Below are 56,384 nucleotides of genomic sequence, written 5' to 3'. Positions count from 1 at the left end.
AGCGCATCCCCCCAGCACATCCGCCCACCACAACTCGGCTTCCATCGTCCTCAACCCCCGCGGCGCCATGTCCTCGACCGCCGTCACACGAGCCGAACGGACTAGGCGCGGGGACTCCCGACGAGAGGTGTGGCAGCGGGTCGCCACGCGGCATACCTCACGTCACGCCTCACCACGCGCCTCACCGCATGCTTCACGAGGCTGGTCCCCACCGATGCCGCCAGTGAATTTTGCCCGCTCCTGTTGCCAGCGGGCCCAAGGCTTGGTCGACTGGACCTCGTGGGTCACGCCCACCCGGGGAGTGGCCCTCGGACGGAGGTTCTCCATGAGCAGTGTGGTCGAAACGGTCCCGGACGACGCAGACGCAGACGCCGGCGACCTGGAAGCAGGCGTGCACGCGGGGGTTGTGGTCCCCGCACCCGTCGAGCAGGTCTGGCAGCACCTGATCAGTGCCGCGGGCACCGAAGCCCTCTTCGGCGAGGGCGCCCGGATCGGCAACAAGGGCGAGCCGTGGCACGCGGCCGACGGGTCGTACGGTGTGGTGCGCAGCTTCCATCCCGTCGAGCAGGTGCGGGTCACTTGGCACCCTCATGAGGACGGGCCGTTGAGCATGCTCGACGTGCAGCTGCGACCTGAGGGGGACGCGACGCGGGTCGAGGTCTTCCACGAAGGTCGCGGCATCGCCGGTGACCCCCGTGCCGACCTGCAGCACTGGGACGACGCACTCGGCCGGCTGGCTGGAGGGGTGACCAGCCAGGGCTGAGCCCTCTGGAGCCGGCGCTGCCGCGGGCTTGGCTCGCCGGATGTCCGCGCTGTGGATGGCTCTGCGCCCGTTGGCGCCTGTTTGCATAGACTCGCGTGCGATCGAGTAGCGGGGGGCTACTGAGGGGAGATCGAGCGTGAGCTCTGTGCGTCCGTATGCCGTGTGCGGCCTTGCCGCCTTGCTGGCCTTAGTGGGGTGCGCGGGTGCGGGAGACGACCCTCCGGCCAGCCGTTCGACGACGTCGAGCGTTTCGCCGACAAGCTCTCCGCCCCTGAGTCCGACAACGACGAGCAGTCCAGCCGACGGCTACCCACCAGCTGCTCGAGCGCAAACCGTCGAGGGCGGCCAAGCGTTCGTGGAGTACTACTACACGACTCTCAACAAGGTTCTCCGCGAGCCCGAGATCGGTGTACTGCCCGGTCTCGCGGTGGATTCGTGTGTCTTCTGCCAGCGAAACGAAAGGCTCGTCGAACAACTCGTGGTCGGCGTCGATCACTACGACACCGACCCAATCCACGTTGTCGACCTTGCACCCATGTCGGGGGCGCCGAAGAATCAGCAGTATTTCAGCGCGACTTCGGTCCAGACCGGGGCTTGGATCGTCGACAAGTCGGGCACGAGGTTGACGAGGGACAAGCAAGTCCGCCAGCCGATCTCCATCGCCCTTGTCTGGGGAGACGGAGTTTGGCGTTTCTTCGGGGCCGATCGCGCATGAGGCGGTGTTCCAAGGTGGCGGCGTTGGCGGGTTTCCTTCTCTGTGTCGGCGTGCCCTCTGCCAACGCCACGGACTGCCCCGCATGTGAGGGCGGCGGAATCGATGGTGGATATACCTCAGCCGGAACCTCGGTCCTTGGGTTGAACCGTTCTGAAATGGCCAAACTGCAGCAGAAGGCCGCCCGAATATCCGTGCCGGGGCTGAAGGGGCCGTTCTTCAAGTACGCGTCGACGGGGCTTTGTGGCGGCGCTCGGCCGGACAACGACACCGACAACGCCTGCGGCGCTGACGCCCGTTGCGAGGCGAACACCCCTGCCCAGGGGCAGGGACCCCCTTTGGCCGTCTGGGAAGCCCGGATCGACAAGGACGGCACGCCGGTCGACGGCCAGGACAAGCCCATCGCCGCTCCTCAATGGCAGAGACTGGGTGTGACCTGCCTGCCCGAGATGGTTCCGGGTGAGCGGCCTCGCCTCACGATGGCCCAGATCACGGCGGCGTTCCATGACACCAACTTTGCGTTGGCAACGGTCAACATCCAGCCCGAAGGCAACGTCACCCTCGTGACGCTGCCGACCTACTTCGAGCTGCGTTGGCCATCGAAGGGCTACCAGCCGGACGAGGTGGACGCCGTCGACCCGGCGCGGATGGCCGGCTTTCGAGTCGACATCCGTCCACGGTTCAAGTCGGTTCGCTACGACTACGGGGACGGTACGAGCGAGCGCACCAACTCCCTCGGCGGCCCCTACCCCGATGGCGACATCCGCCATGAGTACGCCAAGAGCGGCAATTACCGGGTGCGAGCCGACGTCACGTACGCAGGTCAGTACCGGGTCAACGGCGGTGAGTGGATCGTCATCCCCGGCGACGTGACGATCCAGGGCACCCCCGAGACCTTGACCGTGAAGACCGCCAAAGCCCGGCTCGTCACCAACTGACTCGCTCCCGACTTATTGCCAGCAGATCGTCACCGGTCCCCGAATTCAGGGGTCCGGTGACCACCAGGGCGCAACAAGTCCCGGCGCTCCCGACTGGTTGCCAGCAGATCGTCACCGACAACCGATCCCGGGGGTCCCGTGACCACCAGGACGCAACAAGTCCCGGCACTCCCGGACCTGTTGCCGGCAGACGGCAGATCGTCACCGATTCAGGTCCGTTGGGCCTCAGGCGAGGTCGTGCTCCGACGCATACACCCCTGCGGCCGTGCGCGACGTGACCCCGATCTTGGTGAAGATGTTGCTGAGGTGGCGCTGCACCGTCTTCTGGCTGAGGAACAGCGACGACGCGATCTGCGGGTTGCTCTGCCCCCGCGCGACCAGGCGCAGCACCTCCACCTCCCGAGCAGTGAGCCCATCCGGCAGGTCGCGGGCCAGCAGCCGCTCCACCTCGTGCTGGGACGGCCTGGCCCCGAGCTCGACGAACGTCCGCTGCGCCACGGTCAGCTCCGACTGTGCCGAGTCCTCGTCCCCCAGCGCGCGGTAGGCCAGACCGATCCTCACCCTGGCCCGTGCTGCCTCGAACCGACCCCCACGGTCGATCCACACCTTCCAGGCGCGGCGCAGCGGAGCCAGCGCCCCGGCGGCGTCGCCCGCATCGAGCGCGACGAGCCCCACGGCGTACGCGGCACGGGCGGAGAGGCCATCGCACGCGAAGTTGTCAGCGGTCTGCTGCAGCTCCTCGGCGGCCGCACGGGCGGCCTCCTTGTCGCCATCCGCGAGCAGCACCTCGACCGCCGACGGCAACAGCTGCGCGCGGGTGACGGGGTCGTATGCCTCGTTCAACAGGCGTCGAACCGAGGCCGCGGCTGCTGCAGTGCGACCACGGTCCAGCCACAACAGGGACAGGCCCGGTTGAGCCTCGTGCCCATGGGTGCGCGCCAGGGCGAAGGCAGCCTCGGCAGCCGCGTACTCACCTTGGACCCGCTGGATCTCTCCCTGTTCGTACAGCGCCAGCCCGGTCGCCGGCGGCGACCCGTTCGCGGCGTACCGCTCACGCGCGCGGGCCAGCTCGGTCAGCGCCAGCGGGAAGTCCCCGCTTGCCCGCAGGACCTGCGCTCGGTGCACCGCGCACTGCCCGGTGAAGGGCACCAGGTCCGGCTGCGCGTCACACCAGCGCGACAGCACCCCCGTCCACTCGGTGATCCTCCCGTAGTCGGCAACCTCCTGGCAGGCCTCGATCATCAGGCACAGGATCTCGCCGGTGAGGATCGGCGATACCTCCCCGCCGGTGAGGCCCAGCATTGCCTCGTCGAGCAGCGTCAGACCTTCGGGAACGCGTCCCGCATAGAGCAGCAACCGACCACGGCTGGCCAGGCCGAACGTCACGAGATCCGAGTCACCCCAACGCTGCCCGATCTCCAGTAGCTGGGTCGCGACCTCGAGCGCCTCGGCGAATCGACCCGCGTAGACCAGTGGAATCATGTCGTGGATGCGCAGGAAGCCCCGCTCCACGCAGTCGTCGGGCTGGTCGGCCAGCAGGCGGGCTCCCCGGGCCACCCAGCCACCGCCCACCGACGGGTTGCCGTTGGCGCTGAACACATACCCGAGCCAGTGCGCGTCGCGGGCTGCGGCCAGAGAGTCCCCTGCGTCGAGGTGCTGGTGGAACGAGCCCTCCAGGGCAGCGGTGGTGGTGTCGCGGTCACCCACCATGTAGGCGGCCACGGCCAGGAGGCCCAGGTCTGCGGGGGAGAGGTGGCTGGTGTCGAAGGCGCGCAGCCGTTCGTACGCCGTGCCCCAGGCCCGGCGCGCATAGGCCTCGCGGCCCTCGACGACACCTGTGTCGATGCCCATCGCACCCTCCTCCTCGGAGAATACGCGCGCCGTCCTGCCTGAGCCTCCGGCGCGAACGGTGCCCCAGGTCAGGAGGCCACGGACTGGCCCGCAGGGCGGGCGGGGCGTCGGTCCCGCGCGCTCACGGTGCCCGCGCGGTCGGCAATCCGGGTGGCGACGTGCTTGGCGTCCCGCCCCGCGCCGTAGATCAACATCGAGGAGGCGGCGTACTGGAACTGGAGGCCGCAGAAGTACAGCCCCGTAACCCCGTCCGGCACCCCGCGGAGCTCCCGCGGCCACCCGTCCTCGCCGAAGACCGGCAGCTCGACCCAGTCGAACGCCTGCCTGAACCCCGTGCACCACACCACGGTTCGGGCGTCGACCACGCGCCCGTCGTCGAGCAGGGGCAGGCCCTCCCTGGCGCCGACCAGCCGACCGGTCACCCAGTCCACCCCACGCCCGGCAAGGTCCCGCTGCTGGATCCGCAGGCGGGGTCCTCCGTGGCGGAAGTGCTCCTTGGCCTTGCGGCCCAACGGGTTCGACCGGGTCAGCACGTTGCGGAAGACGAAGAGCATCGTCGGGAAGACCACCTTGAACAGGGGCGAGCCGAACGGCACCGGGATCTGGCCCGTGTCCGGTCCCGCCAGCACGGTCTCGTGGGTCGCCGCCACCTCGAAGGCGATGTCGCACCCCGAGTGAGCGGCGCCGACGACCAGCACCTGACCCTCGGGGAGCTGGGACGCGCGGCGGTACTGGCTGGAGTGCAGCTGCCGGATCGACGGATCGAGCTGGTCGGCGAAGCTCGGCACGTGGGGCGTCCGCCCGAAGGTACCGGTGGCCACCACGACGTGGTCGGCGTGGATCTGCCCTCCCGCGGTCGTGACCACGTAGCCGGACGACCCGACCTGCGCGTCGCGGGAGCCGCCCGGTGGGATGGGCAGCGGAGACACCCGCTCCACGCGCGTGCCGAGCCGCACCGGCAGCCGGAAGCGCGCGGCATACGCCTCGAGGTAGTCGGCGAACTCGTCCTTGGTCGGGAAGGCCCACCGCGGCGCGGGGAAGGCCATCCCCGGGAGGCCGTCGGCCCACGCAGGGCTGAACAGCCGCAGGCTGTCCCACTGCTCGCGCCAGCCGTCACCCACCCGCGCGGACGAGTCGAGGACGACGCACGGGCGCCCCATCCGTTGGAGGTGGTGGGCGGTGGCGAGGCCGGCCTGCCCCGCCCCGATGATCACGGTCTCGATGTGTTCGGTGCGCATTGCTCGCTCCCCGGGGGTGTCACTGACGTGGTCGTCACCGACGTTCGGTAGCGCAGGCTCCAGAAGAGCATGAGGGCCGAGGTGACGATGTAGAAGGTGTGCAGCATCCAGATCGGGCCCGGCGGCAGGTGGAAGACGTACAGCGAGTAGACGAGGTTGCCGACGTTGGCCAGGACGAGGTTGCTGCGGCTGTAGGACCTGAGGTCCTTGCTGCGGGCGGCCTTCCCCAGCATGGGCAGCGCGCTGGCCGCGAAGACGACCGTGGCGATGGTGCCCGCTACCAGGGGAAGGGAGCTGTTCATGTCCTCGACGCTAGGGAGCGCGGGCCAGGTCCCTCGTCGGGCGGTACGCCCATTCACCCCACGCGGTCCCTGACCCGATTCACCCACTGACGGGTATGCCGGGTGCGCGCCACGCGGGCGCCTCACCTCAGCCGCGGGGCATCACCGAGGGTCGCACGACGCGGACGGAGAAGGCGGTGAGGCCGATCCGCAGCGACGCGGTGCGCGCCAGGTGGCGGCACACGAGGATCGTCACCACGGCCGGGACCGCACCGGAGATCAGCAGCCCGGTGCGGGGACCGAGGTGTTCGGCCAGCAACCCGACGACGGGGCCGCCGAGTGCCCCGCTGCCGATGAACACCAGCATGTAGAGGCCGACGACCCGGCCGCGCAGGTGGTCGGCGGTGGCGAGCTGGACCAGCGACTGGGCCGACGTGAGGAAGCCCAGGTTTGCAGCGCCGACGAGGACGAGCAGGAGGGTGAAGGACAGCTGGTCGGGCGCTGCCGCGGAGAGGAGCATGGCCATCGCCAGGGCCCAGGCGGCCAGCCCCACTGTCCGCAGGCGCAGCGGCTTGCTGCGCCGTGCGGTGGTGAGGGCGCCGGCCAGGGCCCCGACCGCGACGACCCCGTTGAGCAGGCCGAGACCGCTCGCGCCCGAGTGGAACTCGTCCTTGGCGAACGCGGCCAGCGTGACGGGCAGGCTGATGGTGAAGAAGCCGAACGCCCCGACCATGACGACGGGCCACAGGACCGTCGGCGTACGGAGGGCGTACTCCAGACCCTCACGGATCCCGGGGGAGGGGGCCTTGACCGGCTCTCCAGCGGGGTGGGCGAGCCCGGCACGGCTCTGGCCTGCTCCGCGCATGAGCAGGAGCGCGGTGACCGGCGCCGCGAACGTGAGGGCGTTGACCGCGAACGCAAAGCCCGCACCCACACTGCTCATCAGGAGGCCACCGATGACGGGGCCTGCCATCGCGCCGATCTGGAAGGTGCAGGACACCAGGCTGATCGCGTTGCGCAGCTGCGGCCCCTCGACGACCTCCGGCACGAAGGACTGGCGCACGGGGTTGTCGACCGCTGTGACGACTCCGAGGACGGCCGCGAGGAGGAAGACGTGCCAGACCCGGATGTGCCCGCTCAGCGTGAGCAGCGCCAGCACGGCTGCGGTCAGCGACATCGACACCTGGGTGGCCAGCAGGATGGCGCGCTTGGGGAAACGGTCCGCGAGCAGACCGCCGTGCAGGCCCAACGCCAGGGTCGGCAGGAACTGGCAGGCGGTCGTGATCCCGACTGCGGTCGGGCTGTCGGTGAGCGTCAGGACCAGCCAGTCCTGGGCGATTCGCTGGATCCACCCGCCGGTGCCGGAGATCAGCAGGCCGGACAGCAAGAGCCTGAAGTTGCGATTCGCGAGCGAGGGAAAGGTGCGTGAAACATGTTGGGGGAGTGCGGGATCGGAGAGGTGGACTGTGTTGGCAGCGGTGGAGCTCATGAGTCGTCCTGGACGGTTTCGCGTGTGGGTTGGTTGCGTTCACCTCCAGTGTGCGCGCGACGACGTTCCCCTCGCTGCATTCTGAGACAGAATGAGTAATATAAGTGTCATTGCGATTCGCAATGATCGCCACGTCTCCCGAAGGAGTGGTCGTGTACGAGCCGGAACTGCTCCGCACCTTCCTCGCCGTGACCCAGGCGCTGAGCTTCACCCGGGCCGCGGAGGCCCTCGGGATCCGTCAGCCCACTGTCAGCCAGCACGTGCGCAGGCTCGAGGAGGCGGTCGGACGCCCGCTGTTCGTCAGGGACACCCGCAGCGTCGCGCTCACCTCGGACGGCGAGGCGATGGCCGGCTTCGCCCGCGAGATCCTGGCCGCACAGGAACGAGCCGTCGGCTACTTCACCGGCTCCCACCTTGCCGGTCGGCTCCGCTTCGGGGTGACCGACGACCTCGCCCTGACACCCCTGCCGCGCATCCTGCGGGACTTTCGCCAGCTCTATCCGCGGATCGACCTCGAGCTGACCGTCCTGCAGAACGAGGGGCTGCTCAGGCGCATCGAGTCGGGTCACCTCGACGTCGCCTTCGTCAAACGCAACGCGGGCACCTCGACCCTGGCGCGCGGACAGCTCGTCCGCCGCGACCAGCTCGTGTGGGCCGGAGTCGACGGCACCCGGGTGGATCCCGACCAGCCGGTGCCGCTCGTCGTCTACCAGGCGCCCAGCCTCAGCCGGGCCATCAGCGTGCAGGCGCTCGAACGCGTCGGCCGCCGCAGCCGGATCACCTGCACGGTCCGCGGCGTCAACGGGGTGCTGGCCGCCGTCCGAGCTGGCCTGGGCATCTCCGTCATGGCGCGCACGCTCATGCCGCCTGACCTGGTCGAGCTCCCGGCCTCCAGCGGGCTGCCCAAGCTGCCGCACCTCGACCTCATGTTGCTGACCAACCGCCAGGCACCCGCCGAGGCGGCCACAGCGCTCACGTCGGCCATCCTGGCCAGTGGCGCGCCACGAGGCCCGGTCACCGGAGGCTGACCGAGCGTGAGCTCGCGCTCTACAGCGGCCGGAGCTCGCTGTCCATCGTCCCCATGAGGTGGATTGCCCGAAGCCGGCTGAGCAGCAGGTCGGCCCGCACCTCGACCCGTGCGCTGTGGTGGACCGCCGCCGCACCGGTGCACAACGGGTGGACCTCGCCAGCAGCAGCTGCCCCGCAACGGCACCACGCGGCATACGCATCGGTGGCGCTTCGACCAGAGGCAACAGGCGAGTTCTTCACGAGACCGCACGCTAGGAGCCGGCCGCCACGGCAAGTCACGCAACAAGCCCGACCCCCTCCGTTCGTCCGAGGGGAAGCTGACCGAAAGAGGCGCCACCTCCCCGACCTTCGGTACGCCACGGGCAGGCTGACGTGCGCCCTCGCCCCTTCCGCGGGTCAGTCGGCGAAACCAAGGGGCGTACTGTGAAGGGGACGATGGTGGCGTGGCCCGACCGGGTGGCGCCCAGTCCGTCCGCGACGGGGATGACCACGGTGATGATCCAGGCAGGGACGAAGACCGCTTTTCCAGTGCTCCGCGAAGGGCGGCTGTCGTCCTCCGGTCGCATGCTCCTCGCCGAGCTGCACGCGGCGATGGCCTTGGCACAGGCGGAGGTCGCGGCGCAACGACGTCCTCCGTCGGACCCCAACGTGCTCGCGATCGCGCGCGGGCGCCTCGTGACGGCGATGGCGGACTACGAGGAGGCGCTGACCTCCCTCCACCTGCCGATCCCCCCGCGGCTGCGCGACGACCTGCGGCTGCTGCGCCGAGTGGTTCGCCACTGACGCGAGCTCCATCCGCGCGTCCGCGGTCGGGGCTGGGGCTGGGGATAACTTCGGGCGGAGGTCGCGAGTTCGGGCAGCATTCGGGACATGAGCTACGAAGACCTTCCACGCGAGCTGCGCACGATTCCGTTGACTGACACCACGATCCAGGCTGACGTGGTCGACCTGATCCTGGGCATCGAGGAACGCCGAGACGGCGCCCTGGCCCTGCTGGTGTGCGACGAGGCGGACCGGGGAGTGCAGCCGGTCGTCCTGTCCGATGTGCCGCCCGAGGCGCCGACCGCCGACATGCGCAGCCTCCTCGACCTGCTGCTTCCGATGGTCGGTGAGACGGGTGGGGCGATCCTGGTCGCTCGCGGACGCCGTCGTGGCGTGACGCCGACCGACAACGACCGTGCCTGGCACCAGGAGACGATCGAGGCCTGCGCGCGCCACAAGGTCCGACTCCTGGGCTTCTACCTTGCGTCGCCGGACGGCGTCGAAGCCCTGCCACCGCCACTGAGCCAGGCGTCCTGACCTGACGCGATCAGGCGCAGCTCAGTACTGGGCGCGGGCGACCTTCTGGAGCCGGGGCCACTCGCCGTCGATGCAGAGGTCGCGTCCGATGTCGAGCATGGCCGCGCCGAACAGCGCTCCCGTGGAGATGAACGCGGGGTGCACGTGCCCGAACACCTCGAGGGTCACGGTGCCGTAGAGCCGTGACCAGGACCGCTCGAACATCCAGATCATGCCGGGGGTCGGTCCACCCAGCGGGTCGGTCACCTCGGCCGGCTTGATCTCGCTGCGCAGCACCTCGAGCAGGTCAGCGTCGAGGTCGGAGTCGGCCGGGATGGGGAAGTGGTACTTGACCCACAGCCGCCCGAAGATCTCGCTGAAGAAGGCCCCGAACATCTTCACGCCCGACTCCTCGGGCAGGCATCCGTCCAGGGAGGTGATCACCACGGGCTGAGCCGCCGCGGCCTCCTCGATCGCGGCCGAGGTCGCCGAGGCGAAGACGAGCTGGAACTCGTTGCGGTTGGTCAGCGCCCACTTCCGGAAGGCCGCGGCGGACGCGACGATCTGCGCGGCCGGGTCGTCCGGCTCCTGCTGGTCCCTCGCGGTCGTCATGGCCGCCACCACGTCCTCGAAGATCGACCGGGCGACGCGCACCATCAGCTCGGCGTGGCTGTCGACGTAGCGGTAAAGCGCCGGGGGAGTCAGCCCCATCTCCTGGGCGACGGCGCGCACCGAGACGTCCTCGCCGTCGCGGAGCAGCTGTCGCGCCACGTCGACGATCTCGTCGAACGTCGCCTGCCGCTGACGCTCTCGCCGCGTCGGAACCGCGGTCATCTCGCCCTGCTTCCTCGTCGGCGAACGGTCTGGATGCCCTGTGCCCTGGTTTGTCCTGCAGAGTTAACCATGAAGCCTTGACAACTTAGTTTACACCCATCACTGTTACTGCTGTAAACATCAGTGATGCAGGGTTGCGAGGGAGTGGTTCGGATGCACAGGTGGGGTCAGCTTGTCGCACGAAGGTCCTGGTTGGTCCTGCTCGGGGGCATGGCGGTGGTCCTGGCCGCCGCGGCATACGGGATAGGAGTGTTCGGCAACCTCTCCAACGGCGGGTTCGACGACCCCGCCACCGACTCGGCGAAGGAGCTCGTCCTCGAGCAGGCGACCTTCCCCGGCCGGGAGACCGACCTCGTGGTCGTCTACTCCAGCCCGACCCTGCGGGTGGAGGACCCGGCGTTCCAGCGCGCGGTCACCGACACCCTGACCGCACTGCCCAGGACCGATGTGGCCGGGACGGTGACCTACTACGACACCAGGTCGCCGGGACTGGTCAGCAGCGACGGACACGCCACGCGCGTCATCGTCACGCTCGCCGGCACCAGCCAGGACGCCAAGAGCGACAACTGGGACGCCGTCAAGGGTGACCTCGACGCCCCCGGGCTGAGCACGAGTGTGGGTGGCCGCTGGGCGGTCTTCGGCGACGTCAACGAGCAGGTCTCCAAGGACATCGCGCGCGCCGAGTCGATCTCGCTGCCGATCGTCTTCCTGCTCAGCCTGCTGATCTTCGGCAGCCTCGTCTCGGCCCTGATGCCCACCCTGGTCGGCGGGATCGCCGTGATGGGTGCGTTCGCGGTGGTGCGCCTCATCACGGGAGTCACCGACGTCTCGATCTTCTCGATCAACGTCATCACCCTGCTCGGCATGGGTCTGGCGATCGACTACGCACTCTTCGTCGTGAGCCGCTTCCGCGAGGAGCTGGCGCACCAACCCGACACGTCCCGCGAGAGCGTCCGCGCGGCCGTGGAACGCACGATGGCCACCGCCGGTCGCACCGTGCTGTTCTCCGGCCTCATCGTCGCCGCCTCGCTCGCGTCGCTGCTGCTCTTCCCACAGAACTTCCTGCGCTCGATGGGCTACGGCGGCATGGCCGCAGTGCTGGTCGCGATGCTGGCGGCCCTGACGGTGCTGCCCGCCCTGCTGGGAGTGCTCGGGTCCCGCATCGAGTTCGGCCGTATGCCGTGGCGCCGCGGCTCGCGCGCCCACCTCGCCGACGCGCGCACCCCGGACGAGTTGCACGGCGCGGACCACGAGGTGGTGCACGGCACCTGGGCCAGGGTCGCGCACAGCGTGATGCGTCGTCCCGTCGCCTACCTCGTGGCCATCGTCATCGGCCTGCTCGCGCTGGGCAGCCCGTTCCTGGGGGCGCAGTGGGGCAGCGTCGACGAGCGTGTCCTGCCGGTCAGCTCGCCCAGCCGCCAGGCCGCGGACCTGCAGGCGGACCTGTTCGGTGGCGAGACGTCCACCGCGTCGATCATGGTGCGCGGGGCGGATGAGGTGGCCAGGTCGGCTTACCTCACGAGCCTGAAGGCGGTTGACGGGGTCACCCAGGCGCAAGCCGTGGCGACCCGGTCCGTGGACGGCCAGCAGCTGACGCTGGTGCAGGCGACCTGGCAGGGGAACTCCCAGACCTCGAGCAGCCAGGACGTGCTCAAGGGCATCCGGGCCGTCGACCTGCCCACTGGCACCACCGCGCTGGTCGGCGGCCCGACCGCCGACGCCGTGGACCTGATCGACTCGATCGGCGACCACCTGCCGTGGATGGCGCTCATGGTGGCGGCCGTGATGCTCGTCCTGCTGTTCGTCGCCTTCGGTTCGGTCGTGCTGCCCCTCAAGGCCATCGTGATGAACGGCGTGTCCATCGTCGCGTCCTTCGGCGTGGTCACCTGGACCTTCCAGGAAGGTCACCTGTCGGGGCTGCTGGGCTTCACCTCTCCCGGCTACCTCGACGTGACCCAGCCGATCCTGATGCTCGCGATCCTGTTCGGCCTCTCGATGGACTACGAGGTGTTCCTGCTCAGCCGCGTGCGTGAGGAGTGGGACCGCACCGGGGACAACACCCGGGCGGTCGCGGCCGGCGTGCAGCGCTCCGGGCGCATCATCACCAGCGCCGCCCTGCTGCTGGCCGTCGTCATCGGTGGCTTCGCGACGAGCGGGATCGTCTTCCTCAAGATGATCGGGGTGGGCATGCTCGTGGCCGTCCTGCTCGACGCCACCGTCGTTCGGGCCCTGCTGGTGCCCGCCACGATGCGACTGCTGGGCAGGGCGAACTGGTACGCACCCGGTCCACTCGCGCGGTGGTGGGGGCGGCACGGACACCGTGAGGAGCCGGCTTCTCGCGAGTCGGTCCTGGTGCCCGCCCAAGAGCTGGCAGTCGCGCCCTGACCCGGGCGGGCGGCATACCGTGCCAGGGCTTCGGTGCTCACCGAAGCCCTGGCCACGGCACCACCGCCCCGCTGCCTGCCGGCGGCTGCCGGCGGCTGCCGGGACTGCTCTCGGGTGACTTGACCAAGTCTTGACTTTGGGGCCAAACGGATGAGGGGACGGCGCGGGCCGAACCGCGATACTGAGATCGTGCTGGGGACCGAATTCACGCGCACCCTGCGCGCTGCCCAAGCCGGCGAAGAGGATGCCTTCGCCCGGCTCTGGCGTGATGCCAACCCGGCCATGATCCGCTACCTGCGGGTCGTCGGGCACGACGATCCCTACGACGAGGCCTGCGAGGGCTGGATCACCGTCGTGCGCGGTCTGCCCGGGTTTGTCGGGGACGAGCTCGCCTGGCGCGTGTGGTTGCTCGCCTGTGCCCGCCAGCGCGCCGAGGAGAGCACGCTCCGACGGGCCTGGGGGTCGGTCACCGTGCTGCCGGGGTTCCAGGTCGAGGGCGATGGCGAGCTCGACATCGACGAGCTGATCGAGTCCGACGCAGGAGGCGACCCGGTGCACCGCGGGATCAACGACACCCTGACCGCGTTGCGCGCCCTGCCCCTCGGGCAGGGCGAAGTCGTCGTGCTGCACCTGGGGGCGGGCTTGCCGCCCAGTGCGGTGGCCGACGTCGTCGGCGTGGACCAGGCGAACATCGAACGGGCCGAGTCGCGGGCCCTGGAGCGGCTGGCCACCGATGCCGACCTGCTCGCGTGGTCGTTGGCCGCCCCTCCCACGCCGGCGGAACTGGCAGACGAACACATCGCGTTGAGTGCCTTCCGCAAGATCCCGTCCTCGGCACGCCGGTCGCCGGGGGTCAAGGTCATCGCCATCGGCCTGGGCTCCGCGGGCGCCGTGACCGCGGCGGCAGCCGGTCGGTCGCGGGCCGCGCTCCTGACCGCGACGGCCCTGTCCGTGTCGGTGATGTCGCTGGGCGGTCTCGGGGCAGCCGCCTACGTCGGGGTGCTGCCCGACCCGGTCCAGCAGGTCCTGCACGACACCGTCGGGGCACCGGCGCCCGAGGCCCCGGGCAAGGGCACGTCACCGGACCCCGGAAGCAACCCGGCGACCCCGCCGAATGCAGGCGTGGGGCCCCATGCCGCGGGCAGCCCCGCCGCAGGCCTGTGCAGGGCGTGGGCCTCGGACAAGGCCAAGGGCACCGCTCGCGACCGGTCGGTCGCCTTCCGCAACCTGACGGGCACTGCCGGTGGGGCGGACCGGGTGGAGGCGTACTGCGCAGGGGTGCTCGCGGCCAAGCCCACCAAGGGTTCGTCGGCACCGACGGCGCGCGTCATCCCCTCGGCCAAGCCCACGCACCCGTCGAAGCCGTCGACCACCAAGGCGCCGAGCACCAAGACGCCGGTTCCGCACTCGCCCGCGACGCATGCCCCCAACCTCACCCCCAACTCGACGAAGTCCGTGGCGCCGCCCGCCCAGGGCAAGTCGGCCAAGGCCGGCACCTCGGCGTCCGCCCCGAGTGACCCGGCCACGACGGGCGACAGAGAGGCGCCGAACCCGCGGTTGTCCGGCAAGGGCGTCAAGACCGGCGGCTGACGGTCCCCGACCGGCGAAGGACCACGACGGGGCGCTCGCGTAGGCTTCCCGCCGTGCTCCTCCCGCTGACCGTCGTCGTGCTCGTGGCGGCGGTGTGCCTGATGGCCGTCGCCGCCTGGTATGCCGCGCGCAGCCGCCTCGTCGACGACCGCCTCCTGCTCGTGGCCGGGGTGACCGAGCTGGGCCTCCTGGTGCAGCTGGTGGTCTGCCTCGTCCATCTCGGGCGGGTACCCGGTGGCGGCGCCGAACAGGCGACGTTCGCGGCCTATGCGATCACGCTTCCCTTCGTGCCGCCGGCGGCACTGTTCCTCGCGCTGAAGGAGAAGACCCGCTGGGCGWTGGGGGTCGTCGCCGTCGGGGCGTTCGGCGTCGCGGTCATGACCGCCCGACTCCAACAGATCTGGAACCTCCGTGGCTGAGACCCCGTCCGCCCCCTCGACCCGATCGGGACCCGGTGTGGTCCTCGTCGCGGTCTACGGCCTGCTCGCTCTCGCGGCCACCGGCCGTTCGGTGCTGCAGATCTCCGAGTACTTCTCGAGGGCGCCGCTGGCCTATGTCCTGTCGGCGCTCGCAGCGGTCATCTACGTCGTCGCGACGGTCGCGCTGGCGCGCGGCGACCTCACGTCGCGCCGCGTCGCGCTGGTGGCGATCAGCGTCGAGCTGGCAGGCGTGCTCATCGTGGGTCTGGCGTCCTACCTGGCCACGGACGCCTTCCCCGACAAGACGGTGTGGTCGCACTTCGGGTCCGGCTACGGCTTCGTGCCACTGGTGCTGCCGGTGCTCGGCCTGCTCTGGTTGCGGCGCACCCGTCCCAGCTGAGAGCTGGTCGGTGGCCTTCGTCGACCGCTAGTCCGTGGCTGTGTCCACCGGCTCGTCGACTGGCTCTTCGACTGGCTCGTCGACTGGCTCGAGGACGAACACGGGGATCAGCCGGTCGGTCTTGACCTGGTAGTCGGCGTAGGGCGGGAACGCCTCGACGCACCGCGGCCACCACTCCTCGCGCTCGGCGCCCTCGAGCTCCCGGGCCCGGACCGTCCACGTGCGGTCGTCGTCCTGGAGGTCGAGGACCGGGTTCTTGCGGATGTTGGCGTACCACTTGGGGTGCTCCGGCGCGCCACCCTTGCTCGCCACCGCGGCATACACACCGTCGTGCTCGACGCGCATCAACGGGACCTTTCGCACCTTGCCGGAGAGGCCGATCATGGTCAGCATCACGACCCGTCGACCCTGGATGGCGACCGCTCGGGTCGTCCCGGCGGCCTCGATCTGCTCGACCTGCGTTCGGACCCAGCCGGTGGGGCTGGCGACGTACTCACCAACAATGCTCATGGGTCCATCACAACACGAACCGGCACATCTCGGGTGGAGGGGTCGAGCAGGCGGGTCGGCTGGGTGGGACCTGTCGGGCGCCGACGATCCGGCGCACAGGCGGCTGTGGACAACTCCGGGAGGCGTCCCACGACCGACCTACCCTCGGACCCATGACCCGGATCGAGGTGAACTCCGACACCATCGTGGCGCTGGGCGCTTCCCTCCGGGAGGTGGCCGACGACCTCCTGTGGCAGGCGGTGCGCAGCTCGGAGCAGACCTGGTCGCTGGGCCCCGGCGACAGCGCCGGAGCCCTCGCGTCGGTGCTGGGTGACTTCGAGCACCAACGTCACGTGCTCGGCCGCGCGCTCGAGGACCTCGCGGCCGCGACGGCGCTGGCCGGGCGGCTGTACGCCGACGTCGAGAGCACGAGCGCCGCCGCCTTCGACGGTGGCCCGGGATGACGATCCTGAGGCCGCTGCCGGGTGATCCCGGCACGGTGCGCGCACTCGCCGACCGGCTGGCCGGGCAGGGCGAGCTGCTGCTGGCCCTGGCGAGCACGGTGCGAAGCCTCGGCGACCCGAGCAGGACGACCTGGGAGGGGCCGGGCGGCGCCGCCTTCGCCGCTCGGTCCCGCACCGCGGCCTCGCTCCTGGTCTCGGTGGGGCGTCGCTACGCGGTGTCGGCGGTGGCCCTGCGGCCTCTTGCCGCAGCCCTGGCGGAGGCGCAGCACGACGCCTCCTGGGCGGTGACGACGCACGCGGAGGCCTGGCAGCTCGCGGTCACCCTCGGCAACCGGCGGGTGATGGCGCAGGAGAGCGCCGACCCGACGCAGCGTGCGGTCGCCGCGGACCTGCACCGCAAGGAGCTGGAGCAGCTCGAGCTCGTCCAGGTCGCCGAACGCCGCCATGCCGCAGCCTGGCATCGGTTCGCCGAGGCGGACCGCCGGTGCGCCACGGTTCTGCACCAGCTCGTCCAGGACGGCCTCGACGACTCACGGATGTACGACTCGCTGACGGGGCTCAGTCGCGGGGCCGGCGTGCTCGGGAGCGCGGCAGGGGCCGTGGCGATGGCTCCCACGCCGCCGTCCAAGGCGCTGGGGGTCGCCGCCGGGGCGTGCGACGGACTCCAGCTGACGGCAGACGCGGTGGTCAAGGTCGGCTACGGCGACGGGGACTGGGGCCACATCGGCGTGGGCGCCGCCATGTCGGTCACCGGCGCCGCGTCCGGCGTGCTCAAGCGAGGCGCCCTGGCGACGAACCCCGCGGCCCTCGCGGGCCCGACGAGGACGGCGCGACGCTCGCTGCGCTTCGGCACGGCTCAACGGCTCCGGCTCGCGACGGCCGAGGAGCTTCGCCGCGCCGGTCGAGCCGAGTACCAGCCCGACGCCCGCACGTTCCGCGCGACCCGGTCGCCGGGCTCGCCGACCGCGACAGCGCACTGGGTGGCCGAGCAGGTCGCGGGACGTGCACGCGTCCTCGTGCGCAACAAGTGGCTCGACGACCTCGCCCTGGTGACCCGTGACCCCGCCCGGTCGCGCACGATGTTCGTGACCGGCCTCGCGGCCGAGGCGACCACGGCGGGTCTGGGGGCCGTCGGCACCGGGCGCGACCTGTACGCCCGACACGAGGGGGACCTGGCGATGCGGACCCGCGACGCCACCGATGCGCGCGGCACCACCCCCGATCCCGACCCACGTCCCGGCGCTCGCTGACCCGCCGTTCGTGCGTCCGCCATGAGAGATGGGTATGCCGCCCGCTCACCTCCCCGGCGTAGCCTCGGCCCAGGTCATGAGTGCCAGCGACAAGCCCCGGCTCGCTGGCCGGCAACCCTCCTCCGCGGTGGGGTGCCCCGGGTGAAGACCTGGCGGGCGGCGCAGTCGCCGTCCGCAAGCGCGGGAGACCCACCACGTGTCCCGCACCGTTCCGGCGGTGGCATCAGTGATCACAGGACCTCGGGAGCTCGAACCTCCCTTCACAGGCACCTCGACCACCCGCTCCGCCGGTGACGGGCCCCCGATCCGTGCCACGCGGCATCCGAGAGTGAAGGACACCGAGATGAGCTCCACCAACTGGTCGTTCGAGACCCGGCAGGTCCACGTCGGACAGGAGCCGGACGCCGCCACCGGCGCTCGCGCCCTGCCGATCTACCAGACGACGTCGTACGTCTTCAAGGACACCGAACACGCGGCAAACCTGTTTGCCCTCAAGGAGTTCGGCAACATCTACACCCGCATCATGAACCCGACCCAGGACGCTGTCGAGCAGCGAGTCGCGTCGCTCGAGGGCGGGGTCGGGGCGCTGCTGGTCGCCTCGGGCCAGGCTGCCGAGACCCTGGCCATCCTCAACATCGCGGAGGCGGGGGACCACGTCGTGGCGAGCCCGAGCCTGTACGGCGGCACCTTCAACCTGCTCAAGCACACCCTCCCCAAGTTCGGGATCGAGGTGGGCTTCGTCGAGGACCCCAACGACCTGGAGTCCTGGCGGGCCGCCGTCCGACCCAACACCAAGCTGTTCTTCGGCGAGACGATCTCCAACCCGAAGTCGGAGGTGCTCGACATCGAGGGCGTCGCGGCCGTCGCCCACGAGGCCGGAGTGCCGCTCGTCGTGGACAACACGATCGCGACGCCCTACCTCATCCGCCCACTGGAGTGGGGAGCCGACATCGTCGTGCACTCGGCCACCAAGTACCTCGGTGGTCACGGCACGTCGATCGCGGGGGTGATCGTCGACGGGGGCACGTTCGACTTCGGGGCCGACCCCGACAAGTTCCCCAACTACAACACCCCGGAGGAGAGCTACCACGGGCTGGTGTTCGCGCGGGACCTCGGCGTGGGGAGTGCCTTCGGCGCCAACCTCGCGTTCATCCTCAAGGCGCGCGTCCAGCTGCTGCGCGACCTTGGTCCCGCGATCGCACCGTTCAACGCCTTCCTCATCGCCCAGGGCATCGAGACACTGAGCCTGCGCATCGAGCGGCACCTGGAGAACACGCACAAGGTGGCGGCGTTCCTCCAGCAGCACGAGCAGGTCGAGCAGGTCGTGTGGGCCTCCCTGCCGGACCACGAGTCGTACGCGAAGGCAACGAAGTACACGCCCCGGGGTGCTGGGGCGGTGCTGGCGTTCGAGATCGTCGGCGGCGTCGAAGCGGGGCGTCGGTTCGTCGAGTCCCTCGTGCTGCACAGTCACGTCGCCAACATCGGTGACGTGCGCTCGCTCGCGATCCACCCAGCCTCCACGACCCACTCCCAGGGCCCGGACGGCGACCGTCTGAAGGCCGGGGTCACGCCCGGGCTGGTGCGCCTCGCCGTGGGCATCGAGCACATCGACGACATCCTTGCCGACCTGGAGCAGGGCTTCATCGCGGCCAAGGGCGTCTGAGGCGACTGCTGACACCTGCGTCCGACCGAACACGTCGAATGCAGGTGTCAGCAGTCGGCCGCGGGGGGATACTGGGGCATGGCTTCGCACCCGGGGCCCGTGACGCTCCACCTGCACGTCCACACGGTCCACCTTCCACACCAGGTCGCACCGCTTCTCCTCGTCGCGGTCGTGACGGTCCTTGCCGTCGTCCTCGTGCTGGTGACCGTCGCAGGTGGCGGGGCGATCCTGGCTCCCGACCAGCTGCCGAACCCGCGCAACCTGACGACACTGGTGCGCTGAGCAGACCCAGGGGTGGCTGGGGCTCACCCGTATGATTTCGCCCGTGTCCTCCGAGCAGCGGTCCCGGTCTCGGCGGCCACGTCAGGCGGGCCCACCTCGGCCCGTGCGCGTCCCGCCGCCCGTGCCGGAGCTCAAGTACCCGCCGGACCTGCCGGTCGTCACGCGCAAGGACGACATCGCCGCCGCGATCCGCGACCACCAGGTCGTCATCGTCGCGGGCGAGACGGGCTCGGGCAAGACCACCCAGCTGCCCAAGATCTGCCTCGAGGTGGGGCGCGGGCAGGCCGGACTGATCGGGCACACCCAGCCGCGACGCATCGCGGCCCGCTCGGTCGCCGAGCGGATCGCCGAGGAGCTCGAGGTGGAGCTCGGTGGCGCGATCGGCTACCAGGTGCGTTTCACCGACCAGAGCAGCGACTCCACCCTCGTCAAGGTGATGACCGACGGCATCCTCCTCAACGAGATGCAAAGAGACCGGTTGCTGCGCAAGTACGACACGATCATCATCGACGAGGCGCACGAGCGGTCGCTCAACATCGACTTCATCCTCGGCTACCTCAAGCAGCTGCTGCCGCGACGCCCTGACCTCAAGGTCATCATCACGTCGGCGACGATCGACCCCCAGCGGTTCGCGGAGCACTTCTGCTCGGCCCGTGGTGAGCCGGCGCCGATCATCGAGGTGTCCGGTCGCACCTACCCGGTGGAGGTCCGCTACCGCCCGCTCGTCGACCCTGAGCGGCCCGATGCCGAAGAGCGCGACCAGGTCACCGGCGTGTGTGAGGCCGTCGAGGAGCTGTGGACCGAGCGGGCCGCGGACGGCACCGGTCACGACATCCTCGTGTTCCTGTCCGGGGAGCGCGAGATCCGGGACACGGCGGACGCGCTGGAGAGCCTGAAGCTGCCGCAGACCGAGGTGCTCCCGCTCTACGCGCGCCTCTCCGCGGCAGAGCAGCACAAGGTCTTCGGACGAGCCGCCGGACGCCGGATCGTGTTGGCCACCAACGTCGCCGAGACCTCGCTCACTGTGCCCGGCATCCGCTACGTCGTCGATGCCGGCACCGCGCGAATCTCGCGGTACTCCCAGCGCACCAAGGTGCAGCGGCTGCCGATCGAGGGGATCTCGCAGGCGAGTGCGAACCAGCGCGCCGGCCGCTGTGGGCGCCTCGCCGACGGCATCTGCATCCGGCTGTACTCCGAGGAGGACTACGAGGCGCGACCGGAGTTCACCGAGCCCGAGATCCAGCGCACCAGCCTCGCGTCCGTCATCCTCCAGATGACCTCGCTGGGCCTCGGCGACATCGCGGCCTTCCCCTTCGTGGACGCCCCGGACGCCCGCCAGGTCGCCGACGGCATCCGACTGCTGGAGGAGCTGCAGGCCTTCGACATCGGGCAGGACGGCCCAGACGGGTATGCCGCGGCGTCGCCCTCCACGGGCCCGCCCCGGAAGGGGCGTGGCCGCGGAAGGAGGCTCACGGCATACGGGACGTCGTTGGCGCGGCTGCCCGTGGACCCGCGGCTGGGACGCATGCTGATCGAGGCGGGCGCGCTGGGCTGCACCCGCGAGGTGCTGGTCATCGTCGCCGCGCTCTCCATGCAGGACCCGCGCGAGCGACCTGCCGACAAGCAGACCCAGGCCGACCAGTCGCATGCGAGGTTCCGCGACGAGCACTCTGACTTCATGTCGTTGCTGAACCTGTGGGCCTATCTCAAGGAACAGCAGAAGGCGTTGTCGCACAGTGCTTTTCGGCGCATGTGCCGCACGGAGTACCTCCACTACCTGCGGGTGCGGGAATGGCAGGACCTGCACAGCCAGCTGCGCAAGGCGTGCCAGGACGTCGGCATCGACACGAAGGCGGCGACCGCAGCCCCGGGGGAGCCGCCCAACGCCGACCTCATCCACCAGGCGCTGCTGGCCGGACTGCTGTCCCACATCGGGCTGCGCGACGAGGCCAAGCGTGACTACCTGGGGGCTCGCGGGGCACGGTTCGGCATCTCGCCCGGCTCGACGCTCTTCCGCCGTCAGCCGACCTGGGTGATGTCGGCCGAGCTCGTCGAGACGACCCGGCTGTGGGCGCGCAGCAACGCCAGGATCGACCCGATCTGGGCCGAGCGGCTGGCCCACCACCTCGTCAAGCGCACCTACTCCGAGCCGCGTTGGTCTCGCAAGCAGGGCGCTGTGGTGGCGACCGAGAGGGTCACGCTCTACGGCGTCCCCCTCGTGGCCGCCCGCACCGTGCAGTATGCGCGGATCAACCCCGAGGAGTCGCGGGACCTGTTCATCCGGCATGCGCTGGTCGAGGGGGACTGGGACACGCACCACGCGTTCTTCACCGCGAACCAAGCTCTGCTGCAACGACTCTCCGAGCTCGAGGAACGAGCCAGGCGCCGCGACATCGTCGTCGACGAGGAGGACCTCGTGGCGTTCTACGACGCACGGGTACCCGCCGAGGTGGTCTCCCAACGCCATTTCGACCGCTGGTGGAAGGACGCCCGCCGCACGACGCCGCAGCTGCTGACCTTCACCGAAGAGCTCCTCACCCGCGAGAGCGCGGAGGGGGTGTCCGCCCTCGACTACCCGAGGACGTGGACCCAAGGGGGCATCGAGCTGCCGGTCACCTACCAGTTCGAACCGGGTGCGGCGGCGGACGGCGTGACGGTGCACATTCCTGTCCAGGTGCTCAACCAGGTGTCCGACGCGGGCTTCGACTGGCAGGTGCCCGGGCTGCGGGAGGAGCTGGCGACGGCGCTGCTGCGGTCACTGCCGAAGGCCACCCGGGTGCACTTCGTCCCGGCGCCCGACCACGCGGCTGCTGCTCTCGCGCAGGCCCAGCCCGGCGGCGACCGACGGCTGGCTGACGAGCTCGCTCGGGTGCTCCGCGCACGCACCGGGATCCAGGTGCCGCCCGAACAGTTCGCGGCAGACCGAGTCCCCGACCACCTGCGCATCACGTTCGCCGTCGAGGACGGCACTGGACGCGTGCTGGGCAGCGGCAAGGACCTGGACGCCCTCCAGGAGCAGCTGGCCGGCCAGGTGCAGCGGCGGATGTCGAGTGCGGCCGCAGCCATCGAGCGGAAAGGATTGCGGCAGTGGGACTTCGGTGACCTGCCTGCGACCTTCGAGTCGACGTCCGGTGGCCAGACCGTTCACGGCTTCCCTGCTCTGGTGGACCGCGGCGACCGCGTCGACATCGTCGTGATGCCCGGCGCGAGAGAGGCGGGCGCGGCCACTGCGCTGGGTGTCCGGCGGCTGTTGCTGCTCAACACGACGGCGCCCTGGAAGCGAGTGCTGGCCACCCTCACCAACGCGCAGAAGCTGGCTCTGGGCGACAACCCGCACGGCTCCGTGCCGGCCCTGCTCGACGACGCCCTGGCCTGCGTCGTTGACGCGATCGTCCTCGAGCGAGATGGCCACGGGGCGGGCGCCGATGGAGTCCGCGACGCCGCCACCTTCGACGCGGTGCTCGCAGCGGTCCGCACCCACATCGCGACGCGCGTCCTGACGGTGGTCGCGGAGGTGGAGCCGGTCCTCTCCGCGGCGAGGGAGGTGCGGGTGCGCCTCGACGGCCTCACCGCTCCAGCCGCGTCGGCCCTCGTCGCCGATGTCCGAGCCCAGCTCGACAGCCTCGTCTACGGCGGCTTCATCGCCGATACCGGGCTCGCGCGCCTGCCCCACCTGCGGCGCTACCTGCGGGCGATGCTGCAACGGCTGGAGAAGGCCCCGTCCTCGCCTGCCGCGCTGGCGCGCGACGCGGCCAATCAGGAGGTCGTGGACCGGGTCGAGATCGCGTATGCCGACCTGCTCGACTCCCTGCCGCCCGTCGAGCGCCGTTCGGCCCCGGTCCGGGACGTGGGGTGGATGGTCGAGGAGCTGAGGGTGAGCCTGTTCGCAAACGGGCTCGGCACGGCATACCCGGTGTCGGAGAAGCGGATCCGCGCGGCCATCGCCGCCCTGGAGTGACTCGGGCACTCCTGCTGCACAACCGACGAGGGCCCCGACCACAGGTGGTCGGGGCCCTCGTCGGCGCGATGAGCAGGTCAGGCGAGGTGCACGTTCTCGTGTCCCTCGGACGACAGCGACTCGTGCTTGACGTTCAGGAAGCCGAAGGTGATCAGCGAGCCGATGATGATCATCACGCCGGCTACCAGGTAGGCGTGGCTGGAGCCGAACGTCTGCGCCTGCAGCGCGATCTGGTGCTGTGCGGCCTGGAGCTGCTCCGGGGACAGAGCGCCAGACGCGGCCTTGGTCTGGAGCGCGGCACCGAGCTCGGCGCCCTTGTCCTTGGCGCCGTTCGCGAAGACCGTGCTGAGGGTCGCCAGGCCCAGGGCCCCACCGACCTGCTGCATGGTGTTCAGCACCGCCGAGGCGACACCGGAGTCCTCGGACGCCACGCCGGCGGTGGCCGTGAGCGTCATCGGCACGAAGGTGAGGCCCATGCCGACCGCGAGGACGGTGATCCAGGGCAGGAGGCCCGTGGCGTAGGAGCTGTCGACGTCGAGCTGGGCGAAGCCGAACATGCCCGTCGCGGCGAGCAGGGTGCCCACTCCGGCGATCCATCGGGGGTCCACGCGGGTCATCAGGGTGGAGGCGATCTGCGCCGCCACGACGATGCCGAACGAGAACGGCAGGAACGCGAAACCGGACTTCAGCGGCGAGTAGCCCAGCACCTGCTGGATGTAGAGGCCGAGGAAGTAGAACATCGCGAACATCGCGGCACCGACGATCAGCATCACGGCGAAGGACGTGCCGCGGGTGCGGTCGGCCAGGATGCGGATCGGCATGAGCGCGTGGGAGGAACGCATCTCCACGACGACGAACGCGACGAGCATCGCGACACCGGCGATGAGCGTGGTGAGGGTGGTCGCCGAGGTCCAGGAGTCGCTGGCGGCGTTGGTGAGGCCATAGACCAGGGACACGAGCCCACCGGTGCCCAGGATCGCCCCGGGGACGTCGATCCGGCCCTTGCCGGGCTCCGACTCGGAGAGGAAGCGCGGCGCCATGAAGGCCACGAGGAGGCCGATCGGCACGTTGATGAACATCGTCCAGCGCCAGTCGATCTCGGTGAGCGCGCCACCGAGGATGAGGCCCACGGCCGCACCGGCGCCGGACATCGCGGCATACACGCCCATGGCGCGGTTGCGGGCCGGCCCGGCCGGGAACGTCGTGGTGATCAGGGCGAGGGCGGTGGGGGAGGCCAGCGCGGCACCGATGCCCTGCAGCGCGCGGGCGCCGAGCAGCATGCCCTCGGTCTGGGCGAGGCCGCCGAGGAGCGAGGCCCCGGCGAAGACGAGCACACCGGTCATGAAGACCTTGCGGCGGCCGAACAGGTCACCGAGGCGCCCCCCGAGGAGCAGCAGCCCACCGAAGGCGAGCGTGTAGGCCGTGACGACCCACGAGAGGTTCTCCTGGGTGAAGCCGAGGTCGGCCATGATGTGCGGCATCGCGATGTTCACGATCGTGCCGTCGAGCACGACCATGAGCTGCGCGGCCGTGATGACGGTCAGGGCGATGCCGAGGTGCCGGCCCTTGCCGCTGGGCGCGGCGTCGGGTTCCGGAGTCGAGACGGACTCGACGACAGCAGTCGAAGACATGGATGTTCCTTGGTGTGTGGGTGGTGCGTGGCTGGTGGTGTGGTGAGGCGTGGTGGGTCAGTCGCGCTGCAACGTCGCGGCGCAGGCGGGGAGGACGACGCTGTCCACCAAGGCGATGAGGCGCTCCTGCGACGGGTGGGAGCCCGACAGCATGGCCTCGTGGATGGTGATCGCCGGCAGCAGTCGCGCCAGCAGTTCCAGATCGGCGTCCTTGCCGATCTCCCCGCGCTGCTGAGCGGCGCGGAACGTCTTGAGGGTGACCGCCATCTTGGGAGCCATCAGGCGGGTCATGATGGCGTCGCGCAGCTCGGGGTCGCGGTGCAGGGACCCGAGCAGTGCGGCGAAGACCTGCAGGGGGAGGTCCTCACCGAGGCCGCCCTTGGCACAGGCCTGGGCGATGAGGTCGCCACGCAGGGAGCCGGTGTCGGGGTAGCGGTCGGCCTCGACGCCGATCATCAGCTGGAGCGCGTCGATCACGAGGTCGACCTTCGACGGCCAGCGGCGGTAGAGCGTGGCCTTCGAGGCCTTGGCCGCACTGGCCACCGCGTCGAAGTTGAGGCGGTCGTACCCCACGTCGGCCAGGGTCACGAGCGCGGCCTCGAGGATCTCCCGTTCGCGGTCGCCCTCGACCCGGGGGCGGGAGCGCGCCTGCTCGGGCGCCTCCGCAGTTCCCCTGGTCGTGGTGGCGGTGCTGGTGGGGGTCACGGGGTTCCTCGCGTCGTGGATAGAACGAAACTGTTTCGTTTCATCAAACTCTAGGCTCGGGCGACCCATTCCATAAACTCGGCAAGTGTGACGGGCGTCACATCGAGGCGATGACGCAGCTCGCGCCGGTGGTGGAGGCGGGGCGCGGAATCCCCTGCCATGCTGGAGCGTTGGCACTGTGGACCGGGACGCCCGCCAGCATCCCGGGCGAGAACCACCATCCCCACGAGCCCAGGCGACACCTGGGACCGACCGCTGGAGTAGCCGTGTTGAACCCATCCGAGCTCTACCACTTCGAGACCGACACCGACCCGCAGGAGCTGCGTGCGTCGGTCATGGTCGTCGCGCTCGGCGGCTTCATGGACGCGGGCCACACGCAGCGGATCCTCACCGAGCACCTCCTCGGCTCCGGCGAGTCCACCGTCGTCGCGTCCTTCGACACCGACCAGATGGTCGACTACCGCAGTCGTCGGCCCGCCATGGTCTTCGACTCCAACCGCTGGATGAGCTACGACGACCCGTGCCTGGCGCTGCACCGCCTCGTCGACCGGGACGGCACGCCCTTCCTCCTGCTGACCGGACCCGAGCCGGACTTCCAGTGGGAGCGGATGACCGAGGCGGTCCGACAGCTCGTGGTGCTGCTCGGCGTCAACCTCGTCGTCAGCGCCCACGGCATCCCGATGGCGGTCCCGCACACCCGCCCCATCGGCCTCACGTCCCACGCGACCGACCCGCGGCTGATTCCCTTGCAGGACAACCCGTTCGGTCGCGTCGAGGTGCCGGCGAGCCTGTCCTCCCTGCTCGAGCTCAGGCTGGGGGAGTCGGGCCACGACGCCCTCGGGTTCGCGGTGCACGTCCCGCACTACCTCGCCCAGGCAGAGTTCGCCGACGGCGCGGTGACCGCGCTCAACGCGATCACCGCCGCGACCGGGCTCAACCTGCCCATCGACGACCTCATCGCGCAGGCCGGCCTCAACCGGGCCGAGATCGCCCGCGAGATCGAGGGGTCCGACGAGGTGTCGCAGGTGATCGCCGCCCTGGAGCGCCAGTACGACACCTTCAGCGAGGGTCGCCAGAAGCCGAGCCTGCTGGCCACGGATGTGAGCGAGCTGCCGTCAGCGGACGAGATCGGCGCCGAGTTCGAGCAGTTCCTGCGGGACGTCGCCGATGACGAGGCCTCCGGCGAGGGCAACCCGAGCTGACCGGTAGATCCGCTCAGACCCTCGCGTGCTTGGCGCGCGAGAAGCTGTAGAGCCCGAACGCCGCGAACCCGACCGCCATCACGACGAGCAGGGCAGGACCGAAGGGTTCGTCGCGCAGCGACTTGAGCGCGCCGTCGAGGCCGGTGGCCTCCTTCGCCTGCTTGTGCACGCCCGCAGCGGCGAAGAGGAACCCGACGATGACGAGGGCAACGCCCTTGGCGATGTAGCCGATCCGCCCGGCGCGCGTCGCCCACGTGCCGGGGTGGTCCTGGAGGTCCTGGAGGAACTTCTTCGTCCACCCCTTGTGGACGTGGTAGACGCCGACGGCGATGATCGCGAGCCCGATCGCGACCACGAGCGCGCGTCCACCGGGCTTGTCGAGCAGCTTGGCGGTGAAGTCCACGCTCTGGCTCCGGCTGTCGCTGGTCCTGCCGCGGGCGAACTGGAAGGCCGACCAGGCGAGAGCGAGGTAGACGACCGCCTTGCCCGCGGCCTTGGCGCGTCCACCCCACGCGTCCTTGTCGCCGCCGGGATGCCCCACGACGGCATCGGCGAGCTGCCAGACGGCCAGGCCGAGGAAGCCGACCACCCCCACCCACAGCGCCGCCTTGCCTGCCCCGTTGCCGGCGAGGGACGCGAGCGCCCCGCTCTGGTCTGCGTTCTTGCCGCCGTTGCCACCGAAGGCCACCTGGAGGGTGATCCAGCCGATCAGCAGGTGCAGCAGCCCACTCGTGGCGTAACCCACGCGTGCGGCGGCCTCGAGGGCGGGGTGGTCGGAGGCCCTGGAGGCGGCCTGCTTGACGTCCTGGTGGTCCATGGCACCACCTAACCACGCATCACCGCAGGTCAGGGAGTAAGGGCCGGTACTCCCTGGCTCAGTCCTTGGCCTCGGACCAGCGCCGGATGACCGAGGCGTCGGCGACGAACCGCACCTGCGTCGACCCCGTCCAGCGTCGGGCGCTGTCGGTCAGGGCGCGCTCGAGCCTGGCGCGGGTCTCGGCGGCGTTCTCCTCGGGGACGTGGACGAGCAGCTCGTCGTGCAGGCACAGCACGATCTGGGCGCCGAGGTCGCGTGTCGTGACCCTGACGGTGGCGGCCCAGGCCTTGAACAGCTCGGCCGCGCTGCCCTGGATCACGGCGTTGCGGGCGAACCGTCCACGCGCGGCGTCGTAGGCCGCGGTGCCCTCGGCGGGCACGTCGGCCAGGACCGCGTCGAGCCGGATCAGCCGACCACCGAAGGTGCGCAGCGGCTCGCGTCGCAACCCCGCGGCATACGCGGCATCGAGGTAGCCCATGGCGACCGGGTAGGTGCGCTCGAGGTCCTTGAGGGCCTCGCCGGCGGCGCCGCTGCGCTGGCCGTACATCGCGGCGAGCACCGCGATCTTGGCCACCGGACGCTCGACCCCGAGGGCGGCTGCCACAGGCGCGTACAGGTCGTCGGCGCGGGTCGCTGCCGCAAAGGCCTCGTCGCCGGAGACCGCGGCCAGGACGCGCGGTTCGATCTGTCCGAGGTCGGCGCGGACGAACACGTAACCGGGATGGGCGGCCACGGCTGGGCGCAGCGAGGTCGGGAGGTTGTGGAGGCCGTTCTGCGCGGTCATCCGTCCAGCGGCTCCGTCGCAGGCGGTCCACCCGCCACGGAGCCTGTCGTCCGGGCCCACGTGGGCGTCGAGCCAGGGGTAGCCGTAGGTGGTCGCGATGCGTTCGGCCTTGCGCCACGCCAGGAGGGCTCCGACGACCGCGTGGGTCTCGCGGAACGGCTCGAGGACCCACTTGCGCGTGTTGGGGACGACTACCCCGACGGAGGCGAGCAGCTCCTTGACCTGCAAGGGGTTTCGCAGATCCGTGGACTCGCGACCAGGCGTGTGCGACAGCACCTGCAGGTCGCGTTCGGCGCGGATCCGTCGCGCGTCCGCCTCGCTCTCGGGGCGGGCGCCGGCGGCCTCCGCGATCATCCTCTCGGCGGTCGCCCGGTCGACTGGCAGCCCGTCGCGGGCGAGCTCGACACACAGGAACGCTGCCGCGGACTCGGAGTGGGCGGCCGCCACCGATCGTGGGCCCACCTCCGCCAGGGCCGCCGCCTGAGCGCCTGCGCAAGCGAGGGCCGCGCGCCCCCAGGCCACCACCACGTCGTCGTCGGGCGCCCACGTGGCCGCGCCCGCGTCGGGGTCGAGGTAGCCGTCCGGCCGCACCACCGACAAGCTCGCGCCGACGTCCGTGCCCGGTGCGCGGGCCGGCGCCGACGACGAGGGTCCAGTGCTGTGGAAGTCGAAGAGGTCACCGCGCGCCGCTGCCGGCAGGCCCGCACGATCGAGTCGGTATGCCGCGGCCCAGGCCACCTGGGGCGTCGCCTCCCACCCGCCCGCGAGCAGGCGGTGGGCTTCGGCCACGTCCCAGCAGCGGTTCACCGGCACCCCGGCCGCGACGAGGGCTGAGGCATCGCCGCCGGCTGACCACCAGACCCACCGCACGTCCCCAGCCGCCTCCAGCTCGCAGGCCCGGGTGACGAGCTGGTCTGCCCGGCCCACCAGCTGGACGTGGTCACCCACGATGGCGGCGCGACCGTCCGCTGTGGCGACGAAGGCGACGTGGGCAGCAGGCATGGCGGGCACATCCTCGCACCCGGGACCGACGATCCCGTCGGTCCCGGCTGCTTCACCCGACAAAGGTCCGCTTCCCCGCGGAACGGTTCCGGGGTGAAGCCCACCTTTATCGGGTCACCCGATAAAGGTGGGGCCACGCGTGGGGGTGGGTCAGGCGTGGGTCTTGAGGGCGACCTGGCGCTTGATCCGGCTCAGCATCCCGACCATGCCCCGCAGCCGCAGCGGGGAGACCGCCTCGCCGAGGGAGAACCGGTAGGGCGCGTCCTCCGGCACCGCCAGCACCTCGGCAGCGGTCAGGCCGTCGAGCCCTTCGCTGAGGATCCCCGCGAACCCGCGCGTGGTCGGTGCCTCGGCCGGCGCCGAGAAGAACAGGTGCACCGCGCGCTCGCCGGGCTGGTCGAGCGGCTCTTCGGCGACCTCGACCGCCAGGAAGATCGGGGACTGGCACTCGTGGACCTGCTCCATCTCACCCAGCCGACCGGCATACCTCTCGGGGAGGTCGGGCAGTCCCTCACTGAACTCCAGCAGGAGTTCGAGGCGTTGCGGCGCAAGCAGCTCCGCGAAGTCGTCGGCGATCTCCTGCATCGCGGCAGGCAAGGGCGCCGGCTGGGTGGACGCTGTGCCACTCACGGCACTGGTCACTGCGACGCACCCTGTTCGACCGGCACTCGGACGGAGTTGCCCCACTCGGTCCACGAGCCGTCGTAGTTGCGGACGGCGTCGAAACCCAGCAGGTGGGTGAGGACGAACCACGTGTGCGACGACCGCTCGCCGATGCGGCAGTAGGCGATCGTGGCATCGCTGGGCGACAGTCCCTGTTCCTGGAGGTAGATCGCCTCGAGGTCCTCGCGCGACTTGAAGGTGCCGTCCTCGTTGGCCGCTCGCGCCCACGGCACCGACTTGGCGCCGGGGATGTGTCCTCCGCGCATGGCGCCCTCCTGCGGGTAGTCCGGCATGTGCAGCAGCTCGCCGCTGAACTCGCCGGGGGAGCGCACGTCGACCAGCGGCCCACCGAGGTGGGCGAGCACGTCCTCCTTGAACGCGCGGATCGGCGCGTCGTCGCGCTCCACCACTGGGTATGCCGCGTCGCCGGCGAGGCTGCCCACGGCGGGGACCTCGCGGGTCAGCTCGCGACCCTCGGCCACCCACTTGGCACGGCCGCCGTCGAGCAGCCGCACGTCCTCGTGTCCGAACAGGCTCATCACCCACAGCGCGTAGGCGGCCCACCAGTTGTTCTTGTCGCCGTAGATCACGACCGTGGTGTCCCGGCCGACACCGCGGGCCGACATGACCGCAGCGAACTGCTCGGCATCGACGTAGTCGCGCACCACCGGGTCGTTGAGGTCCTGGTGCCAGTCCAGCTTGAGCGAGCCCGGGATGTGGCCCGTGTCGTAGAGCAGCACGTCCTCGTCGGACTCCAGGACGACGATGCCGTCGGGCCCGCCGACGGCGCCGGCCTCGATCTGGTCGGCCAGCCACTGCGTGCTGACGAGCCTTTCGGGATGGGCGTACTGGGTGAAGGTGGCGGAGGGGGAGTCAGCGGTGTCGACCATGTCCCAAGGCTAATCCCGCTGGTCACGGGGCCACATGGCAGGATGGCGGCGACCGACCGAAACCAAACCCGGAGGGGTGCTGACGTGGGCTTTCTCGGAATGGGCAAGGACGAGGCGCAGGCGAAGCCGACCTCGGCGCTCGAACAGGCGAGGGCCCCCCGCGAGGACTCGGGGATGTTCTCCGGAGCCGTGACCGGCCTGATCGAGAGCCTGCTCGACGTCGGCATCGACGGCAAGGGTCCGTTCGACTCGGCGCAGAAGGTCGCCGACGTCCGGCGGGCCGAGAAGCCAGGAGCCGAGGAGGCCGTCGACGCCGTGGTCCGAGGTCACCTCAGGCTCGCGGCCGCCGGTGGTTTCGTCACCGGACTCGGTGGGTTCGTCACGCTGCCCGTGGCGCTCCCCGCCAACGTCGTCGAGTTCTACGTCGTGGCGACCCGGATGGTGGCCGCGATCGCGTCCCTGCGCGGCTACGACATCAAGCGACCCGAGATCCGGTCGGCGGTGCTGCTCACCCTCGTGGGAGCCGACGCGGACGACCTGCTCAAGAAGGCAGGTGTGGCCTCGACCGGCCGACTCGCCAACCTCGCGGCCCAGCGGCTGCCCGGGCCTGCGTTGATGGTGGTCAACAAGGCGGTCGGCTTCCGGCTGCTGTCGACCGCTGGGAAGAAGACGCTGAGCCGGTTCGGCAAGGGCGTGCCCGTCATCGGCGGTGTCGTCGGCGCGGGCCTCGACAGCTACCTGCTCAAGAAGATCGCCGACCACGCGCGTCACGAGTTCCCGCCCAGGGCCACTGGCTTCTGAGTGGCGTGCTGCGCCGGTTGGACGCAGGCTGGGGGAGCGCCGGGAATCACCGGGGCACCCAGGTCGTTTGAACCGTGTCCGGGCCATCGTGGTGCCCGGAGCCTGCGCCTTCGAACAACGGGAGTCTGACCATGGCCATGACCCGCTTCGGTGCCCTGCGCACCATCGCCACCGCAGTCCGCACCGCGACCCGTCCGGGATCGCCCGCGCTGGGTGAACGCCTGATGAGCCTGCCCCGGCTGTTCCGGGCCACCTTTCGCGGCGAGTATGCCGGGACCACCCGCGGTCGGCTCCTGATGGTTCTCGGCGCGGTGGCCTACGTCGTGTCGCCCATCGACCTGATCCCCGAGCTGGCGCTGTCCGTCTTCGGCCTCGCCGACGACGCGGTGGTGGTGTCGTGGATCGCGGCGACCGTCGTCAACGAGACCGAGTCGTTCCTGGCCTGGGAGCGCACCACGCCGGCGAGGGCGCACGAGACCGTCGAGGGCGACGTCGTCCGCTGACTCCAGCACGTCCTCATCCGCTCGGTCGGGGTGTGTCGAGGGCGTGGCGGGCCGTGAGGACGCCATTGCTGCGCCGTGGCGGCGCGGAGCAGCCCCACCCCGTCGGCGTGGGTGCGCCTGTCCACAGGGCTGGCTCCGGCCCCTGACCCGAAGGCCCCCGGGAGGCCAGCGTTGGCCCATGAGCCAGATCAGACTGCGCGGCCCGGCCGATGTCGTCGCCGTGCTGCCCTACCAGCTCGGCTACCACCCCCAGGACTCGATCGTGCTGGTCGCCCTCCACGGTCGCAGCGTCGGGTTGATCGAGCGGATCGACCTGCCACCACCCCAGGACGCGGAGCAGGTCGGCCGCGTCCTCGTGGCTCCGCTGCTGCAGGACCGGCCCGAGGCGGTCATGCTCGTCGGCTACGAGACGGCGGCGGGTTCGAGCCGGCCCGGTCTGGACGCCGTGCGTCGCCTGGCGACCGAGGCCGACCTCGAGGTCCTGGACCGACTCGTCGTCCGCGACGGGCGCTGGTTCGCCATCGACTGCGCCGACGGATGCTGTCCGGCCGAGGGCGCGCCGGTCCCGGAGGCGGCCGACACCCCCGCCGTGGCCGAGTACGTCGGGCTCGAGATCGCGCCCCTCCCGGGTAGGTCCGCGATCGCGGACCTCGTCGCCGCGGACCCAGTCCTCGCCGAGGCGGTGGCAGCAGAGCTGGGTAGCGGCTCGGAGCCCGAGTCGGGACGCCTCGATGCTGCCCGTCGGCTCGAGGCGCTGTCGCGCTGGTCGGTGGTGTGCGACGTGACCGGTGGCGCGCCCGAGGTCGCAGAGCTCGGGCCCGCCGAGGTCTGCCTGCTCGTGCGCAGCCTGGAGGACCTCGCGCTGCGCGACGGACTCGTGGCCTGGCTGTGCCCTGGTGCCCTGCCCCTGGACTCCCTGTCGCCGGACCTCGTCGACGCCTTGCGCTGCACGCTGCCGGCTCCCACCTGGCACCGCAGCCCGGGGGCAGGGCCGTCGGCCGGGGCCGGTCGCCGTCTCCTGGCGAGGTTGCAGTCCCTGGTCAGGTCGGTCCCCGACGACCACGCGGCTCCGGCGCTCACCGTGCTCGCCAACTGTGCCTGGTGGCAGGGCGACGGCGCGTTGGCCCGGACCTGCGTGGACCGGGCGCTCCGGGCGCGCCCCGACTACCGGCTGGCGCAGCTGCTCGAGCGCATGCTCGACCTCGGCGTGCGTCCCGGCAGCCACGGCGCGCAGCGCGCGGCCGAGCTGCGGTCGGGCTGACCCAAGTGCTCGCGCGCAGCTCGGCGGGGACGACGCGTCCATCGTGCGGACGCCGCGGACACGCCGACGGCCTCCTCGTATGATGGTCGCCAGGTCATGAGTCCCAGCACCAAGCCCCGGCTTGCTGGGCGGCAACCCTCCTCGCGGTGGGGTGCCCCGGGTGAAGACCCGGCCGACCCTGACCTGGGCGGCAAGCGCGAGCGCCACAGGAGCAGTTTCGATGACCACGACCTCCCCACCACGAGCGACGTCAGGTGCCTGGCGCGACGGTGACCCGGTCGGTCGACGCCAGTTCGTCGACCTCGGCGCGGTCGAGCTCGAGCGCGGTGGCGTCCTTCCCGGGGTGCGGGTGGCCTACGAGACCTGGGGTGAGCTCAGCGCCGCGGGTGACAACGCCATCCTCGTCGAGCACGCCCTCACCGGTGACAGCCATGTCGAGGGACCGACCGGTCCTGGTCATCCGACGCCGGGCTGGTGGGACGGGCTGATCGGCCCCGGTCGGCCGCTCGACACCGACCGCTACTTCGTCGTTGCCGCCAACGTCCTGGGCGGCTGCCAGGGGAGCACCGGCCCGTCCTCGCCGGCCATCGACGGTGCCCCGTGGGGGAGCCGCTTCCCCTTCGTCACCGTGCGTGACCAGGTGCAGACCGAGGCCCTGCTCGCCGACGTCCTCGGCATCGACCGCTGGCACGCCATCCTGGGTGGCTCGATGGGCGGGATGCGGGTCCTCGAGTGGGCGGTGACCCACCCCGAACGGGTCGCGACGGCCATCGTGCTGGCCAGCACGGCATACGCCACGGCGGAGCAGATCGGCTGGTGTCAGGCGCAGCTGTTGGCGATCCGCGCGGACGGCGACTTCCACGGCGGCGACTACTACGAGCGCGGCCCCGGTCCCGAGACCGGGCTCGGGATCGCGCGGCGGATCGCGCACGTCACCTATCGCAGCGAGCTCGAGCTGCACGAGCGCTTCGGTCGCGAGCCGCAGGAGGCGGAGGACCCGTTGGGCGGTCACGGCCGCTATGCCGTCGAGTCCTACCTCGACCACCACGCCGGCAAGCTGGCCGGACGATTCGATGCCAACTCCTACGTCGTCCTCACCGAGGCGATGAACTCCCACGACGTCGGACGAGGCCGTGGGGGAGTCGCCGCGGCGCTCGCCAGGATCTCCGCTCAGGTGGCGGTGGTCGCCGTCGACTCGGACCGGCTCTACCCGCCGCGGCTGTCCCGAGAGATCGCCGACGCCGTCCCGGCGGCCCAGCTGCACACCGTGCACTCCGACTACGGCCACGACGGGTTCCTCATCGAGATCGAGCAGGTCGGGCAGATCGTGGCCCGGGTTCTCGCAGGCCCTGCCTGACGGGGGGATTTCCGGTACGGTCGGGCCCAGCGGCTGCCGTCGCCTGGTGTGCCCCGGGTCCACCACCCGGTCGCACCGCTACTCGGTCAACTGAACGTAGGAGGTCCCTGTGGCCATCGTTGTGGGATATGTGCCGACGAAGGAAGGGCGGGCGGCTCTGCGCCGGGCCGCGGACGAGGCGCTGCTACGCAAGTCCAAGCTGATCGTCATCAACTCCCAGCGCGGTGGCCGAGACTTCGACAGTGAGGAGGCGAACCGTTTCGATGCCGACCTCTCCCGCATCCAGGGCGAGCTGGACGAGGAGGGGCTGGAGCACGAGGTGCGTCAGCTCGTCCGGGGCAACGAGCCGGCCGAGGACCTGATCGCAGTGGCCGAGGAGGAGCACGCGGAGTTCATCGTCATCGGCCTGCGTCGTCGCACCCCCGTCGGCAAGCTCATCCTGGGCTCGAACGCCCAGCGCATCCTGCTCGACGCGTCGTGCCCCGTCCTGGCCGTCAAGGCCGACGCCTGAGGCGACCGGTCTGCACCGGTCCGGCACGGCTCTCCATGGCTGTCCAGCGGGACATCGCGCCGTGTCGGCAGTGTGCCGATGCGTGATCTGCGGGCAACTCGTTTTACAATGTCATCAACGAGATCTCGTCAGGGTCCAGCCCAGCCGATCTCGGCAATACTTCCACTCCCGCTGTTGTTGTCACAGACATCCTCAAGCATGGCTGTGATGACGTGCGCCGTGCCGCGAGTCCGCGACGAAAGGTAGTCCGTGTCGCCTGTGTCCAAGAAGGCTGCGAGCCCCGCACCGTCTCTTCCCCCCGAGTTCTCCCACCCCGCACTGCAGAAGCTGCTCAAGCAGGGCCGCACCAACGGCTCGGTCGACAGTGGTCAGTTGCGTGATGCCCTGGAGGGGGCCGAGATCGCACCCAAGCGGATGAAGGCTGTGCTGCGTTCCCTGGACGAGCAGGGCATCCACGTGACCCTCGACTCGGCCACCGCCTCACGCGCGGTGGCTGCGACGAGCACCCGCAAGAAGACGACGACCGCGCCGGCCAAGAAGGCGGCCGCCAAGACGGCAGTCAAGACTGCCGCACCTGCCGCCAAGTCGACGGCCAAGGCTGCGTCGCCGAAGGCCGAGTCGGCGAAGGACACCCCCGTCAAGACTGCGACCGCGAAGGCTGCGACCAGCAAGACGGCGCCGGCGAAGGCGACCACGACGAAGAAGGCCGCCGCCGCAGCCGCGGGCGAGGCAGCCCCGGCCACGAAGAAGGCCGCGACCACGAAGTCGGCAGCCAAGACCGAGGCCACGGACGCTACTGCCACGGCGGCTGACGCGGCCGGCAACGGCGACGACGAGGCGGTGCCGGCAGAGCCCACCGACGTGGTCGAGTCCGAGCTCGAGGACGTCGTCGTCGAGGACGACACCGAGGACGAGAAGAAGGACGACGAGGACGAGGGTTCCGGCTTCGTCCTGCGCGATGACGACGAGGACGACGCTCCTGTCCAGCAGGTCGTCACCGCCGGTGCCACCGCCGACCCGGTCAAGGACTACCTCAAGCAGATCGGCAAGGTCGCCCTGCTCAACGCCGAGCAGGAGGTCGAGCTCGCCAAGCGCATCGAGGCCGGGCTGTTCGCCGAGGAGCGGCTCAACTCGGGCGACAAGATCGAGATGAAGCTCAAGCGTGAGCTGTGGTGGATCGCCCAGGACGGCAAGAAGGCCAAGAACCACCTGCTCGAGGCCAACCTGCGCCTCGTGGTGTCGCTCGCCAAGCGCTATACCGGTCGCGGCATGCTCTTCCTGGACCTGATCCAGGAAGGCAACCTCGGCCTGATCCGTGCGGTGGAGAAGTTCGACTACACCAAGGGCTACAAGTTCTCGACCTACGCGACGTGGTGGATCCGCCAGGCGATCACCCGCGCCATGGCTGACCAGGCCCGCACCATCCGCATCCCGGTCCACATGGTCGAGGTCATCAACAAGCTGGCCCGCGTGCAGCGCCAGATGCTCCAGGACCTCGGGCGCGAGCCCACCCCGGAGGAGCTCGCCAAGGAGCTCGACATGACCCCGGAGAAGGTCGTCGAGGTCCAGAAGTACGGTCGCGAGCCCATCTCCCTGCACACCCCCCTCGGTGAGGACGGTGACAGCGAGTTCGGTGACCTCATCGAGGACTCCGAGGCCGTCGTCCCGGCCGACGCGGTCAGCTTCACGCTGCTGCAGGAGCAGCTCCACTCGGTGCTCGACACCCTGTCCGAGCGGGAGGCCGGTGTCGTCTCGATGCGCTTCGGGCTCACCGACGGCCAGCCGAAGACGCTCGACGAGATCGGCAAGGTCTACGGCGTGACCCGTGAGCGGATCCGTCAGATCGAGTCCAAGACGATGAGCAAGCTGCGCCACCCGAGCCGGTCCCAAGTGCTGCGCGACTACCTGGACTGACGCGCGGTCCGGCGCTGGCCGGCATACCTCTCCACACGAACGCCCTCCGAGACTCGGGGGGCGTTCGTCGTTCCCGCCTGTCGTCGGGGCTTGCGCTGACGCCGCTACTCAGTGTTACTATCTACCGGTAGTCATTAACACTGAGTAGCGAAGGGAGGTTCCATGGGCAAGCAGGAGACCGAGATGCTCAAGGGGACGCTGGAGGGGATCGTCCTGGCCATCCTTCTCGCTCGGCGGGCGTACGGCTACGAGATCACCGCCTGGCTGCGCGACCAGGGCTTCTCCGACATCGCCGAGGGCACCGTCTACGCGCTGCTGGTCAGGATCGAGCAGCGCGGCCTGGTCGACGTGGAGAAGGTCCCGTCCGAGAAGGGCCCGCCGCGCAAGGTGTACTCGCTCAACGCGCAGGGGCGCGAGCACCTCGAAGAGTTCTGGAGGACCTGGAGCTTCCTCACCGAACGTCTCAACCAGCTCCGCAGTGAGAACGCCCAGAGCCCGGACGAAGGAGATAAGTAGGCATGGCAGCCAAGTGGATCGAGACCGTCACCGGCTCGTGGGAGCAGAAGAAGCAGTACCGGGCGTACAAGGCCCGCATCGACGCGTTGCCGGAACCGTACGGCGCTGCGGCCAAGGCCGTGCAGCGGTACCTCATGTACTACGGGGGCATCACGGACGGCACCATCGCCGTCACGATGCTGGGAGACCTCGCGGACCTCTGGGACCGGGCCGCTGCCGACGGAACCCCTGTGCGGGCCATCGTGGGCGAGGACCCCGTCGACTTCGCCGAGGCGTTCGCGCAGGCCTACACCGGCACCCGGTGGATCGACAAGGAGCGCGCCCGCCTCACCAAGGCGATCGACGACGCCCAGGAAGGTGACGCCAAGGGAGGTGAGGACCGATGACGACCGACGCTGCCATCCAGGTGCGGGGCCTCGAGAAGTCGTACAAGGACCTGGAGGTGCTCCGAGGTGTCGACTTCGAGGTGGAGACGGGAACCATCTTCGCCCTGCTCGGGGCGAACGGGGCGGGCAAGACCACGGTCGTGCGCATCCTCGCCACGCTGCTCAAGGCCGACGCGGGGACGGCTGTCATCGACGGCGAGGACGTGGGCACCCACCCGGCCCGGGTGCGTGAGTCCATCAGCCTGACCGGACAGTTCGCCGCCGTCGACGAGATCCTCACCGGACGGGAGAACCTCGTCCTCGTCGCACGGCTGCGGCACCTCGAGGACCCCGGCGTGGTCGCAGCCAGGCTGCTCGAACGGTTCGCACTGACCGACGCGGCGAGTCGGAGGGTGTCGACGTACTCGGGCGGCATGCGCCGCCGTCTCGACCTCGCCATGAGCCTCATCGGGAGTCCGCCGGTCGTCTTCCTGGACGAGCCGACGACCGGGCTCGACCCCCAGGCGCGCATCGAGGTCTGGCAGGCCGTCAAGGAGCTCGCCGCGCACGGCACGACGGTGCTGCTCACGACGCAGTACCTCGACGAGGCCGAACAGCTCGCCGACCGGCTCGCGATCCTCCACGAGGGCCGGATCATCGTGAACGGCACCCTCGCCGAGCTCAAGCAGCTGCTGCCGCCGGCCACGGTCGAGTACGTCGAGAAGCAACCCACCCTCGAGGACGTCTTCTTCGCCCTCGTCGGCACGAACCACTGAGGAGCACCGATGACCACGCACTTCTTCGGCGACACGACCGTCCTGCTGGGCCGGTCCCTGCGCCACATCACGCGCAGCCTGGACACGATCATCACCACCACGGTCATGCCGATCGCCTTCATGCTGCTGTTCGTCTACGTGTTCGGTGGCGCGATCGCGTCAGGGTCTGACTCGTACGTCAACTACCTGCTGCCTGGCATCCTGCTCATCACCATCGCCTCGGGGATCGCCTACACCGCGTTCCGGCTCTTCCTCGACATGTCCGGCGGCATCTTCGAACGGTTCCAGTCCATGCCGATCGCGAGGTCGTCCGTGCTGTGGGCGCACGTGCTGACCTCGCTGGTCGCCAACCTGGTCTCGGTGGTGGTGGTCGTGCTCGTCGCACTCCTGATGGGCTTCCGCTCGGGGGCGGGTGTGCTGGCGTGGCTCGGGGTCGCCGGGATCCTGGTGCTCTTCACCCTGGCGCTGACCTGGATCGCCGTCATCCCCGGCCTCTCGGCGACCTCCGCGGACGGGGCGAGTGCGTTCTCCTACCCGCTCATCTTCCTGCCGTTCATCAGCTCGGCGTTCGTGCCCACCGACACCATGCCCGGCCCCGTGCGCGCCTTCGCCGAGCACCAGCCCGTGACCTCCATCGTCAACGCCATCCGGGACCTGTTCGCCCAGCAGCAGGTGGGCACCGACCTGTGGGTCGCCCTCGCCTGGTGCGTCGCCATCCTCGTGGTCGCCTTCACGTTCGCCATGCTCACCTATCGCCGCAAGATCGCCGGGTGAGTCCTGACCTCGTCAGTCCTCTCGTTCGCCCTGGCCGGGACGCTCGCCCAGCCCAGACGTTCGCCTAGCCCCGACGTTCGGCGCGCCAGTCCTGGATGCGATCCACGGGTCGGCGTAGGAGGCGTCCTACGGCGGCACGGCGCTCGCGCCACTCGATCAGGCCGTCGGTGGGCCACCAGGCAGCGCGGAGCCGGTCCTTGCGTCTGCGCACACCGGAGACTGCCTTGACCACGGTGTGGGTGTCGGCACGGATGTCGGAGATGGTCGCCCCGGGAGGGGCGTAGCGCGAGCGTTCCACGCCGGTGACCACCCGGTTGAGTGCCTCCGTCTGCTCCCCCTCGAGGTAGGCCTCGCGCTGGTAGAAGCGACCGGCCTGACGCGGGGTGCTGCCCCGTGGAGGGATCACGCCGAGGTCGCCGATCCGTTCGATCATGGCCTGCCACTCGATCTCGACGCGGGTCGACTCGTCGGGCGCGTGCCGCAGCCGGCGGCGCAGCCGACCACGGGCGGCGAGTGGCACGGCGAGCGACCCGAGGACCCCGCCGAGCAGTCCGAGCACGATCCACAGCGCGGTGGTCCGGGTGCGCGATCCGAACCAGCCGCCGAAGTCGGAGCCGCTGCCGTTGGTGTTGGCCGGGTCCGTGGCACCCGGGTCGTTGCGGTCGCCGGGGCGGGTGGGGCTCCCCGTCGCACCACCCGTGGCGGTGTTGGTGGCGGCGTTGCCGCTGCCGGGGGTCGTGGGGGCGAGCGAGTAGGACGGGGCGACGGTGTTCTGCGTGCCCGAGGGGGTCGGTTCGAACCGAAGCCAGCCGATGCGGTCGAAGAAGAGCTCGGGCCAGGCGTGCGCGTCGGACGAGCGCACCGTGTAGGTGCCGCGGTCGGCGGTGCCCGGCAGGAACCCGATCGCCATGCGGGCCGGGATCCCGGCTTCGCGGGCCATCATGACCATGGCCGTGGCGAACTGCACGCAGTAGCCGACCTTCGACTTCAGGAAGAGGGTGATGGCATCGGGCCGCACCTCCTGGCCGGACGCGTCCTTGACCGTGGTCGGCAGCTTGAGGGAGTAGCTGAAGCCCCCGTCCGCTCGGAGGTACTTCTGGATTGCGCGCGCGGCCTCGATGCGTGAGGCGTTCTGCGGGACGATGTCGCTGACGAGCTGGCTGACGATCTCCTGCGAGGCCGGGTCGACCTGCAGGTCGTCCCGCAGGAAGCTGCCGCTGGCCCCTTGCCGGCTCTGGGCCAGCGACTCCTGCGTCGGGTTCAGTGCGAGGTAGGAGAAGCTGTAGGACCGCACGGCCCGGGTGACCGTGGCGACCGAGGTGTTGCGGTCCAGGCCCCAGGTCGCGCGGCCGAGGTCGGCGGACACCAGCGGCGTCGGCGCGGCGATCTGGGGCGCCTCGATCCGGGAGTTCTCGACGGACACGCGGTAGGTCTCCCGCGGGACCTCGGGGGCCAGGTCGGGTGGCGGATCGAGGGTGGTGCGACGGCCGTAGTCGACGTCGTCGGGGTCAGGTCGCCAGTTGTCGGCGATGTAGGTGTCGAGCACCCCGACGCGCAGCGGCGTCAGGATCGCGGCGTTGGTGGTGTAGCTCAGAACCGGTGCCTTGGACGGGCTGGTGAGGCTCTTGGTGAGGTCGAGGGTCGACTTGAGGCCGATCTGACCGTCGCTGAAACCGGTGGCCCCGCTGGACCGGCCCAGGCCGTCGATGAGGTAACGCGTCGGGAAGTGGGGGATGACCACGGGAACGACGATGGCTGCCGCCAGCCCCGCGACGGCCAGGGTCCGGCCCACCGCGGCATACCCGTAGGCGCCGTCGCGGTCGTCGGAGTTGCGCGTGCCCGTGGTGCTCATCGGCACGGTGGTGCTCCACCGTCGCAGCGAGGCGATGCCCTGGCGTCCGAGCATGAGCAGCCACAGCCCACCGGCCGCGACGAAGAACATCGGGTGCAGGGAGTCGCCCGAGTTGGAGGCGGAGATCAGGTAGGCGGTGAGCAGCGGAAGACCGGCCAGTGCGGGGGAGCGACGCATCACGGCCAGGTGGTCGACGACCATGGCCACGACGCCGATCGCGAGGCCGATGGCCAAGGTGATTCCGCGGTTGGTGGGGGCGGGTGCGGCATAGTTCTGGATCGTCTCGCGAGCATCGACGAGGAGGTTGTTGAAGGCCAGCACCATGTCAGGGGTGGGCAGCCCGTGCCAGAGGTGGCCGCGGCCGAAGACCCAGGCCGCGGCGAGGACGACCCCGGCGAGCTGGGCGGCGGCGATGGCGACCCAGGAGCTGGTGACCATCCGGAAGACGATCCCGATGACGACCACCGCGAAGCCCATGGCCAGCATCGGGCGGATCCACGTGTTGGGCGTGAACAAGGTGGTGAGCGGCCAGGCGACCACGGCGGAGGCGGCTCCGGCGATCACGGAGTCCGCAATGCGACCGCGGCTCATGCCACACCCACCCGGCTCGTCGTGCCGGACAGGACGCCCCACACGGAGGGGAGGTCGTCGCCGGCGCCCACGACAGCCACGGCCCACCCCGCGCCGCGCAGCACTGGTACACAGGTGAGCTCGTCGGCGGTCCCTGCCCGGCTGCGCCGCGTCGTGGTGAACCCGTCCGGGTCCAGCACGATGGCCAGGGCCGTACCGCCGGGCTGGCGCAGTGAGGCAACACGGCGGGCCAGCTCCTCGTCGAGGTCGGTCACCACGGCGAGGATGAGTCCGCCGGGCGCCGTCACCGGGTGGGCGGCCTGCAACACGTCGGCGAACTGGTCGTCCGACCCGGTCTCGGCCATGGCCAGCACGTCCAGGAGCGGGTCGACCTCCATCGCGGTGGCCGCTCGGCTGTCCTCGGCGGTCTCGTCGCTGATGAGGTGCACGGCATACCCCTGGTCGAGGAGGTGGGCGGCCACGGAGGCGCACGCGGTCACGGCCCACTCGAACGAGCCCGAGGTGCCCGAGCCGTGGTGGCCACGGGCGCGGGAGTCGAGCACGATCGCTGCACGCCGGCGCGCGGGGCGGTCCTCCTGACGGACCATCAGCTCGCCCGTCTTGGCCGTCGCCGGCCAGTGGATGCGGCGCAGGTCGTCGCCATCTCGGTAGGAACGGATGGAGACGTCGTCCTCGCCGTGGAGGGCGACCATGTGCGGGATCGCGCCCTCGGCGCCCACTCCGCTGCCCGGGGGCTGGCCGCCTCCGAGCGGGACGATCTTGGGCAGGACGAGGATGTCGCTGGATCCGGAGATCGCGGCAACCCTGGTGCTCAGGCCGAAGGGATCGCGCAGGCGGACGCCGAGGGGTCCGAGGCGGTGGCGGCCCCGGACGTGCGATCGCACCGAGTAGTGCACCTCCTGGCGGTCGCCACGGCGCAGCCTCGGCACGACGAACCGCGGCCGGTCACCGAGGGCGTAGTCCAGCTGCTCCTCGGCCATCAGCAGGGGACTGGCGGCGCCCCCGGCGTTCTCGATGCCGAGCGTGACCAGGGACTGCTCGTCGACCTGGATCCGACCCGGCACGGCGGTGCGCTCCAGGGCGAACCGCAGGTCGTGGCGCCGCATGAGCAGCCCACTCAGGAGGGGCAACGCCACGAGCAGCACCCCGATGCGGGTGAGGTCGGTGAAACCGAGCCCAGTTCCGCACAGCACCAACGTGACTCCCGCGGCGACGAACGCTCGCCCGCGGGTGGTGAGCAGGTCGCGAACCCGACGCACGGCGCGCCTCAGCGACCGGCAGCGGGGACGGGCACTCGGCGCATGAGGTCCTGCAACACCTCACCGGTGCTGCGCCGGGCCAGCTGCGTCTCGCCGGTGGGGATGATGCGGTGGGCGAGGACCGGGAGCACGATGGCCTGCACGTCGTCGGGCAGCACGTGGTCGCGGCCCTCCAGTGCCGCGTGGGCGCGGGCAGCGCGCAGCATGTGCAGGCTGGCCCGCGGGGAGGCGCCCAGCCGCAGCGCCGAGCTGGACCGGGTGGCCGCTGACAGGTCGACGACGTACTGCTTGATGGCGTCGCTGGTGAAGACCGAGCGGACCGCCCGGACCATGGCCGAGACGGTGGCGGCGTCGGTGACCGGGCTGAGCGTCTCCAGCGGAGACACCTGTCCGTGGCTGTCGAGCATCGCCACCTCGGCGCGCGCCGAGGGGTAGCCGAGGGAGATGCGCGCCATGAAGCGGTCACGCTGGGCCTCGGGCAGTGGATAGGTCCCCTCCATCTCGATGGGGTTCTGGGTGGCCATCACGATGAACGGCTTGGGGAGGTCGTAGGTCTGGCCGTCGACCGTGACCTGTCCCTCTTCCATCGACTCCAGCAGGGCCGACTGCGTCTTGGGCGAGGCGCGGTTGATCTCGTCGCCCACGACGACGTTCGCGAAGATCGCGCCCGGACGGAACTCGAAGTCGCGCACGTCCTGGTTGAACACACTCACGCCAGTGATGTCGCTCGGCAGCAGGTCGGGGGTGAACTGCACCCGTCGGACGGAGCAGTCGATCGACCGCGCGAGCGTCTTGGCGAGCATCGTCTTGCCGACGCCGGGGACGTCCTCGAGGAGCAGGTGTCCCTCGGCGAGCAGGACGGTGATGGCGGTGTGCACGACGTCCGGCTTGCCCTCGATCACCGTGTTGATGGCGCGGGCGAGACGTCCGGCGACCTCGGTGACCTGCCCCAGTGACGCGGGGGACCCCGCGGGGAGCGAGAGCAACGTGTCGGGCTTGGTCGTGCCCACGGGTGTTGGCCTTGCCTGGTCCTCGTGCCTGCCTTGCACCGGCTGTCCTTCCGTCGTCCCCATGGCCGCCACGTTGCGCCCCTCCGGGTGGTCGATCGATCTTCCCCCACATCGCACCACCAAAGAAGGGGGTATGCCGTCTCGTGACCTCTCGTGGCGGCTGCAGGGGGTCGTTCGGCGCCGCGCAGCCGCCGGATCGGTGTCCCCGAGCTCACGCTGCCCCGTGGTCCGGGTGGTCGGGGGTGCACGGGGGTGCCCGGGAGGGCCAATTCGCCGATGTGCTGTCAGATCCGCACCACTTTCCACCACCGACCTGACCTGCAGAAATATCGTGATTGCCTCGCAAATTGTGGGGAAAGTGAGGTAGTGGTGGCCGATCGTGGAGTAAAGTGGGGGAAACCAGAGGGCCGTGGGGTCCTCGGACGGGTCGGCAGGGGAGGTGGGCGCGATGTTTCTCGGTACGCACAGCCCCCGACTCGACGACAAGGGCCGCCTCTTCCTCCCCGCGAAGTTCCGCGAGCGGATGTCCGACGGCCTGGTGGTGACCCGGGGCCAGGAGCGGTGCCTCTACGTCTTCCCGATGGACGAGTTCCTCAAGGTCACCCAGCAGATGCAGGCCGCGCCGACCACGAGCAAGGCCGTCCGTGACTTCACCCGCGTCTTCCTGTCCGGCGCCTCGGACGAGGTGCCCGACAAGCAGGGTCGCGTCACGATCCCCGCCAACCTGCGGGCCTACGCCGGCCTGACCCGCGAGTGCACCGTCATCGGTGCGGGTTCCCGGGTCGAGGTCTGGGACACCGACAGCTGGAACACCTACCTCGAGAGCACCGAACAGGGCTTCTCCGACCAGTCCGAGGAGGTCATCCCCGGACTCCTCTGATCCCCGAGCTCGCTGACCGTCGGCCCCTGCAGCCAGGTCTCCAGCCGCTTCGCATCCCGGGACGACTTCCCCCGCCCCGGGCCGCATCCCTTGAAGCGGATGGGGACCTGACCGCAGGGCCTCCGCACCACCACAGCAACCACCACCAGCACCAGCACCAGCACCAACACCGCAGCACCCAGCACGATCCCACCGCACCACCAGCACCGTCCCGCAGGAGATGTCGATGAACGCACGAGGAATGGCCGCAGACCGGCACATTCCTGTGCTCCGCGACCGCATCGTCGAACTGCTCGCCCCGGCCCTCACGGAGCCCGGAGCGGTGTACCTCGACGGCACCCTCGGGATGGGCGGGCACGCACAGGCGATCCTCGAGCGCTGTCCGAACGCGCACGTCGTGGGCATCGACCGCGACCAGGAGGCGCTCGCGCTGGCCGCCGAACGCCTTACTCCGTATGCCGCGCAGGTCACCTTCGTCCACGCCGTCTACGACGAGGTGCCGCGGGCCCTCGCCGAGGCCGGGGTCGACCACGTGGACGCCTCCCTCTACGACCTGGGCGTCTCCTCGCTCCAGCTCGACGAGACCGACCGCGGCTTCTCCTACAGCCAGGACGCCCCGCTGGACATGCGCATGGACCAGTCCACAGGCCTGACCGCCGCCGAGGTGCTCAACACCTACGACCCGGCAGCGCTCGAGACGGTGCTGCGCGAGTTCGGTGAGGAGCGGTTCGCCCGCAAGATCGTCGGCGCCATCGTCCGCGAACGTGAGCAGGCACCGTTCACCACATCGGGTCGGCTCGTCGAGCTGCTGAAGAAGGTCGTCCCGGCGGCCTCCCAGAAGAGCGGCGGCCACCCGGGCAAGCGCACCTTCCAGGCCCTGCGCATCGAGGTCAACGCCGAGCTCTCGGTGTGGGCCGACGCCCTCCCGCGGGCGATCGACGCCCTGGCCGTCGGTGGCCGCATCGCAGTCCTGTCCTACCACTCGCTCGAGGACCGCATCACCAAGCGCGAGCTCTCGGCCGGTGCCAAGGGGAGCAGCCCCCAGGGCCTGCCGGTCGAGCTGCCCGAGCACGCGGCATACCTGCGCCTGCTCACCCGCGGCGCCGAGGAGGCCAGCCCCGCTGAGCAGGCCGCCAACCCCCGATCCGCCTCGGTGCGCCTGCGCGCCGCCGAGCGCACCCGACCCACTGTCGCCACCACGAAGGGAAACAACCGATGAGCCAGCAGACTGCGACCGCGAGGGTCGCATCTCGGGCACCCGCCAGGAGGGTCGCGCCCCCGCAGCCCCTGAGGGTGGTTCCCGCGGCCGTCGGGCACCCGGGCAACGGCTTCTTTGCCGCGCTGTGCATGACCCTGCTCTGCGCGGGGCTGTTCGGCCTGCTCATGCTCAACACCGCCATGGCCGAGGGGTCGTTCACCCTGCACAACCTCCAGTCGACCTCGGGTGAGCTCGCCGACACCCAGGACGCCCTGACGCAGGCCATCGATGCCCAGCGCAGCCCGGCCAACCTCGCAGCCCGGGCCACCCGGCTCGGCATGGTCCCGGCCGACTCTGCCGCGTTCCTCCGCCTCTCGGACGGCAAGGTCCTCGGCGTGGCGAAGCCGGCGGCGAAGGACGGCGGCTTTACCGTGGTGACAGCTCCACAGGCGCCGTCGGCGAAGTCCGGTCCGGCCAGGAGCAGCAGTCCGGCGACGACCGTCACGAAGAAGGGGGATGTGACGACGACGACCGTGGTGGTCACCAAGCCCGACGGCTCGGTCGTGACCACGGTGACCAGCGTCAACGCCAGGACCACCACCACGACGAGCACGACGAAGACCAAGGCCCCGGCGAAGAAGCCGGCCACCACGCCCACCCCCGGCCGCTGACACCACGACTCGACCAGCACCACGACTCAACCAGCACCACCAGACGACCCCAGGACAGGACGAGAGGTACCCAGTGACGCAGACCCGAGGCAGCCGCCCCGGAGCCCCGCGCCCCACTGCGTCCTCGCGTCCTCGCGGCCCCCGCACCGGCGCGCCGAACCCCAAGGCAGGTCAGCCGCGCACAGAGACCGCGCGAAGCCAGCCAGGACCTCGCAAGGCCGCCAAGCCGGCAGCGCCCGCGCGCCCCGCCAGGGCGGCGAAGCCGAGCTCTCGCCCGGCGCAGCGCCCTCCGGCACCGCCGCGCCCGCCAGCCCGTCGCCGGGTCAGCCTCGGCGCCTCCAGCCCGCGCCGGCGGATGCGCACCATGACGATCGCGGTGCTCTTCATCTTCAGCATCTTCGGCGCGCAGCTGTTGCGGTTGCAGGGTTTTGACGCCTCGGCGGTGTCCAAGAACGCGCAGTCCTCGCGCACGGCGACCATTGCGCTGCCGGCCATGCGCGGCTCGATCACGGACCGCAACGGCACGATCCTCGCCTCGAGCATCGAGCGCCGCACGGTGACCGTCGACCAGACCGCGGTGCCGCAGTACGTCAAGACGGTGGACGGCGTGCGCAGCAAGGTCGGGGTGGCCGGTGCCGCCCAGGACCTCTCGCCGCTGCTGGGCATCTCCGTCGAGACCCTGACGGGAGAGCTCACGGGCAACGCCAAGTACCGGGTGCTGCAGAAGAACGTCACCCCGCTCAACTGGCGCAAGATCTCCGAGCTGGGGATCAACGGCATCTACTCCGAGGCCACCTCCGACCGTGTCTATCCCACCGCCACGGCCGCCTCGGCCCTGGTCGGCTTCGTCCAGTCCGACGGCACGGCCGGTGCCGGCCTCGAGGTTCTCATGGACAAGACCCTCAGGGGCAAGTCGGGCAAGACCATCTTCGAGCAGTCCCAGGATGGTCGGCCGATCCCCAACGCGCGGCAGGAGACGATCAACCCCGTGCCGGGCCGAGGGGTCCAGCTCACCATCGACTCCGACCTGCAGTGGTTCGCCCAGAACGCCGTCGCCCAGAAGGTCATCGAGACCCAGGCGCTGTCGGGCACGGTCGTCGTGGAGAACGTCAAGACGGGGGAGCTGCTGGCCGTCGCGTCGTATCCGACCTTCGACCCCAACCAGCCCGGCCAGTCGAGCGAGAACTGGACCAACAAGGCGTTCAACGATGTCTACGAGCCCGGGTCCACCGGCAAGGTGATCACCGCTGCAGCCGCTCTCGAGGAGAGTGTCGTGACCCCGTCGGACGTGGTCGAGGTCCCCAACCGGATCCACCGCGCGGGCACGGAGTTCAAGGACAGCCACGACCACCCGACCGAGTACCTCACCTTCGCCGGGGTGCTCGCGCAGTCCAGCAACATCGGCACCATCCTGGCCGGCGAGAAGGTCAAGGCGCCGACGATGTACGACTACTTCAGGAAGTTCGGTCTCGGCCAGACATCGGGGATGGGCTTCCCGGGTGAGGGTCCCGGCCTGCTGACCAACGTCAAGGACTGGAGCGGGTCGCAGCGCTACACCGTGCTGTTCGGCCAGGGCCTGTCGGTGAACGCGCTCCAGGCCGCCGGCGTCTTCCAGACCATCGCCAACGACGGCGTGCGCATCCCGCCGCGGATCGTGGCCGCCACCGGCGACGGCAAGGGCGGGTTCACCCCGGCCGCCAAGTCGGCACCGGTCAAGGTCGTCTCACCCGGGACTGCCAAGCAGGTGCGCGACATGCTCGAAGGCGTCGTCACCAAGGAGGGCACGGCGCCGGAGGCCAAGATCGCCGGCTACCGGGTGGCCGGCAAGACCGGCACCGCCGACCGGTACGACGCCCGCGTCGGCCACTACTCGGGCAAGACGGCGAGCTTCATCGGCTTCGCACCGGCAGACGACCCGGAGATCGTCGTCGCGGTGACCCTGCAACGGCCGATCAAGGGCTACTTCGGTGGTGTGGTCGCCGGCCCGGTGTTCCACGACGTCATGACCTATGCGCTGCAGGAGCTGCAGATCCCGCCCACGGGGACGTCGTCGCCGGTGGCCAAGATCCGCCCCAGCAAGGTCCCGGCCGCCAGCGACCTGAGCGTCATCCGCGACCGCAGGTCGGGCGCATCCAGCTCCTCCCGCTGAGGGTAGGCTCGCTGTCCGTGCCATCCCCCCGTCCGTCGTCCCCGCACGCGACCCCGCTCTCCGCCGTGGCCTCCCTCGTCGGGGGCACGCTGCTCGGTGAGGACCGCGAGGTCACAGGGGTGAGCCTGTCCTCCCAGGACGTCGTGCCCGGCGACCTCTACGCCGCCCTTCCAGGTGCCAACGCCCACGGTGCGAGGTATGCCGCGGGGGCGCGGGAGGCGGGTGCGGTCGCCGTCCTCACGGACGAGGCAGGGCTCGACGTCCTCGACGCCGAGGGCGTGCCGGACCTGCCCCGCGTCGTCGTCGAGCAGCCACGCAGCATCGTCGGACTCGCGGCCTCCCTCGTCTACGCCACCGGCAACCTCCCGCTGCAGATGTACGGCGTGACGGGGACCAACGGCAAGACCACCACGGCCTACCTCGTCAACTCGGCCCTCACGGCGCTCGGCCACACCACCGGCCTGATCGGCACCGTCGAGACGCGCATCGGCGACGAGCGGGTCAAGAGCGTCCGCACGACACCGGAGGCCACCGTGCTGCACGCACTGCTGGCGGTGATGTCCGAGCGGGCCATCGACTCCTGCGTGATGGAGGTGTCGAGCCACGCCCTGAGCCAGCACCGGGTGGACGGGGTGGTCTACGACGTCGCGCTCTTCACCAACCTCTCGCAGGACCACCTCGACTTCCACGCCACGATGCGTGACTACTTCCTGGCCAAGGCAGGGCTCTTCACCCCGCAGCGCTCCCGGCGCGGGATCGTGTGCGTCGACGACGAGTGGGGTCGCGAGCTGAGCACCCTGGCCACGGTGCCCGTCACGACGCTGACCTCCCTGGCTGACGTCGACGCGGATTGGCGGGTCGTGTCGGACGAGCAAGACCCCTCCTCGTTCACGCTGTCCGATGGGGTGACGACGCTTCACCTGCGATCTGCCCTGCCCGGCGACTTCAACCGCGTCAACACGGCGATGGCGGCACTCGCCCTGGTGGCTGGGGGGATCGAACCGCAGGAGGCCGAGCGGGCGCTCCTGGTCGACCCGCACGTCCCCGGCCGGATGGAGCGGGTGGACGTCGACCTCGCCACCCCCGCCGACCTCGGCCTGCCGCTCGTGGTGGTCGACTACGCACACACCCCCGACGCGGTCGCCGCAGCGCTCAAGGCGCTGCGTCCCGCGACGACCGGTGCCCTCGTGGTCGTGCTGGGCGCCGGTGGGGACCGAGACCGGGGCAAGCGCGCCGCCATGGGACGCGCGGCAGCGCTGGGAGCCGACGTCGTCGTCGTCACCGACGACAACCCCCGGTCCGAACCTCCCGAGGCCATCCGCGCCGCCGTGCTCGAAGGCGCGCGAGAGGCGGGGACGAACGCCCTGCTCCTCGACGTCGACGGGCGGGCAGCGGCCATCGCCGAGGCCGTCCGTGCGGCCCACGACGCCGGACGGGGGAGTGTGGTCGCCGTCGTCGGCAAGGGTCACGAGACGGGACAGGAGATCGCCGGCACCGTGTACCCGTTCGACGACCGCGACGAGGCACGTCAGGCCCTGGATGCGCTGACCGCGGCCCGTCGGACACAGGGTGGTGGCAGCCGATGATTCCGTTGTCGCTCAAGGAGATTGCCGAGATCACGGGCGGCCGGCTTAAGGGTCTGGACGACACCGCGGCAGCCGCGCTGGTCATCGACGGACCGGTCGTCACCGACTCTCGCGAGGCCGGAGCGGGCGGCCTCTACGTCGCCCGCATCGGTGAGCAGATGGACGGCCACCAGTTCGTCTCCTCGGCCGCGGGACTCGGGGCCGTCGCGGCGATGACGACCAGGCCGGTCGACGACCTCCCGTGCGTCGTCGTCGAGGACATCCAGGCCGGCTTGGCCTCGCTGGCCCGTGCGGTCGTCGACAGGCATCCCGACCTGACGGTCATCGGCATCACGGGCTCCTCCGGCAAGACCTCGACCAAGGACCTGCTCGCCAGCGTCCTGTCGGGCGTGGCGCCGACCGTGGCGCCCGTGGGTTCCCTGAACTCCGAGGTCGGCGTGCCCCTCACGGTCTTCCGGGTGACGCCGCAGACCCGGTTCCTCGTGGTCGAGATGGGTGCCCGGGGGGTTGGTCACATCGACTACCTCACGCGAATCGCCCCGCCCAGCATCGGGATCGAGCTCAACGTAGGCACCGCCCACGTGGGGGAGTTCGGCTCTCGCGAGGCGATCGCCGTCGCCAAGGCCGAGCTCGTCCAGGCCCTGCCCCCCGGTGGGCTCGCCGTGCTGAACGCGGACGACCCGGTCGTGCGCGCCATGGCATCGAAGACCACCGCCCGCGTGCAGCTCGTCGGCACGGGACCCGAGGCCGACGTCCGCGCGACCGAGATCACCCTCGACCAGCGGGGTCGACCGTCCTTCGCCGTGGCCGCGCCGGAGGGCAGGGCCCGGGTCACCCTCCCGCTGCACGGCGAGCACCACGTCGGCAACGCCCTGGCCGTCGTCGCGACAGCGCTCGAGTGCGGGATGGCCCTCGCCGACATCGTGGCAGCCCTGGCCACAGCGGTGCCGGCGTCACGCTGGCGGATGGAGGTCACCGAGCGTCCCGACGGCGTGACCGTCGTCAACGACGCCTACAACGCCAACCCCGACTCGATGCGAGCGGCCCTCAAGGCACTGGTGGCGATGGGTGGCGGCCGCGGCCACGACGACACCACGCCGGCACGCCGCACGTGGGCGGTTCTCGGGTCGATGCTCGAGCTCGGCGAGGACTCGACCACGGAGCACGACGCCATCGGGCGACTCGCGGTGCGGCTCAACATCTCCCGGCTCGTCGTGGTGGGTGACACCGCCCGCCCGATGGCGACCGGGGCGCAGCACGAGGGGTCCTGGGGCGACGAGGCCGTGTGGGTGCCGGATGCCGACGCCGCCTACGATCTGCTGGCCGAAGAACTTCGGCCTGGTGACGTCGTGTTGTTCAAGTCCAGCCGTGATGCCGGACTACGGTGGCTCGGAGACAGACTGGCCGGCAGCGGCGCAGCCAACAGCGAGGAGGGCACGACGTGAAGGCGGTGCTGCTCGCGGCCGTCATCTCCCTCGTGGGCGCGCTCTTCGGCACCCCGATGTTCATCAAGTTCCTCGTCCGCCGCGGCTACGGCCAGTTCATCCGCGACGACGGCCCGACCTCGCACCACACCAAGCGCGGGACGCCCACCATGGGTGGCGCGGTCATCATCGGGTCCAGCCTCGCGGCATACGGCCTCGCGCACCTGCTCACGGGCACCCCGCTGACCTGGAGCGGAGTGCTCGTCCTGTTCCTCATGGCAGGACTGGGGCTCGTCGGGTTCCTCGACGACTACATCAAGATCTCCAAGCAGCGCAGCCTCGGGCTCCGGTCGCGCGAGAAGCTCATCGGCCAGACCCTGGTCGCCGTCGTGTTCGCCGTGCTGGTGCTTCAGTTTCCCAACAGCAAGAACCGCACCCCGGGCTCGACGCACATCTCGTTCGTGCGGGACACCGGGTTCGACCTCGCGTTCGCCGGCACGCTGCTCGGGCTGATCCTGTTCATCATCTGGGCCAACATCATGATCGCGGGCACGTCCAACGGCGTAAACCTCACCGACGGGCTCGACGGCCTCGCGACCGGAGCCTCGGTGATGGTGTTCGCGGCCTACGTGCTCATCGGCATCTGGCAGGGCAACCAGAACTGCCAGAACACCCCCGGTCTCAAGTGCTACGAGGTGCGCGACTCACGAGACCTTGCGGTCGTGGCCGCCGCGGCCATGGGGGCGTGTTTCGGGTTCCTGTGGTGGAACGCGTCGCCGGCCAAGATCTTCATGGGCGACACCGGATCCCTCGCGCTCGGCGGACTGCTCGCCGGACTGGCGATCACCACCCGCACCGAGCTGCTCGTCGTCATCCTCGGCGGCCTGTTCGTCGCGATCACGCTCTCGGTCATCATCCAGGTCGGCTCGTTCAAGCTGACCGGCAAACGCGTCTTCCGCATGGCGCCGTTGCAGCACCACTTCGAGCTGCTCGGGTGGAACGAGGTCACCATCGTCATCAGGTTCTGGATCATCGCCGGGCTGTTCGTCGCTCTCGGCCTCGGCCTGTTCTACGCAGAGTGGGTCGTGGGCGCGGCGTGAGCACCGGACCGATCTCGGGTCCCGGCAGTGGCAGCAACGGCGCCGTCGGCGGCCGGCTCGACGGCCTGACGAGTGCCTCGGCCGACTGGGGCGGGTTGTCCGTGCTCGTCGCCGGTCTCGGTGTCAGCGGCTTCGCCGCTGCCGACGCGCTGCACGAGCGCGGCGCGCGGGTGGTGGCCGTGGACGGTGGCGACCCCGCCGCCACCACGGCGTTGGGTGAGCGCGCGCGCATCCTCGACATCCTCGGGGTGGACGTGCGCCTCGGTCCGGACCACGTCGCGGACCTGCCGGACGGCCCGCTTCCCGACCTCGTCGTCACCTCACCAGGGTGGCGCCCGGACCAGCCGCTGCTCCTGGCAGCTGCGCAGGCCGGCATACCTGTCTGGGGCGAGGTGGAGCTCGCCTGGCGGATGCGTGCGGAGGTCGGCCCGGCACCCTGGCTGACCATCACCGGCACCAACGGCAAGACGACCACGGTCACCATGCTCGCGTCGATGCTCAGGGCGGCCGGGCTCCGCGCCACGGCTGCCGGCAACGTCGGCACGCCGATCCTCGAGGCGGTGCTGCACCCCGAGCCCTACGACGTGATCGCGGTGGAGCTTTCCAGCTTCCAGCTGCACTGGTCGGACTCGATCGCCCCCTACGCCTCGGTGTGCCTCAACGTCGCCCCGGACCACGTCGACTGGCACGGATCGATGGAGGAGTACCAGCGCGCCAAGGGCAAGGTCTACGCGCGGACCAAGGTCGCCTGCGTCTACAACGTGCAGGACCCCGTCACCGAGCGGCTCGTCGAGGACGCCGAGGTGCAGGAGGGCTGTCGCGCGATCGGCTTCACCCTCGGCACGCCGGGGCTGTCGATGGTCGGCGTCGTCGACGACATCCTCGCCGACCGGGCCTTCGTCGAGCAGCGCAAGACCTCGGCCGCAGAGCTGGCCACCCTCGACGACGTCCGCGGCAGCGCGGCGACCCTGGCCCCGCACAACCTGGCCAACGCCCTGGCGGCGGCGGCCCTGGCCCGGGCCTACGGCGTGGCCCCGCTGGCCGTCCGCGACGGGCTGAGGGCCTTCACCCCCGACCCGCACCGCATCGCCGACTGCGGCGAGGTCGACGGGGTCCGTTACGTCGACGACTCCAAGGCGACGAACCCCCACGCGGCGTCTGCGTCGTTGCACGCCTTCGAGCACGTCGTCTGGATCGCCGGCGGCCTGCTCAAGGGCGCCGACGTCGACGACCTCGTCCGCGAGGCGGCCGAGCGGCTGCGCGGCGTCGTCCTCATCGGCGCGGACCGCGCCCGGCTGGCCGAGGCGTTGGCCCGACACGCGCCGGATGTCCCCGTCGTCGAGGTGTCGAGCACGGACACTGGAGTCATGGAGACCGTCGTCGCGCGCGCGGCCGAGCTCGCCCAGCCCGGCGACGTCGTGCTGCTCGCCCCGGCAGCGGCCTCGATGGACATGTTCCCCAACTACGGTGCCCGAGGCGATGCCTTCGCTGCGGCGGTCGCACGCCACGCCGGGTCCGCAGGAGACTAGTCGTGAGCAGTGCCACGACCTCGCCCCCCGGGGCGCGGACCGCGTCGCACGCCTCCTCGAACCGCGCGTCCTCGACCCAGGGGGAGCCGGGCCGGGTCGGAGGCTGGCTGCAGCGACTCGACTCGCCGGTCACGAGCTACTACGTCCTGCTCAGCGTGACCGTGGTGCTGGTGGTCATCGGCCTCATCATGGTCCTGTCCGCCTCCTCGGTGAAGTCGCTGGTCCAGACCGACAACGCCACCCCCTACGTCTTCTTCCGCAAACAGCTGCAGTTCGCGGCCATGGGGGCGATCGCCATGATCGTCGCCGTGCGGATCCCACCACGGGCGTGGAAGGCGTTGGCGGTGCCGATCCTGGTCGGCTCGCTGCTGCTCCAGCTCCTCGTCTTCACGCCGCTGGGGGTTTCCGTCAACGGCAACCGCAACTGGCTGGCCCTGGGTCCGGTCACCCTGCAGCCGTCGGAGTTCGCCAAGATCGGGCTGATCCTCGTGGGGGCCACCGTCCTCACCGCCAAGCGCAGGCTGCTCGGCCAGATGCGGCACGTCCTCATCCCGTTCCTCGTCCCGGTCGCGGCGGGGACGATCGGCCTGGTCCTGCTCGGTCACGACCTCGGTACGGTCATGGTGATGGGCGGCATCGTCGCGGGACTGTTGTTCGCCGCGGGGGTGCCGCGCCGGATGTTCGTCTACGGCTGCTCCCTCTTCGCGGCCCTCGCCGTGACGATGGTCGTCACAAGCCCGAACCGGTTGGCCCGGTTCGACGTCTGGCTCGGCAAGGACACCAACGAGTACGGTGCCTACCGCCAGCCACTGCACGGCCGCTACGCCCTCGCCGACGGTGGCTGGTGGGGGGTCGGCCTCGGCGCCAGTCGCGAGAAGTGGCAGTGGCTGCCCGAGGCCCACAACGACTTCATCTTCGCCATCCTCGGTGAGGAGCTCGGGCTGCCGGGCACCCTGGTGCTGCTCGGGCTGTTCTGCGCCCTGGCGCTGGTCTGCTACCGGATCGTCCTGCGCACCGACGACACCTTCGTGCGCGTCGCGACCGCTGGCGTGATGGCATGGATCGTGGTCCAGGCCATCATCAACATCGGTGCAGTGATCGGGCTGCTCCCGGTGATCGGGGTGCCGCTCCCGCTCGTCTCCTACGGCGGGTCGTCACTGATGACCACCATGTTCGCCCTCGGGATGCTGCTGTCCTTTGCCCGCAAGGAACCGGGCTGTTCCGAGGCACTGTCGGCCAAACCGTCCGTGGTCCGCCGCTCGCTCGCGGTCCTGCCCGGGCGTCGGGGTCGGCGCTGATGTCCCCTGAGTCCACCCCCAGGTCGGTCCTGCTGGCCGGTGGCGGGACGGC

At 70.5% G+C, this 56,384-nt stretch carries 53 protein-coding genes and 2 riboswitches (1 of these 55 running past the window's edge); of the genes, 36 read left to right on the top strand and 17 right to left on the bottom strand.

Annotated features, from left to right (window positions below):
- The first annotated feature begins 325 nt into the window (after positions 1–325).
- The 3 genes from AC1DWP_RS05145 (at position 326) to AC1DWP_RS05135 (ending at position 2,413) form a co-directional block, all read left to right on the top strand.
- Entirely contained in the window at positions 326–763 is a 438-nt protein-coding gene (locus AC1DWP_RS05145) for an SRPBCC family protein (protein WP_477613359.1), read from the top strand.
- A 355-nt stretch (positions 764–1,118) separates the two neighbouring features.
- Complete coding sequence (locus tag AC1DWP_RS05140; protein ID WP_477613358.1) at positions 1,119–1,478, top strand: hypothetical protein; 360 nt, start codon at positions 1,119–1,121, stop codon at positions 1,476–1,478.
- A 155-nt stretch (positions 1,479–1,633) separates the two neighbouring features.
- On the top strand, positions 1,634–2,413 hold the full coding sequence (locus AC1DWP_RS05135; protein WP_477613357.1) for a hypothetical protein: 780 nt from the start codon (positions 1,634–1,636) through the stop codon (positions 2,411–2,413).
- Positions 2,414–2,638: 225 nt separating this feature from the next.
- Here the strand turns inward: AC1DWP_RS05135 and AC1DWP_RS05130 are convergent, their stop codons facing one another.
- The 4 genes from AC1DWP_RS05130 to AC1DWP_RS05115 form a co-directional block, all read right to left on the bottom strand.
- Complete coding sequence (locus tag AC1DWP_RS05130) at positions 2,639–4,264, bottom strand: LuxR C-terminal-related transcriptional regulator (protein WP_477613356.1); 1,626 nt, start codon at positions 4,262–4,264, stop codon at positions 2,639–2,641.
- Positions 4,265–4,332: 68 nt separating this feature from the next.
- The gene (locus AC1DWP_RS05125; RefSeq protein WP_477613355.1) at positions 4,333–5,502 is read right to left on the bottom strand and encodes a flavin-containing monooxygenase; all 1,170 of its coding nucleotides are present in this window, start codon (positions 5,500–5,502) and stop codon (positions 4,333–4,335) included.
- Positions 5,475–5,804 carry a hypothetical protein gene (locus tag AC1DWP_RS05120; protein WP_477613354.1) on the bottom strand — a complete coding sequence of 110 codons (330 nt, stop codon included), beginning with the start codon at positions 5,802–5,804 and terminating at the stop codon, positions 5,475–5,477. Before AC1DWP_RS05120 ends, AC1DWP_RS05125 begins: the two co-directional genes overlap by 28 nt.
- Before the next feature lie 127 nt (positions 5,805–5,931).
- Complete coding sequence (locus tag AC1DWP_RS05115; RefSeq protein WP_477613353.1) at positions 5,932–7,272, bottom strand: MFS transporter; 1,341 nt, start codon at positions 7,270–7,272, stop codon at positions 5,932–5,934.
- A gap of 152 nt (positions 7,273–7,424) precedes the next feature.
- Between AC1DWP_RS05115 and AC1DWP_RS05110 the strand changes: the two genes are divergently transcribed.
- Positions 7,425–8,300: a LysR substrate-binding domain-containing protein gene (locus AC1DWP_RS05110; RefSeq protein ID WP_477613352.1), complete on the top strand. Its 876-nt coding sequence runs from the start codon at positions 7,425–7,427 to the stop codon at positions 8,298–8,300.
- A 19-nt stretch (positions 8,301–8,319) separates the two neighbouring features.
- Here AC1DWP_RS05110 and AC1DWP_RS05105 read toward each other — a convergent pair whose 3' ends face one another.
- Positions 8,320–8,541, bottom strand: a complete 222-nt coding sequence (locus AC1DWP_RS05105; RefSeq protein WP_477613351.1) for a hypothetical protein — start codon at positions 8,539–8,541, stop codon at positions 8,320–8,322.
- A gap of 183 nt (positions 8,542–8,724) precedes the next feature.
- On the opposite strand from AC1DWP_RS05105, the gene AC1DWP_RS05100 reads away from it, so the two are divergent.
- Both AC1DWP_RS05100 and AC1DWP_RS05095 read left to right on the top strand, forming a co-directional pair.
- Positions 8,725–9,084, top strand: coding sequence for a hypothetical protein (locus tag AC1DWP_RS05100; RefSeq protein WP_477613350.1), 360 nt, complete (start codon positions 8,725–8,727; stop codon positions 9,082–9,084).
- Between the two features lie 87 nt (positions 9,085–9,171).
- Positions 9,172–9,600, top strand: a complete 429-nt coding sequence (locus AC1DWP_RS05095; protein WP_477613349.1) for a hypothetical protein — start codon at positions 9,172–9,174, stop codon at positions 9,598–9,600.
- Between the two features lie 21 nt (positions 9,601–9,621).
- Here AC1DWP_RS05095 and AC1DWP_RS05090 read toward each other — a convergent pair whose 3' ends face one another.
- Entirely contained in the window at positions 9,622–10,413 is a 792-nt protein-coding gene (locus tag AC1DWP_RS05090) for a TetR/AcrR family transcriptional regulator (RefSeq protein WP_477613348.1), read from the bottom strand.
- A 210-nt stretch (positions 10,414–10,623) separates the two neighbouring features.
- Between AC1DWP_RS05090 and AC1DWP_RS05085 the strand changes: the two genes are divergently transcribed.
- The 4 genes from AC1DWP_RS05085 to AC1DWP_RS05070 all read left to right on the top strand — a co-directional run bounded on the left by AC1DWP_RS05085 (position 10,624) and on the right by AC1DWP_RS05070 (position 15,207).
- Positions 10,624–12,798, top strand: a complete 2,175-nt coding sequence (locus AC1DWP_RS05085; RefSeq protein ID WP_477613347.1) for an MMPL family transporter — start codon at positions 10,624–10,626, stop codon at positions 12,796–12,798.
- A gap of 189 nt (positions 12,799–12,987) precedes the next feature.
- Positions 12,988–14,388, top strand: a complete 1,401-nt coding sequence (locus AC1DWP_RS05080) for an RNA polymerase sigma factor (protein WP_477613346.1) — start codon at positions 12,988–12,990, stop codon at positions 14,386–14,388.
- Between the two features lie 53 nt (positions 14,389–14,441).
- Positions 14,442–14,807, top strand: coding sequence for a hypothetical protein (locus AC1DWP_RS05075; RefSeq protein ID WP_477613345.1), 366 nt, complete (start codon positions 14,442–14,444; stop codon positions 14,805–14,807).
- A complete protein-coding gene (locus tag AC1DWP_RS05070) occupies positions 14,800–15,207 on the top strand; it encodes a hypothetical protein (protein ID WP_477613344.1) in 408 nt (135 codons plus the stop codon). Before AC1DWP_RS05075 ends, AC1DWP_RS05070 begins: the two co-directional genes overlap by 8 nt.
- A 27-nt stretch (positions 15,208–15,234) precedes the next feature.
- Here the strand turns inward: AC1DWP_RS05070 and AC1DWP_RS05065 are convergent, their stop codons facing one another.
- Positions 15,235–15,717 carry a nitroreductase family deazaflavin-dependent oxidoreductase gene (locus tag AC1DWP_RS05065; RefSeq protein ID WP_477613343.1) on the bottom strand — a complete coding sequence of 161 codons (483 nt, stop codon included), beginning with the start codon at positions 15,715–15,717 and terminating at the stop codon, positions 15,235–15,237.
- A gap of 152 nt (positions 15,718–15,869) precedes the next feature.
- Here AC1DWP_RS05065 and AC1DWP_RS05060 point away from each other — a divergent pair, with 152 nt between their 5' ends.
- The 5 genes from AC1DWP_RS05060 to hrpA all read left to right on the top strand — a co-directional run bounded on the left by AC1DWP_RS05060 (position 15,870) and on the right by hrpA (position 23,313).
- On the top strand, positions 15,870–16,160 hold the full coding sequence (locus AC1DWP_RS05060) for a hypothetical protein (RefSeq protein ID WP_477613342.1): 291 nt from the start codon (positions 15,870–15,872) through the stop codon (positions 16,158–16,160).
- Positions 16,157–17,410 carry a hypothetical protein gene (locus AC1DWP_RS05055; RefSeq protein ID WP_477613341.1) on the top strand — a complete coding sequence of 418 codons (1,254 nt, stop codon included), beginning with the start codon at positions 16,157–16,159 and terminating at the stop codon, positions 17,408–17,410. The genes AC1DWP_RS05060 and AC1DWP_RS05055 overlap by 4 nt, the downstream gene beginning before the upstream one ends.
- Positions 17,411–17,482: 72 nt before the next feature.
- A riboswitch (SAM riboswitch) is annotated at positions 17,483–17,597 on the top strand.
- A gap of 156 nt (positions 17,598–17,753) precedes the next feature.
- Complete coding sequence (locus tag AC1DWP_RS05050) at positions 17,754–19,073, top strand: bifunctional o-acetylhomoserine/o-acetylserine sulfhydrylase (RefSeq protein WP_477613340.1); 1,320 nt, start codon at positions 17,754–17,756, stop codon at positions 19,071–19,073.
- A 78-nt stretch (positions 19,074–19,151) separates the two neighbouring features.
- On the top strand, positions 19,152–19,355 hold the full coding sequence (locus AC1DWP_RS05045; protein WP_477613339.1) for a hypothetical protein: 204 nt from the start codon (positions 19,152–19,154) through the stop codon (positions 19,353–19,355).
- Positions 19,356–19,386: 31 nt separating this feature from the next.
- Positions 19,387–23,313, top strand: a complete 3,927-nt coding sequence (gene hrpA / locus AC1DWP_RS05040; RefSeq protein WP_477613338.1) for an ATP-dependent RNA helicase HrpA — start codon at positions 19,387–19,389, stop codon at positions 23,311–23,313.
- Positions 23,314–23,390: 77 nt separating this feature from the next.
- Here the strand turns inward: hrpA and AC1DWP_RS05035 are convergent, their stop codons facing one another.
- Positions 23,391–24,944, bottom strand: a complete 1,554-nt coding sequence (locus AC1DWP_RS05035; protein ID WP_477613337.1) for a DHA2 family efflux MFS transporter permease subunit — start codon at positions 24,942–24,944, stop codon at positions 23,391–23,393.
- A gap of 57 nt (positions 24,945–25,001) precedes the next feature.
- On the bottom strand, positions 25,002–25,649 hold the full coding sequence (locus AC1DWP_RS05030; protein ID WP_477613336.1) for a TetR-like C-terminal domain-containing protein: 648 nt from the start codon (positions 25,647–25,649) through the stop codon (positions 25,002–25,004).
- A gap of 266 nt (positions 25,650–25,915) precedes the next feature.
- Between AC1DWP_RS05030 and AC1DWP_RS05025 the strand changes: the two genes are divergently transcribed.
- Positions 25,916–26,851 carry a PAC2 family protein gene (locus AC1DWP_RS05025; protein ID WP_477613335.1) on the top strand — a complete coding sequence of 312 codons (936 nt, stop codon included), beginning with the start codon at positions 25,916–25,918 and terminating at the stop codon, positions 26,849–26,851.
- Positions 26,852–26,864: 13 nt separating this feature from the next.
- On the opposite strand, the gene AC1DWP_RS05020 is transcribed toward AC1DWP_RS05025, so the two are convergent.
- The 4 genes from AC1DWP_RS05020 to AC1DWP_RS05005 form a co-directional block, all read right to left on the bottom strand.
- Positions 26,865–27,668, bottom strand: a complete 804-nt coding sequence (locus AC1DWP_RS05020) for a DUF1206 domain-containing protein (protein WP_477613334.1) — start codon at positions 27,666–27,668, stop codon at positions 26,865–26,867.
- Positions 27,669–27,726: 58 nt separating this feature from the next.
- Positions 27,727–29,454, bottom strand: a complete 1,728-nt coding sequence (locus AC1DWP_RS05015; protein ID WP_477613333.1) for a DNA polymerase — start codon at positions 29,452–29,454, stop codon at positions 27,727–27,729.
- 150 nt (positions 29,455–29,604) lie between these two features.
- Positions 29,605–30,039, bottom strand: coding sequence for a SufE family protein (locus tag AC1DWP_RS05010; RefSeq protein ID WP_477613439.1), 435 nt, complete (start codon positions 30,037–30,039; stop codon positions 29,605–29,607).
- Between the two features lie 53 nt (positions 30,040–30,092).
- The gene (locus tag AC1DWP_RS05005) at positions 30,093–31,007 is read right to left on the bottom strand and encodes a sulfurtransferase (RefSeq protein ID WP_477613332.1); all 915 of its coding nucleotides are present in this window, start codon (positions 31,005–31,007) and stop codon (positions 30,093–30,095) included.
- An 84-nt stretch (positions 31,008–31,091) separates the two neighbouring features.
- Between AC1DWP_RS05005 and AC1DWP_RS05000 the strand changes: the two genes are divergently transcribed.
- The 10 genes from AC1DWP_RS05000 to AC1DWP_RS04955 all read left to right on the top strand — a co-directional run bounded on the left by AC1DWP_RS05000 (position 31,092) and on the right by AC1DWP_RS04955 (position 39,785).
- On the top strand, positions 31,092–31,808 hold the full coding sequence (locus AC1DWP_RS05000; RefSeq protein ID WP_477613331.1) for an EcsC family protein: 717 nt from the start codon (positions 31,092–31,094) through the stop codon (positions 31,806–31,808).
- A 131-nt stretch (positions 31,809–31,939) separates the two neighbouring features.
- Positions 31,940–32,311 carry a YkvA family protein gene (locus AC1DWP_RS04995; protein WP_477613330.1) on the top strand — a complete coding sequence of 124 codons (372 nt, stop codon included), beginning with the start codon at positions 31,940–31,942 and terminating at the stop codon, positions 32,309–32,311.
- 178 nt (positions 32,312–32,489) lie between these two features.
- Entirely contained in the window at positions 32,490–33,572 is a 1,083-nt protein-coding gene (locus AC1DWP_RS04990) for a DUF4192 domain-containing protein (RefSeq protein WP_477613329.1), read from the top strand.
- Between the two features lie 92 nt (positions 33,573–33,664).
- A riboswitch (SAM riboswitch) is annotated at positions 33,665–33,775 on the top strand.
- A 17-nt stretch (positions 33,776–33,792) separates the two neighbouring features.
- Positions 33,793–34,929, top strand: coding sequence for a homoserine O-acetyltransferase MetX (metX, locus tag AC1DWP_RS04985; protein WP_477613328.1), 1,137 nt, complete (start codon positions 33,793–33,795; stop codon positions 34,927–34,929).
- A 109-nt stretch (positions 34,930–35,038) separates the two neighbouring features.
- Positions 35,039–35,440 (top strand): universal stress protein, encoded by a 402-nt coding sequence (locus tag AC1DWP_RS04980; protein WP_477613327.1) that lies wholly within the window; start codon positions 35,039–35,041, stop codon positions 35,438–35,440.
- Positions 35,441–35,689: 249 nt separating this feature from the next.
- Positions 35,690–37,354, top strand: a complete 1,665-nt coding sequence (locus AC1DWP_RS04975; protein WP_477613326.1) for an RNA polymerase sigma factor — start codon at positions 35,690–35,692, stop codon at positions 37,352–37,354.
- Between the two features lie 162 nt (positions 37,355–37,516).
- Positions 37,517–37,870, top strand: a complete 354-nt coding sequence (locus tag AC1DWP_RS04970; protein WP_477613325.1) for a PadR family transcriptional regulator — start codon at positions 37,517–37,519, stop codon at positions 37,868–37,870.
- 2 nt (positions 37,871–37,872) lie between these two features.
- On the top strand, positions 37,873–38,256 hold the full coding sequence (locus AC1DWP_RS04965; protein WP_477613324.1) for a DUF1048 domain-containing protein: 384 nt from the start codon (positions 37,873–37,875) through the stop codon (positions 38,254–38,256).
- Complete coding sequence (locus tag AC1DWP_RS04960) at positions 38,253–39,011, top strand: ABC transporter ATP-binding protein (RefSeq protein ID WP_477613323.1); 759 nt, start codon at positions 38,253–38,255, stop codon at positions 39,009–39,011. Before AC1DWP_RS04965 ends, AC1DWP_RS04960 begins: the two co-directional genes overlap by 4 nt.
- 9 nt (positions 39,012–39,020) lie before the next feature.
- On the top strand, positions 39,021–39,785 hold the full coding sequence (locus tag AC1DWP_RS04955) for an ABC transporter permease (RefSeq protein WP_477613322.1): 765 nt from the start codon (positions 39,021–39,023) through the stop codon (positions 39,783–39,785).
- Positions 39,786–39,849: 64 nt separating this feature from the next.
- Here AC1DWP_RS04955 and AC1DWP_RS04950 read toward each other — a convergent pair whose 3' ends face one another.
- Genes AC1DWP_RS04950 through AC1DWP_RS04940 form a run of 3 tightly spaced genes read right to left on the bottom strand, consistent with a single transcriptional unit; the run spans position 39,850 to position 44,560 of the window.
- On the bottom strand, positions 39,850–42,228 hold the full coding sequence (locus tag AC1DWP_RS04950; RefSeq protein WP_477613321.1) for a transglutaminase TgpA family protein: 2,379 nt from the start codon (positions 42,226–42,228) through the stop codon (positions 39,850–39,852).
- Positions 42,225–43,487 (bottom strand): DUF58 domain-containing protein, encoded by a 1,263-nt coding sequence (locus AC1DWP_RS04945; RefSeq protein WP_477613320.1) that lies wholly within the window; start codon positions 43,485–43,487, stop codon positions 42,225–42,227. The genes AC1DWP_RS04950 and AC1DWP_RS04945 overlap by 4 nt, the downstream gene beginning before the upstream one ends.
- Positions 43,488–43,495: 8 nt before the next feature.
- Positions 43,496–44,560, bottom strand: coding sequence for an AAA family ATPase (locus tag AC1DWP_RS04940; protein ID WP_477613319.1), 1,065 nt, complete (start codon positions 44,558–44,560; stop codon positions 43,496–43,498).
- Positions 44,561–44,945: 385 nt separating this feature from the next.
- Between AC1DWP_RS04940 and mraZ the strand changes: the two genes are divergently transcribed.
- From mraZ to ftsL, 3 genes are all read left to right on the top strand, one after another.
- Positions 44,946–45,377 (top strand): division/cell wall cluster transcriptional repressor MraZ, encoded by a 432-nt coding sequence (gene mraZ / locus AC1DWP_RS04935; protein ID WP_477613318.1) that lies wholly within the window; start codon positions 44,946–44,948, stop codon positions 45,375–45,377.
- Between the two features lie 226 nt (positions 45,378–45,603).
- A complete protein-coding gene (gene rsmH, locus AC1DWP_RS04930) occupies positions 45,604–46,596 on the top strand; it encodes a 16S rRNA (cytosine(1402)-N(4))-methyltransferase RsmH (RefSeq protein WP_477613317.1) in 993 nt (330 codons plus the stop codon).
- Positions 46,593–47,246 carry a cell division protein FtsL gene (gene ftsL / locus AC1DWP_RS04925; protein WP_477613316.1) on the top strand — a complete coding sequence of 218 codons (654 nt, stop codon included), beginning with the start codon at positions 46,593–46,595 and terminating at the stop codon, positions 47,244–47,246. Before rsmH ends, ftsL begins: the two co-directional genes overlap by 4 nt.
- A gap of 171 nt (positions 47,247–47,417) precedes the next feature.
- Here ftsL and AC1DWP_RS04920 read toward each other — a convergent pair whose 3' ends face one another.
- Positions 47,418–47,633 carry a hypothetical protein gene (locus AC1DWP_RS04920; RefSeq protein ID WP_477613315.1) on the bottom strand — a complete coding sequence of 72 codons (216 nt, stop codon included), beginning with the start codon at positions 47,631–47,633 and terminating at the stop codon, positions 47,418–47,420.
- Between AC1DWP_RS04920 and AC1DWP_RS04915 the strand changes: the two genes are divergently transcribed.
- The 7 genes in view from AC1DWP_RS04915 to murG are tightly spaced (at most 17 nt apart) and all read left to right on the top strand, a layout consistent with a single transcriptional unit that may run on beyond the window.
- The gene (locus AC1DWP_RS04915) at positions 47,611–49,395 is read left to right on the top strand and encodes a peptidoglycan D,D-transpeptidase FtsI family protein (protein WP_477613314.1); all 1,785 of its coding nucleotides are present in this window, start codon (positions 47,611–47,613) and stop codon (positions 49,393–49,395) included. The genes AC1DWP_RS04920 and AC1DWP_RS04915 overlap by 23 nt on opposite strands.
- 17 nt (positions 49,396–49,412) lie before the next feature.
- Positions 49,413–50,981, top strand: coding sequence for a UDP-N-acetylmuramoyl-L-alanyl-D-glutamate--2,6-diaminopimelate ligase (locus AC1DWP_RS04910; RefSeq protein WP_477613313.1), 1,569 nt, complete (start codon positions 49,413–49,415; stop codon positions 50,979–50,981).
- Positions 50,978–52,426, top strand: a complete 1,449-nt coding sequence (locus AC1DWP_RS04905; RefSeq protein ID WP_477613312.1) for a UDP-N-acetylmuramoyl-tripeptide--D-alanyl-D-alanine ligase — start codon at positions 50,978–50,980, stop codon at positions 52,424–52,426. Before AC1DWP_RS04910 ends, AC1DWP_RS04905 begins: the two co-directional genes overlap by 4 nt.
- Positions 52,423–53,505: a phospho-N-acetylmuramoyl-pentapeptide-transferase gene (gene mraY / locus AC1DWP_RS04900; RefSeq protein WP_477613311.1), complete on the top strand. Its 1,083-nt coding sequence runs from the start codon at positions 52,423–52,425 to the stop codon at positions 53,503–53,505. The genes AC1DWP_RS04905 and mraY overlap by 4 nt, the downstream gene beginning before the upstream one ends.
- 11 nt (positions 53,506–53,516) lie before the next feature.
- Positions 53,517–55,034 (top strand): UDP-N-acetylmuramoyl-L-alanine--D-glutamate ligase, encoded by a 1,518-nt coding sequence (murD, locus tag AC1DWP_RS04895; RefSeq protein ID WP_477613438.1) that lies wholly within the window; start codon positions 53,517–53,519, stop codon positions 55,032–55,034.
- Positions 55,035–55,036: 2 nt separating this feature from the next.
- Positions 55,037–56,332 carry a putative lipid II flippase FtsW gene (ftsW, locus tag AC1DWP_RS04890; RefSeq protein ID WP_477613310.1) on the top strand — a complete coding sequence of 432 codons (1,296 nt, stop codon included), beginning with the start codon at positions 55,037–55,039 and terminating at the stop codon, positions 56,330–56,332.
- A protein-coding gene (gene murG, locus AC1DWP_RS04885) for an undecaprenyldiphospho-muramoylpentapeptide beta-N-acetylglucosaminyltransferase (RefSeq protein WP_477613309.1) crosses the window boundary here: on the top strand, positions 56,332–56,384 show its 5' portion. Its footprint extends 1,066 nt past the window's final position; the window shows 53 of its 1,119 coding nt (coding positions 1–53); it begins with the start codon at positions 56,332–56,334; its stop codon lies off the right edge, out of view. The genes ftsW and murG overlap by 1 nt, the downstream gene beginning before the upstream one ends.

It is taken from the genome of Pedococcus sp. P2_F6 (genome assembly GCF_056403675.1).
Note: the sequence above shows the minus strand (reverse complement) of the source record. Positions and strands in the feature narration are given on the sequence as shown.

Excerpts from the sequence above, each read along its gene's own strand:
- AC1DWP_RS04920 (WP_477613315.1), bottom strand. The coding sequence starts at position 47,633 with ATGAAGAGCACCGCGATCGTCATGGTGCGCATCCGCCGGCGCGGGCTG.
- AC1DWP_RS05145 (WP_477613359.1), top strand. The coding sequence starts at position 326 with ATGAGCAGTGTGGTCGAAACGGTCCCGGACGACGCAGACGCAGACGCC.
- AC1DWP_RS04995 (WP_477613330.1), top strand. The coding sequence starts at position 31,940 with ATGGCCATGACCCGCTTCGGTGCCCTGCGCACCATCGCCACCGCAGTC.
- AC1DWP_RS04940 (WP_477613319.1), bottom strand. The coding sequence starts at position 44,560 with ATGGGGACGACGGAAGGACAGCCGGTGCAAGGCAGGCACGAGGACCAG.
- rsmH (WP_477613317.1), top strand. The coding sequence starts at position 45,604 with ATGAACGCACGAGGAATGGCCGCAGACCGGCACATTCCTGTGCTCCGC.
- AC1DWP_RS05060 (WP_477613342.1), top strand. The coding sequence starts at position 15,870 with ATGACCCGGATCGAGGTGAACTCCGACACCATCGTGGCGCTGGGCGCT.
- metX (WP_477613328.1), top strand. The coding sequence starts at position 33,793 with ATGACCACGACCTCCCCACCACGAGCGACGTCAGGTGCCTGGCGCGAC.
- AC1DWP_RS04915 (WP_477613314.1), top strand. The coding sequence starts at position 47,611 with ATGACGATCGCGGTGCTCTTCATCTTCAGCATCTTCGGCGCGCAGCTG.
- AC1DWP_RS05125 (WP_477613355.1), bottom strand. The coding sequence starts at position 5,502 with ATGCGCACCGAACACATCGAGACCGTGATCATCGGGGCGGGGCAGGCC.
- AC1DWP_RS05050 (WP_477613340.1), top strand. The coding sequence starts at position 17,754 with ATGAGCTCCACCAACTGGTCGTTCGAGACCCGGCAGGTCCACGTCGGA.
- AC1DWP_RS05035 (WP_477613337.1), bottom strand. The coding sequence starts at position 24,944 with ATGTCTTCGACTGCTGTCGTCGAGTCCGTCTCGACTCCGGAACCCGAC.
- AC1DWP_RS04990 (WP_477613329.1), top strand. The coding sequence starts at position 32,490 with ATGAGCCAGATCAGACTGCGCGGCCCGGCCGATGTCGTCGCCGTGCTG.
- mraZ (WP_477613318.1), top strand. The coding sequence starts at position 44,946 with ATGTTTCTCGGTACGCACAGCCCCCGACTCGACGACAAGGGCCGCCTC.
- AC1DWP_RS05135 (WP_477613357.1), top strand. The coding sequence starts at position 1,634 with ATGGCCAAACTGCAGCAGAAGGCCGCCCGAATATCCGTGCCGGGGCTG.
- AC1DWP_RS05020 (WP_477613334.1), bottom strand. The coding sequence starts at position 27,668 with ATGGACCACCAGGACGTCAAGCAGGCCGCCTCCAGGGCCTCCGACCAC.
- AC1DWP_RS05010 (WP_477613439.1), bottom strand. The coding sequence starts at position 30,039 with ATGCAGGAGATCGCCGACGACTTCGCGGAGCTGCTTGCGCCGCAACGC.
- AC1DWP_RS04960 (WP_477613323.1), top strand. The coding sequence starts at position 38,253 with ATGACGACCGACGCTGCCATCCAGGTGCGGGGCCTCGAGAAGTCGTAC.
- AC1DWP_RS04955 (WP_477613322.1), top strand. The coding sequence starts at position 39,021 with ATGACCACGCACTTCTTCGGCGACACGACCGTCCTGCTGGGCCGGTCC.
- AC1DWP_RS05085 (WP_477613347.1), top strand. The coding sequence starts at position 10,624 with ATGGCGGTGGTCCTGGCCGCCGCGGCATACGGGATAGGAGTGTTCGGC.
- AC1DWP_RS05090 (WP_477613348.1), bottom strand. The coding sequence starts at position 10,413 with ATGACCGCGGTTCCGACGCGGCGAGAGCGTCAGCGGCAGGCGACGTTC.
- AC1DWP_RS04905 (WP_477613312.1), top strand. The coding sequence starts at position 50,978 with ATGATTCCGTTGTCGCTCAAGGAGATTGCCGAGATCACGGGCGGCCGG.
- ftsL (WP_477613316.1), top strand. The coding sequence starts at position 46,593 with ATGAGCCAGCAGACTGCGACCGCGAGGGTCGCATCTCGGGCACCCGCC.
- AC1DWP_RS04950 (WP_477613321.1), bottom strand. The coding sequence starts at position 42,228 with ATGAGCCGCGGTCGCATTGCGGACTCCGTGATCGCCGGAGCCGCCTCC.
- AC1DWP_RS05095 (WP_477613349.1), top strand. The coding sequence starts at position 9,172 with ATGAGCTACGAAGACCTTCCACGCGAGCTGCGCACGATTCCGTTGACT.
- AC1DWP_RS05005 (WP_477613332.1), bottom strand. The coding sequence starts at position 31,007 with ATGGTCGACACCGCTGACTCCCCCTCCGCCACCTTCACCCAGTACGCC.
- AC1DWP_RS05065 (WP_477613343.1), bottom strand. The coding sequence starts at position 15,717 with ATGAGCATTGTTGGTGAGTACGTCGCCAGCCCCACCGGCTGGGTCCGA.
- AC1DWP_RS05045 (WP_477613339.1), top strand. The coding sequence starts at position 19,152 with ATGGCTTCGCACCCGGGGCCCGTGACGCTCCACCTGCACGTCCACACG.
- AC1DWP_RS04970 (WP_477613325.1), top strand. The coding sequence starts at position 37,517 with ATGGGCAAGCAGGAGACCGAGATGCTCAAGGGGACGCTGGAGGGGATC.
- AC1DWP_RS05120 (WP_477613354.1), bottom strand. The coding sequence starts at position 5,804 with ATGAACAGCTCCCTTCCCCTGGTAGCGGGCACCATCGCCACGGTCGTC.
- hrpA (WP_477613338.1), top strand. The coding sequence starts at position 19,387 with ATGATTTCGCCCGTGTCCTCCGAGCAGCGGTCCCGGTCTCGGCGGCCA.
- AC1DWP_RS05130 (WP_477613356.1), bottom strand. The coding sequence starts at position 4,264 with ATGGGCATCGACACAGGTGTCGTCGAGGGCCGCGAGGCCTATGCGCGC.
- AC1DWP_RS05055 (WP_477613341.1), top strand. The coding sequence starts at position 16,157 with ATGACGATCCTGAGGCCGCTGCCGGGTGATCCCGGCACGGTGCGCGCA.
- AC1DWP_RS04965 (WP_477613324.1), top strand. The coding sequence starts at position 37,873 with ATGGCAGCCAAGTGGATCGAGACCGTCACCGGCTCGTGGGAGCAGAAG.
- AC1DWP_RS05015 (WP_477613333.1), bottom strand. The coding sequence starts at position 29,454 with ATGCCTGCTGCCCACGTCGCCTTCGTCGCCACAGCGGACGGTCGCGCC.
- AC1DWP_RS05115 (WP_477613353.1), bottom strand. The coding sequence starts at position 7,272 with ATGAGCTCCACCGCTGCCAACACAGTCCACCTCTCCGATCCCGCACTC.